This is a genomic window from Alterluteimonas muca, assembly GCF_021191595.1.
Taxonomy (GTDB): domain Bacteria; phylum Pseudomonadota; class Gammaproteobacteria; order Xanthomonadales; family Xanthomonadaceae; genus Luteimonas; species Luteimonas muca.
This window is the reverse complement of the sequence record NZ_JAIWPS010000008.1, coordinates 111,989-160,809: the sequence shown is the minus strand read 5'-3', so window position 1 is coordinate 160,809 and position 48,821 is coordinate 111,989. Positions and strand designations below refer to the sequence as shown.

At 70.2% G+C, this 48,821-nt stretch carries 45 protein-coding genes and 1 pseudogene; 22 read left to right on the top strand and 24 right to left on the bottom strand.

Annotated elements, in window-relative coordinates; genetic code table 11:
- Positions 1-66: 66 nt before the first annotated feature.
- The 6 genes from LDO11_RS11655 to LDO11_RS11630 all read right to left on the bottom strand — a co-directional run bounded on the left by LDO11_RS11655 (position 67) and on the right by LDO11_RS11630 (position 3,585).
- Positions 67-567, bottom strand: a complete 501-nt coding sequence (locus tag LDO11_RS11655) for a BON domain-containing protein (RefSeq protein WP_232141696.1) — start codon at positions 565-567, stop codon at positions 67-69.
- Positions 568-713: 146 nt separating this feature from the next.
- A complete protein-coding gene (locus LDO11_RS11650) occupies positions 714-1,103 on the bottom strand; it encodes a DUF3037 domain-containing protein (RefSeq protein WP_232141695.1) in 390 nt (129 codons plus the stop codon).
- Positions 1,090-1,863 (bottom strand): HipA family kinase, encoded by a 774-nt coding sequence (locus LDO11_RS11645; protein ID WP_232141694.1) that lies wholly within the window; start codon positions 1,861-1,863, stop codon positions 1,090-1,092. Before LDO11_RS11645 ends, LDO11_RS11650 begins: the two co-directional genes overlap by 14 nt.
- Before the next feature lie 49 nt (positions 1,864-1,912).
- The gene (locus tag LDO11_RS11640; protein WP_232141693.1) at positions 1,913-2,197 is read right to left on the bottom strand and encodes a DUF4031 domain-containing protein; all 285 of its coding nucleotides are present in this window, start codon (positions 2,195-2,197) and stop codon (positions 1,913-1,915) included.
- Between the two features lie 7 nt (positions 2,198-2,204).
- Positions 2,205-2,777, bottom strand: a complete 573-nt coding sequence (locus LDO11_RS11635; protein WP_232141692.1) for a DUF3016 domain-containing protein — start codon at positions 2,775-2,777, stop codon at positions 2,205-2,207.
- Positions 2,778-2,883: 106 nt separating this feature from the next.
- On the bottom strand, positions 2,884-3,585 hold the full coding sequence (locus LDO11_RS11630; RefSeq protein ID WP_232141691.1) for an arylesterase: 702 nt from the start codon (positions 3,583-3,585) through the stop codon (positions 2,884-2,886).
- Positions 3,586-3,771: 186 nt separating this feature from the next.
- Here LDO11_RS11630 and LDO11_RS11625 point away from each other — a divergent pair, with 186 nt between their 5' ends.
- Positions 3,772-4,485 carry an ABC transporter ATP-binding protein gene (locus LDO11_RS11625; protein ID WP_232141690.1) on the top strand — a complete coding sequence of 238 codons (714 nt, stop codon included), beginning with the start codon at positions 3,772-3,774 and terminating at the stop codon, positions 4,483-4,485.
- Positions 4,482-6,980, top strand: coding sequence for an ABC transporter permease (locus LDO11_RS11620; protein ID WP_232141689.1), 2,499 nt, complete (start codon positions 4,482-4,484; stop codon positions 6,978-6,980). The genes LDO11_RS11625 and LDO11_RS11620 overlap by 4 nt, the downstream gene beginning before the upstream one ends.
- 82 nt (positions 6,981-7,062) lie before the next feature.
- On the opposite strand, the gene LDO11_RS11615 is transcribed toward LDO11_RS11620, so the two are convergent.
- The gene (locus tag LDO11_RS11615; RefSeq protein ID WP_232141688.1) at positions 7,063-7,323 is read right to left on the bottom strand and encodes a hypothetical protein; all 261 of its coding nucleotides are present in this window, start codon (positions 7,321-7,323) and stop codon (positions 7,063-7,065) included.
- 96 nt (positions 7,324-7,419) lie between these two features.
- On the opposite strand from LDO11_RS11615, the gene LDO11_RS11610 reads away from it, so the two are divergent.
- The 3 genes from LDO11_RS11610 to LDO11_RS11600 are packed head-to-tail and all read left to right on the top strand — an operon-like array spanning position 7,420 to position 9,904.
- On the top strand, positions 7,420-8,496 hold the full coding sequence (locus LDO11_RS11610; protein ID WP_232141687.1) for a class I SAM-dependent methyltransferase: 1,077 nt from the start codon (positions 7,420-7,422) through the stop codon (positions 8,494-8,496).
- A complete protein-coding gene (locus LDO11_RS11605) occupies positions 8,493-9,197 on the top strand; it encodes a pseudouridine synthase (RefSeq protein WP_232141686.1) in 705 nt (234 codons plus the stop codon). The genes LDO11_RS11610 and LDO11_RS11605 overlap by 4 nt, the downstream gene beginning before the upstream one ends.
- Positions 9,194-9,904: an HAD family hydrolase gene (locus LDO11_RS11600; protein ID WP_232141685.1), complete on the top strand. Its 711-nt coding sequence runs from the start codon at positions 9,194-9,196 to the stop codon at positions 9,902-9,904. The genes LDO11_RS11605 and LDO11_RS11600 overlap by 4 nt, the downstream gene beginning before the upstream one ends.
- Before the next feature lie 36 nt (positions 9,905-9,940).
- On the opposite strand, the gene LDO11_RS11595 is transcribed toward LDO11_RS11600, so the two are convergent.
- The 4 genes from LDO11_RS11595 to LDO11_RS11580 all read right to left on the bottom strand — a co-directional run bounded on the left by LDO11_RS11595 (position 9,941) and on the right by LDO11_RS11580 (position 13,319).
- The gene (locus tag LDO11_RS11595; protein WP_232141684.1) at positions 9,941-10,747 is read right to left on the bottom strand and encodes an SDR family oxidoreductase; all 807 of its coding nucleotides are present in this window, start codon (positions 10,745-10,747) and stop codon (positions 9,941-9,943) included.
- A 257-nt stretch (positions 10,748-11,004) separates the two neighbouring features.
- Complete coding sequence (locus LDO11_RS11590; protein WP_255683439.1) at positions 11,005-11,301, bottom strand: ArsR/SmtB family transcription factor; 297 nt, start codon at positions 11,299-11,301, stop codon at positions 11,005-11,007.
- A complete protein-coding gene (locus tag LDO11_RS11585; RefSeq protein WP_232141682.1) occupies positions 11,298-12,344 on the bottom strand; it encodes a cation diffusion facilitator family transporter in 1,047 nt (348 codons plus the stop codon). Before LDO11_RS11585 ends, LDO11_RS11590 begins: the two co-directional genes overlap by 4 nt.
- A 381-nt stretch (positions 12,345-12,725) precedes the next feature.
- Positions 12,726-13,319, bottom strand: coding sequence for a DUF1415 domain-containing protein (locus tag LDO11_RS11580; RefSeq protein WP_232141681.1), 594 nt, complete (start codon positions 13,317-13,319; stop codon positions 12,726-12,728).
- 82 nt (positions 13,320-13,401) lie between these two features.
- Between LDO11_RS11580 and LDO11_RS11575 the strand changes: the two genes are divergently transcribed.
- Positions 13,402-14,334 (top strand): DMT family transporter, encoded by a 933-nt coding sequence (locus tag LDO11_RS11575; protein ID WP_435574635.1) that lies wholly within the window; start codon positions 13,402-13,404, stop codon positions 14,332-14,334.
- 43 nt (positions 14,335-14,377) lie between these two features.
- Entirely contained in the window at positions 14,378-14,938 is a 561-nt protein-coding gene (locus tag LDO11_RS11570) for a DUF1453 domain-containing protein (protein ID WP_232141680.1), read from the top strand.
- Between the two features lie 57 nt (positions 14,939-14,995).
- Here the strand turns inward: LDO11_RS11570 and LDO11_RS11565 are convergent, their stop codons facing one another.
- Positions 14,996-15,619, bottom strand: a complete 624-nt coding sequence (locus tag LDO11_RS11565; protein WP_232141679.1) for an OmpW/AlkL family protein — start codon at positions 15,617-15,619, stop codon at positions 14,996-14,998.
- Positions 15,620-15,886: 267 nt separating this feature from the next.
- Between LDO11_RS11565 and aceF the strand changes: the two genes are divergently transcribed.
- From aceF to LDO11_RS11550, 3 genes are all read left to right on the top strand, one after another.
- Positions 15,887-17,623: a dihydrolipoyllysine-residue acetyltransferase gene (gene aceF, locus LDO11_RS11560; RefSeq protein WP_232141678.1), complete on the top strand. Its 1,737-nt coding sequence runs from the start codon at positions 15,887-15,889 to the stop codon at positions 17,621-17,623.
- 16 nt (positions 17,624-17,639) lie between these two features.
- Positions 17,640-19,547, top strand: coding sequence for a dihydrolipoyl dehydrogenase (lpdA, locus tag LDO11_RS11555; RefSeq protein WP_232141677.1), 1,908 nt, complete (start codon positions 17,640-17,642; stop codon positions 19,545-19,547).
- A gap of 352 nt (positions 19,548-19,899) precedes the next feature.
- Positions 19,900-21,762, top strand: a complete 1,863-nt coding sequence (locus LDO11_RS11550; protein ID WP_232141676.1) for an N-acetylmuramoyl-L-alanine amidase — start codon at positions 19,900-19,902, stop codon at positions 21,760-21,762.
- A 62-nt stretch (positions 21,763-21,824) separates the two neighbouring features.
- Here the strand turns inward: LDO11_RS11550 and LDO11_RS11545 are convergent, their stop codons facing one another.
- Positions 21,825-22,775, bottom strand: a complete 951-nt coding sequence (locus tag LDO11_RS11545) for a hypothetical protein (RefSeq protein WP_232141675.1) — start codon at positions 22,773-22,775, stop codon at positions 21,825-21,827.
- A 468-nt stretch (positions 22,776-23,243) separates the two neighbouring features.
- Here LDO11_RS11545 and LDO11_RS11540 point away from each other — a divergent pair, with 468 nt between their 5' ends.
- The 10 genes and pseudogenes from LDO11_RS11540 to LDO11_RS11495 form a co-directional block, all read left to right on the top strand.
- Complete coding sequence (locus tag LDO11_RS11540; RefSeq protein WP_129136850.1) at positions 23,244-23,609, top strand: ATP synthase subunit I; 366 nt, start codon at positions 23,244-23,246, stop codon at positions 23,607-23,609.
- Between the two features lie 37 nt (positions 23,610-23,646).
- Positions 23,647-24,465, top strand: coding sequence for a F0F1 ATP synthase subunit A (gene atpB / locus LDO11_RS11535; RefSeq protein ID WP_232141674.1), 819 nt, complete (start codon positions 23,647-23,649; stop codon positions 24,463-24,465).
- A 73-nt stretch (positions 24,466-24,538) separates the two neighbouring features.
- The gene (gene atpE, locus LDO11_RS11530; protein ID WP_232141673.1) at positions 24,539-24,829 is read left to right on the top strand and encodes a F0F1 ATP synthase subunit C; all 291 of its coding nucleotides are present in this window, start codon (positions 24,539-24,541) and stop codon (positions 24,827-24,829) included.
- Between the two features lie 104 nt (positions 24,830-24,933).
- Positions 24,934-25,404, top strand: coding sequence for a F0F1 ATP synthase subunit B (locus LDO11_RS11525; RefSeq protein ID WP_232141672.1), 471 nt, complete (start codon positions 24,934-24,936; stop codon positions 25,402-25,404).
- A 2-nt stretch (positions 25,405-25,406) separates the two neighbouring features.
- Complete coding sequence (locus LDO11_RS11520; RefSeq protein WP_129136846.1) at positions 25,407-25,934, top strand: F0F1 ATP synthase subunit delta; 528 nt, start codon at positions 25,407-25,409, stop codon at positions 25,932-25,934.
- 90 nt (positions 25,935-26,024) lie between these two features.
- Positions 26,025-27,590 carry a F0F1 ATP synthase subunit alpha gene (gene atpA / locus LDO11_RS11515; protein WP_232141671.1) on the top strand — a complete coding sequence of 522 codons (1,566 nt, stop codon included), beginning with the start codon at positions 26,025-26,027 and terminating at the stop codon, positions 27,588-27,590.
- Between the two features lie 106 nt (positions 27,591-27,696).
- Positions 27,697-28,560, top strand: a complete 864-nt coding sequence (gene atpG, locus LDO11_RS11510; protein WP_129136844.1) for a F0F1 ATP synthase subunit gamma — start codon at positions 27,697-27,699, stop codon at positions 28,558-28,560.
- Positions 28,561-28,660: 100 nt separating this feature from the next.
- On the top strand, positions 28,661-30,067 hold the full coding sequence (gene atpD, locus LDO11_RS11505; RefSeq protein ID WP_232141670.1) for a F0F1 ATP synthase subunit beta: 1,407 nt from the start codon (positions 28,661-28,663) through the stop codon (positions 30,065-30,067).
- 29 nt (positions 30,068-30,096) lie between these two features.
- Positions 30,097-30,522, top strand: a complete 426-nt coding sequence (locus tag LDO11_RS11500; protein ID WP_129136842.1) for a F0F1 ATP synthase subunit epsilon — start codon at positions 30,097-30,099, stop codon at positions 30,520-30,522.
- A gap of 357 nt (positions 30,523-30,879) precedes the next feature.
- A pseudogene (locus LDO11_RS11495) lies at positions 30,880-31,995 on the top strand (DmpA family aminopeptidase); the annotation flags it as partial.
- Between the two features lie 69 nt (positions 31,996-32,064).
- On the opposite strand, the gene LDO11_RS11490 reads toward LDO11_RS11495, so the two are convergent.
- Positions 32,065-32,376 (bottom strand): GtrA family protein, encoded by a 312-nt coding sequence (locus tag LDO11_RS11490; protein ID WP_232141700.1) that lies wholly within the window; start codon positions 32,374-32,376, stop codon positions 32,065-32,067.
- 172 nt (positions 32,377-32,548) lie between these two features.
- Here LDO11_RS11490 and glmU point away from each other — a divergent pair, with 172 nt between their 5' ends.
- Positions 32,549-33,919, top strand: coding sequence for a bifunctional UDP-N-acetylglucosamine diphosphorylase/glucosamine-1-phosphate N-acetyltransferase GlmU (glmU, locus tag LDO11_RS11485; protein WP_232141669.1), 1,371 nt, complete (start codon positions 32,549-32,551; stop codon positions 33,917-33,919).
- A 187-nt stretch (positions 33,920-34,106) separates the two neighbouring features.
- Here the strand turns inward: glmU and LDO11_RS11480 are convergent, their stop codons facing one another.
- The 9 genes from LDO11_RS11480 to LDO11_RS11440 form a co-directional block, all read right to left on the bottom strand.
- Positions 34,107-35,414 carry a sensor histidine kinase gene (locus LDO11_RS11480; RefSeq protein WP_343226127.1) on the bottom strand — a complete coding sequence of 436 codons (1,308 nt, stop codon included), beginning with the start codon at positions 35,412-35,414 and terminating at the stop codon, positions 34,107-34,109.
- Positions 35,414-36,748, bottom strand: coding sequence for a sigma-54-dependent transcriptional regulator (locus tag LDO11_RS11475; RefSeq protein ID WP_232141668.1), 1,335 nt, complete (start codon positions 36,746-36,748; stop codon positions 35,414-35,416). Before LDO11_RS11475 ends, LDO11_RS11480 begins: the two co-directional genes overlap by 1 nt.
- A gap of 58 nt (positions 36,749-36,806) precedes the next feature.
- Positions 36,807-38,048, bottom strand: a complete 1,242-nt coding sequence (locus LDO11_RS11470; RefSeq protein ID WP_232141699.1) for an ABC transporter permease — start codon at positions 38,046-38,048, stop codon at positions 36,807-36,809.
- Between the two features lie 7 nt (positions 38,049-38,055).
- Positions 38,056-39,396, bottom strand: coding sequence for an ABC transporter permease (locus LDO11_RS11465; protein WP_232141667.1), 1,341 nt, complete (start codon positions 39,394-39,396; stop codon positions 38,056-38,058).
- Positions 39,396-40,625 carry an ABC transporter permease gene (locus tag LDO11_RS11460; protein ID WP_232141666.1) on the bottom strand — a complete coding sequence of 410 codons (1,230 nt, stop codon included), beginning with the start codon at positions 40,623-40,625 and terminating at the stop codon, positions 39,396-39,398. Before LDO11_RS11460 ends, LDO11_RS11465 begins: the two co-directional genes overlap by 1 nt.
- Positions 40,626-40,652: 27 nt before the next feature.
- Positions 40,653-41,960 carry an ABC transporter permease gene (locus tag LDO11_RS11455; RefSeq protein ID WP_232141665.1) on the bottom strand — a complete coding sequence of 436 codons (1,308 nt, stop codon included), beginning with the start codon at positions 41,958-41,960 and terminating at the stop codon, positions 40,653-40,655.
- 84 nt (positions 41,961-42,044) lie between these two features.
- Positions 42,045-42,761, bottom strand: coding sequence for an ABC transporter ATP-binding protein (locus tag LDO11_RS11450; RefSeq protein ID WP_232141664.1), 717 nt, complete (start codon positions 42,759-42,761; stop codon positions 42,045-42,047).
- 30 nt (positions 42,762-42,791) lie between these two features.
- Positions 42,792-43,019, bottom strand: coding sequence for a hypothetical protein (locus tag LDO11_RS11445; protein ID WP_232141663.1), 228 nt, complete (start codon positions 43,017-43,019; stop codon positions 42,792-42,794).
- Between the two features lies 1 nt (position 43,020).
- Positions 43,021-44,310 carry an efflux RND transporter periplasmic adaptor subunit gene (locus LDO11_RS11440; protein ID WP_232141662.1) on the bottom strand — a complete coding sequence of 430 codons (1,290 nt, stop codon included), beginning with the start codon at positions 44,308-44,310 and terminating at the stop codon, positions 43,021-43,023.
- A 204-nt stretch (positions 44,311-44,514) separates the two neighbouring features.
- Between LDO11_RS11440 and glmS the strand changes: the two genes are divergently transcribed.
- Entirely contained in the window at positions 44,515-46,344 is a 1,830-nt protein-coding gene (glmS, locus tag LDO11_RS11435) for a glutamine--fructose-6-phosphate transaminase (isomerizing) (RefSeq protein ID WP_232141661.1), read from the top strand.
- A gap of 18 nt (positions 46,345-46,362) precedes the next feature.
- Here the strand turns inward: glmS and LDO11_RS11430 are convergent, their stop codons facing one another.
- Positions 46,363-48,675, bottom strand: a complete 2,313-nt coding sequence (locus LDO11_RS11430; protein ID WP_232141660.1) for a PAS domain-containing protein — start codon at positions 48,673-48,675, stop codon at positions 46,363-46,365.
- Between the last annotated feature and the right edge of the window lie 146 nt (positions 48,676-48,821).

The window sequence follows — 48,821 nt, the reverse complement described above, 5'->3', positions numbered from 1 at the left end:
GGCGCCCCTGGGGCGCCGCGCCGGGTACTGCTCCACCGCGCCCGTCGGGCGCGGTGATGTGCGCGATCAGTTGTCGCCTGTGGTGTCACGCGTGGCGGCGTTGTTGCCGTCGCGCGTGTTGCCGTGGCCGGTGTGGCCGGTGGTGTTGCCACGGTCGCCGGCGCGGTCACTGGTGGTGTTGGCACGGTCGCCGGTGGTATTGCCGCGATTGCCGGCGGCGCTGCCGACGGTGAGGCCGGAATCATCCACGCGTGCGACGCCCTTGATGTCCTGTGCGATCTGCCGGGCACGATCGGCCTGGGCCTGGCTGTCCACATTGCCGGACAGGCCGACGACGCCGTTGTTGGTGACCACGCGGATGTCCATTCCGGCGACATCGCTGTCGGCCAGCAGGCTCGACTTCACCTTGGTGGTGATCCAGGTGTCATTGACCGGCTGGTCGGAGTCGGCGGCAGCCAGGCGATCGGTGTTCTGCGCACGGGTGTCATCGGCCATCACGTTGCCGGCGGCGAACACGAGGCCGGCCGAGAGGGCCAGGGCGAGTGCGGTCTTCGGAGTGCGGTTCATGGCGGTTTCCTTGTGCTGCGAATGTGTGCAGCCAGTCTTTCCCTTCCGCCGTTCAAGGCACGTGACCGCACGGCGCGCAGCATGAACGGTAAACGCTTCCGGCCTTCACCCTTCCGAACGTGGGATGAGCACGGCCCGTGGAACCGTCAGGTCCGGCGGACCATCCGCTGCAGCAGGTGCTCCATCGTCGCGTCCAGGTCCACGCAACGCCCCATGTGCACCGTCGAGGTCTGGATCACCGCGCTGCGCTGCGCGGTCAGCCAGTGGAAGCGCGCGCGCAGCGGCAGCAGGCCGATGGGGCCGGCGTCGGCGCCGCCGATGCAGATCCGCGGGATCGCCGAAAGCGCGTGCTCCACCGCCTCCACGTCGACGTCCGGCCACAGCGCGCGCAAGCGGCCGTGGTCGAGCTCGATGCGCGCCTGCAGCCAGCCGCGGCGCTCGCACGACATCACGAGCCCGGCGTTGATGAACTCCCCGCGCTCCACGCGCGGGACCACGCGTACGACCGCGTAGTCGTAGGTCTCAGGCGCGTGCACGGCGCGCCTCCGCGACGAAGGCCGCACGTCCGTCGAGGCGCCGGCACAGCCACTCCACATAGGCGTCGCGCTGCGCCGCCGGGGCGCCGAAGGCATCCGGGCCCTGCAGCCAGGCGTCGGGCAGGTCATCGACGATCGCCCGCAGCGTGGCGCGGTCCAGGCGCGCGGAGAGTTCGGCGTCAGCGCCGTCGAGGTCATCGGCCCACGGCAGCAGCACGTGGTCGCGCACCAGCGGGAACGCGCCGGTGGCCGCTGCCGCGTCGCCGTCCCAGCCATGGTGGAAGTACAGCGAGGCGCCGTGGTCGATCAGGTACAGCCTGCGGTGCCAGAGCATCAGGTTGGGATTGCGTGCGGTGCGGTCGACATTGCTGATGAACGCATCGAACCAGACGATGCGCGAGGCCAGTGCGGGATCGGGCTGCCAGGCCAGCGGATCGAAGTTGATCGCGCCGGGCAGGTAGTCGAGGGCGAGGTTGAGGCCGCCGCTGGCCTGGATCAGGTGCTGGATCTCGGAATCGCCCTCGGTGCGGGCGAGCACCGGGTCGAGCTCGGCGAACACCAGGTCGGGCATCGGCAGCCGCAGCACCTGCGCCAGCCGCCCCGCGATCCATTCCGCCACCAGTGCCTTGGCACCCTGCCCGGCGCCGCGGAACTTGAGCACGTAGAGGCCGTCGTCATCGGCTTCGACCACGGCCGGCATCGAGCCGCCCTCGCGCAGCGGGGTGACGTAGCGGGTGACGTGGACGGTGCGTGCGGCCATGGCCGCGCAGCATACCGGCTGCAGGTTTCAGGCCGCGCTGCCTGCACGGTCAGCGCGCCTCGCCGCGCCCCTGCGCCCGTGCGCGTGCGATCACCGCGCGCACCTGGTCGCGGTCGCGATGCCGCGAGATCGCCACCGCCCCCAGCGCCAGTGCGCGTTCGCGCAGTTCCGCCGGCACGTCGTAGTGCGCGCCGCTGGTGCGGTTCTGGAAAGCGTGGCGCGGAATGCCCAGGTCCGCGGCGAACGCGTGCAGCTCGTCGAGGGTGTCGGCCATCAGGTGCGCCCACCTGCGGCCACGCCACAGGGTGACCGCATCGTCCACATAGACCGGCACCTGCCGCTCAGCGCGCTGCGAACTCGCGACGCACCCAGTCGTCGACCAGGCGCTTCTCGTAGTACAGCGCCTCGTTGCCGCGCGGCGAGCGCACGCCCGAGGTGAGATACGCCGGATCGCGCAGCACCCGCTCGCCACCGGCGAGTTCGCGGCCGGCCGCATCGGTGCGGCGCAGCTGCAGGGTGATCTGCGGCCAGTAGATGTCGCGCATAATCCGCACGTCGTCCATCTGCGGGCCGTGCCAGGGCTCGTACTCGCCGGCGCGGCGGATATCGGTGATGGTGATTTCGGCACGTTCGCCGGGCGGCAGCGCGCGGGCCACCGACTGCTGCACGTACACGGCAAGATCGCGCACCCAGTCGCCACGCCTGGATTCCCAGCGGTTGGAACTGCGACGCAGGTCGGAGAAGCCTGCCGGGTCGTCCCACGACACCGCGACCTGCGGGGTCCCGGGCAGCGAACGCGGGGCATCGGGATCGGTGACGTCGCGCAGCGGGGTGCCGGCACAGGCGGCGAGCAACAGCGCGAAGGCCAGGATGAGCGCGGGCTTCGCGGCATGCAGGAAGGCGGACGGTTTCATCGCGACGCTCCGGCGGTGGGTGCAGGCAGTGTGCGAGCGGGGCAGGGGCCTTTCAAGCGATCCGGGCGCACTGCCAACGCTTCGCGGCGCGTGGTTGTCGGCGGGTTCATTCGCCGATCGCCGCGTCCGCGCGCCCGATCATCGGAGCAAGCGAGCGCCAAACGTGGTCGCGCAAAGCCGGCTGCACCTGCGCGGTGGGATGCAGGTTGTCGGGCTGGAAGCTGGCGCGTTCAAGCGCCACCGGCTCGAGCAGGAATGGCAGCAGTTCCACGTCGAACAGCTTCGCCAGGTCGCGATAGACGGCCTCGAAGCCGCGGGTGTAATCGGCGCTCAGGTTCGGCGGCATGCGCATGCCCACCAGCAGCACCTCGGCGCCGACGAACTGTGATGCGCCGATCATCCGCGCGAGGTTGCGGCGCATCTCGCGCAGCGGCAGTCCGCGCAGTCCGTCATTGGCGCCGAGCGCGATCATCACCACCGCGGGGCGGTGGCGCAGCACCTCGTCGACCACGCGCGCCGAGCCGCCGGCCGAGGTCTCGCCACTGATGCTGGCGTTGACCACGGTCCAGTCCGGATGGCTGTCGCGCAGGCGGTCGGCCAGCAGGCCGACCCACCCTTCGTTCGCCGCCATGCCGTAGCCGGCCGACAGGGAATCGCCCATCACCAGCAGCGTGCGGGTGGGCGGTGGCGGCACGGCCGCGGGTGTGGCCTGGGCGAATCCCTGCACCGGCAGCACGGCCAGCAGCAGCCAGGCGGCCAGCAGCCAGCGGGTAGGCAGGAAGGCGATGGGCGTGAGGCGTCGGGACATCCGGGTCGTTCCATTCAGCTGGGGCCGGCACAGCGTAGTGGCCCTGCCTGCAACCGCGCGTGGACGGCGATGCGGTCCGCTCCATCCCATGTGGCACATGCATGGCCGTGCGCAGCCGCCCGTACACTCGACGCCCCCGCATTTCGTGCCGCGCGCATGCAGCCGCGCCGCATCACAGGATCCCGCATGCCCGATTCGTCGCCTTCCGCCGTCCCGCCGTCCACCACCACCGCCGGTCCGGTCCTGCGCGTGCAGGGCCTGGGCAAACGCGTTGCGCTGGCCTCCGGCGAACTGGTGATCCTCGACGGCATCGGTTTCGACATCGCCCGCGGCGACAGCGTGGCCGTGGTCGGTGCCTCGGGCTCCGGCAAGAGCACGCTGCTCTCGCTGCTGGCAGGCCTGGACGTGCCGTCTTCCGGCACCGTGGAACTCGACGGCACCGTGCTGTCGAGCCTCGACGAGGACGGCCGTGCCCGGGTTCGCGCCGACAAGGTCGGCTTCGTGTTCCAGAACTTCCAGCTGTTGCCGTCGCTGACCGCGCTGGAGAACGTGATGCTGCCGCTGGAGCTGCGCGGCGATGCCGACGCACGCGGCCCGGCCGAGGCCGAACTTGCCCGCGTCGGGCTCGGCGAGCGCCTGCAGCACTACCCGCGGCAGCTGTCGGGTGGCGAGCAGCAGCGGGTGGCGCTGGCGCGAGCGTTCGTGACCCGGCCGTCGCTGCTGTTCGCCGACGAGCCCACCGGCAACCTGGATACACGCACCGGCCAGGCGGTGATCGAGCTGTTGTTCGCGATGAACCAGGACGCCGGTACCACGCTGGTGCTGGTCACGCACGATGACCATCTCGCCAGCCGCTGCCAACGCGTGTTGCGCATCGACAGCGGGCGGCTGCTGGCATGAGGACGCTGCGGCTGGCGTGGACCCAGTTCACCCGCGACCTCGCAGCCGGCGAGGTGCGCATCATGCTCGCGGCGCTTGTGCTGGCGGTGCTCGCGGTGACCGCGGTGGGTTTCGTCACAGACCGCGCCGAGCGTGCGCTGGCACAGCAGGCCAATCGCCTGCTCGGCGGCGACGCCATCCTGCGCTCGGATGCGCCGATCGACGACAGCGTGCGCGAGGCCGTGCGCGCCGCCGGCCTGCAGCAGACGGAAACCGTCGCGCTCGACAGCATGATCCGCGTCGGCGACGACCTGCGGCTGGGCGACCTGAGTGCGCTTGGCGCCGGGTATCCACTGCGCGGCGCGTTCCGGCTGGTGGATGCGGCAGGCGGCGCCGAGCGCAATGCCACCGGGATCCCGGAGCCCGGCAGCGTGTGGCTGAGTCGCGCCGGAGCCGACACCCTGGATGCGCGGGTCGGCGACACGGTCACCCTGGGAGAGGCGCAGTTCCGCCTGGCGGCACTGGTGGCGCAGGAACCGGACGCATCGATCGACTATTTCAACGTCGCCCCGAAGGTGTTCCTCAACCTTGCCGACCTGCCCGCCACGGGCCTGGTGCAGGAAGGCAGCCGCATCCGCTACCGCCTGGTGGTCGCCGGCGACAGCGCCGCGGTGGAAGGTTTCGCCAGCGCGATGCGCGACAACCTCGGCCGCGGCCAGCGGCTGGAGACGATCCAGGACGCACGCCCGGAAGTGCGTTCCGGCCTCGACCGTGCCGGGCGCTTTCTCGGCCTCGCCGCGCTGGTGTCGGTGGTGCTGGCGGCGGTGGCGGTGGCGATGGCCGCACGTCGCCACAGCGAGCGCCACCTTTCGGGTGCGGCGGTGATGCGTTGCCTCGGTGCCAGCCAGCGCACCCTGGTCGGCATCCATGTCGGCGAGCTGGTGCTGCTGGGCGTGCTCGCCAGCGCCATTGGCATCGCGCTGGCGTTCGCGCTGCAGTGGCTGGTGGGCGGCTGGATCGCGCGTGAGCTCGAACTCGATCTGCCCGCGGCCAGCCTGCTGCCGGCGCTGCAGGGCCTGGGCGTGGGGCTGGTGGTGCTGCTGGCCTTCGGTGCGCCGCCGGTACTGGCGCTGCGGCGGGTGCCGGCGCTGCGGGTGATCCGCCGCGACCTCGACCCGGTGGAACCCGCGGCGCTGGTGGTCGCGCTTGCCGGGTTCGCCGGGCTCGGCGCGCTGCTGTGGTGGAAGGCCGGCTCGCCCGATCTCGCCGCGGCGATGCTGGCCGGCATCGTCGCCACGCTCGCGGTGCTGGCGCTGCTGGCCTGGGTGCTGATCCTCGTGGTGCGCCGCCTGCGCGGACGCCTGCGTGGCGGACTGCGCTACGGGCTGGCCAATGTCAGCCGTCGCGCCGGCACCAGCATCGCGCAGGTGTCGGCGCTCGGCCTCGGGCTGATGGCGCTGCTGCTGCTGACCTTCGTGCGCACCGACCTGCTCGACCGTTGGCAGCTGCAACTGGCCGAGACCGCGCCCAACCGCTTCATCGTCAACGTACAGCCGCCGCAGCTCGACCCGGTACGCGCGTTCATGGCCGGGCGCGGGCTGCATGCGCCGGAACTGTTCCCGATGGTCCGCGCGCGCTTCGTGGCCCGCAACGGCGAAGCGGTCACGCCCGAAACCTACGCCGACGAGGATGGGCAGACCCGGCGGCGTGCCGAACGCGAGTTCAACCTGTCGATGGCGGCCGCGCTGCGCGACGACAACCGCGTCGTCGACGGCCGCATCTGGGCACCCGACGCGGGGGCACCGGAGTTCTCGGTGGAGGAGAACTTCGCCCGCCAGCTCGGCTGGCAGGTCGGCGACCGCATCACCTTCGACATCGCCGGGCGCACGGTGGAGGCGCCGGTGACCAGCCTGCGCAAGGTGGACTGGGAAAGCTTCCGGCCGAACTTCTTCGTACTGGCATCGCCGGGCACGCTCGACGGCTTCCCGGCCAGCCATATCACCGCGGTCAACGTGCCGGCGGACGATGTGCGCTTCACCGCCGAGCTGGTCGGCGCCTTCCCCAACCTGTCGGTGATCGACATCGACGCGGTGCTGGCGCAGGTGCGCGCCACCGCCGACCAGGTCTCGGTGGTGGTGCAGGCGGTGTTCTGGTTCTCGATGGTGGCCGGCGTCCTGGTGCTGCTGGCGGCGGTGAGCGCCAGCCAGGACGAGCGCCTGCTTGAAGGCGGGGTGATGCGCGTGCTGGGTGCGAGCCGGCGCCAGCTGCGCTCGGCGCAGGCCTCGGAGTTCGCGGCGATCGGCCTGTTGTCGGGACTGGTCGCGGCAATCGCCGCGTCGGTGCTGTCGGGCGTGGTCGCCACCCGCGTGTTCGACCTTGCATGGGAACCGAACTGGGCGATGGCGGCCGTTGGTGGCGCGCTCGGCATGGCGGTGACGCTGGTTGCCGGGCTCATCGCCACCCGGCGGGTGGTCGACGTGCCCCCTGCGCTGACGCTGCGCGAACTGCAGGGTTGATCGCGCAACCGGGATCGCCCTCGTAGCCGGACAGGCAGAGCGCATCCACGGATGCGCCTGCTTGTTCGCCGCTGGTGTCCGCTCAGCCCTCCGCCGCGGTCTCCTCGGCTTCGAACCGCCGCGCGTAGGCGCGCTCTTCCGCCACCCGCTGCACTTCCTCGTCCGGCAGCTCCTGCGCGCCGTAGACCGCGTAGGCGATGACGTCGTTGTGGCGGCCGATCCGCCGCAGGCGGTAGCGCTGGGTGCCGGTGCCGGTATCGGGCGGGTAGTGGGTCGGCGGGGTGTCGTTCTCGATGTCGACCTCGCTGTTGTCGATGGTGCCGCCGACGAAAAGAGCGCGCATATGCAGTCTCCCTGTTGGATGGCTGCAGGGTGCCGCCGCCGACGTTGCCGAACGATGAAAACGGTGCACACGTCGCGTTGCCGCGCGGGTGTCGCCATGTCGGCGCGTAGAATGTACGGCCTCTTCCGCCCTGCCGGTGCCCGCGTGGCCAGTGATTCCGCCCTCGATGCGCTGATGTTGCCGTTCGCCGAAGGACGCATCGCGCGCGTGCCCGGTGCGTTGTTCCTGCAGGCGCGCGCCGGGGTGGCGCTGCATGCGTCGCAGTGGCCGCAGCTGGCCTGCGTGCAGGCGTTCCGGCCGCAGGCACAGGCGCTGGAGCGTGCCGGTTTCGCGGTGTCGCTGGACGCCGACGCATCGCGCCGCTGGCCGCTGGTGCTGCTGCTGCCGCCGCGCCAGCGCGACGAGGCGCGCGCACTGTACGCACAGGCGCTGGCACTGGCCGAAGATGGCGCCACGGTGGTGGTGAGCGTGGCCAACGACGAGGGCGCGAAGTCGGCCGAAGCCGATTTCGCGCGCGTCGCCGGCCCGGTCGCCTCGCTGTCCAAGCACAGGTGCCGGGTGTTCTGGGCGCGTGCCGGTGCCGGTGGCGATGCCGGACTCGCCGCCCGCTGGCGCCAGGCCGACGCCGTGCGTGAAGTCGCGCCCGGCTGGTGGAGCCGCCCCGGCGTGTTCGCATGGGACCGCATCGATGCCGCCACCGCACTGCTGATCGAACACCTGCCGGCGACGCTTGCCGGCGAGGTCGCCGATCTGGGTGCAGGCAGCGGGGTGATCGCCGATGCGCTGCTGCGCAACTGCCCGGCGGTGCGCGCGGTCGATCTGTACGAGGCGGACGCGCGCGCGCTGGCACTGGCCGAACGCAATCTCGCGCCGCATGCGCAACGCGCGGCCCTGGGCTTCCACTGGCACGACGTGACCACCGGGCTGCCGCGGCGTTACGACGCGATCGTCAGCAATCCGCCATTCCATGCCCGGCAGCGGCAGCCGCGACCGGAACTCGGCCAGGCGTTCATCCGCTCCGCGGCCCAGGCGCTGCGCCCGCGTGGCGAGCTGTGGCTGGTCGCCAACCGGCAGCTGCCGTACGAAGAGGTGCTGGCGGATGCCTTCACCGATATACGCAGCGTCGCCGGACGCGGCGCGTTCAAGGTGATCACCGCGAGGCGTCGCGGATGAAGCTGCTGCGCCTGCTCGCCAACCTCGGCTACGGCAGCCGCAAGCAGGCGATGCTGCTGTGCCGCCAGGGCCGGGTGACCGATGCCGCCGGCGACGTACTGTATGCCGACGACGTGGTCGATGCGGCCGGCGTGTTCGTCGATGGCGAGCCGCTGGATCCACCGCAGGGCCTGGTGCTGATGCTGCACAAGCCGGTCGGCTACACCTGTTCGACAAAGGACCCCGGGCGGGTGATCTATGACCTGCTGCCGCCGCGCTTCCGTCTGCGCAACCCGGTGCTGTCTCCGGTCGGCAGGCTCGATCGCGAGACCTCCGGGCTGCTGCTGATGACCGATGACGGCGCGCTGCTGCACCGGATCATCTCGCCGAAGTCGGCGTTGCCAAAGGTCTATGTCGCCACGCTCGACGCGGACCTGCGTGGCGACGAAGTGGAGCGCTTCGCCAGCGGCACGCTGCTGCTCGAATCCGACGACAAGCCGCTGCTGCCCGCGGAGCTGGAGGTGCACGGCCCGCGTCAGGCGCGGCTGGTGCTGCACGAAGGCCGCTACCACCAGGTGCGGCGGATGTTCGCCGCGGTCGGCAACCATGTGGTCGCGCTGCACCGCGAGCGCGTCGGCGGCCTGGCGCTGGACGGCCTCGAGGAAGGCCACTGGCGCGCACTCACGTCCGATGACATCCAGGCCTTGTTCGCGTCGCGATGAGCACGGTGGCGCCCCTGCCGTGCCTGCCGGCGGCGGTGATCTTCGACATGGACGGCCTGATGCTCGACAGCGAGCGCGCGATCCTGGACGCGCTGCGCCAGGCCGCGGAGGAGCACGGCGCGCGCATCGACCCTGACTGGTGGCTGGGCCTGATCGGTCATTCCGACGAGGTCTGCCGGCAACGCCTCGGGGCGCTCATCGGCGAGGAGGCCGCGGGCGCTGTGCTCGCACGCGGGCATGCGCTGTACATCGCGGTGGCCGAAGCCGGCATCGCGCACCGGCCGGGCATCGTCACGTTGCTCGAGCTGCTGGCGAAGCACGGCATCCCGCGCGCGGTTGCCACGTCGACGCGCCGCCCGCTGGCGCTGCGCAAGCTGGAGGCGGCGGACCTGCTGTGGCGGTTCGACGTGGTGTGCACCAGCAGCGATGTCGCCAGGCCCAAGCCTGCACCTGATGTCTACCTGCTGGCGGCACAACGCCTCGGCGTGGATCCCGCGCAGTGCCTGGTGCTGGAGGATTCCCCGACCGGCGTGCGCGCAGCGCTCGCGGCCGGGATGACGCCGGTGCAGATCCCCGACCTGCTCGCGCCCGATGACGCGGTGCGTGCGCTCGGCCACCGCATCGTCGATTCGCTCGCGCATGCGCAGGCGCTGCTCGAGCCGCTGCTCAGGACGCGGCGGACGTCCGCCACCGCAACGCGCGGCTGAGTTCCGGCAGCGCCGTAGGCGTTTGCCGGCGCACGCTCAGACGTACCGCATCTTCCGCGACATGCCGCCGTCGACGATGAATTCCTGTCCGGTGGTGAAGCCCGACAGCGTCGGCGCCAGCAGGTACACCGCGAGCGCGGCGATGTCCTCGGGCGTGCCGACCCGGCCGGCCGGATGCTGCGCATGGTCGCCGCGCGAGAGTTTCGGCTTCCGCCGCCGCGACGGGGCCCGCCACGCATCGGTGGCGATCCAGCCGGGACTGATGCAGTTCACCCGCACCTGCGGGCCGGCACTGAGTGCCAGCGCATGGGTGAACGCCACCAGCCCGCCCTTGGCCGCCGCATAGGCCTCGCCATGCGGCTCGGACTGGTGCGCGCGGGTCGAGGCGATATTGACCACCGCGCCGCCGCCATCGCTGCGCGACAGTGCCTGCAGCGCATGCCGGCTGCACAGGAACGCGCCGTGCAGGCTGGACAGCCGCCGGTTCCATTCGCCGAAATCGAGTTGCGGCAGTGGCGGCACCAGCGGGTCGACGATGCCGGCGTTATTGACCAGCCCGTCGATGCGGCCGAAGCGGGCCAGCGCCGCATCCACGAAACGCTCCACGCTGCGTTCGCGCATCACGTCCACGCGCCGGAACAGCGCGTCATCGCCGGCGTTCCATTCCTCGAGGCACGCACGTCCGGCATCCGCATCGAGGTCGCCGATGGCCACCCGGCCGCCGGCACCAAGCACCGCCTGCGCGATCGCGCGGCCAATGCCCTGCGCACCGCCGGTGACCAGCACGACGCGCCCCTCAAGCGGGCTCGAGGGCCAGGGCTGCGGTGCGGGAACGATCGGCATGGTGAGGCTCGCGCGGCGGTGGTCACCGCAGCGTGGCGCAGTGCGCGCAAAGCGCCCGTGGAGGCCGGCCACGCACGCCGGTGCATGAGCCCGCAACAAGCGCAGCGATCCCCGGAAACGGGTTGCCGGGGCGTGGGAACGGAAAGGGCCGGTATTTACCGGGCTCGCGCCCGCGCAGCGCGCGGCAGTATTCATCGCGTTGTCGCCGGCCGCGCGTACAGGCGGCTTTCCAGATGCGTCCCAACTTGCGGCTTCCCCTACTGCGGTTCGGCCGCGTGCTCGAGCATGTCGACCAGCATGTCGCGGATATGCGCGTCGGCGGTGGCGTAGAACACCTGGCGCTGGCGGCGCTCGCCGCGTACCAGGCGCGCCCCGCGCAACAGCCGCAGGTGGTGGCTGACCAGTGGCTGCGAGGCACCGGTACGCGCGGCGATGTCGCCGACCGAGATCGGTGCGTCGAGGCAGGCCAGCAGCACGCGCAGGCGGGTGGGATCGCCGAGCAGCCGGTAGGTGGCGGCGATGGTCCCGATGCGGCTGTCGTCCGCCGCGATCAATGCCCGCACTCCGTCGGTGGCCGCGCACGTTCCAGCGTGCAGCCGGCGCGCGGTTCGCACAGCACCTCCACCGTCGCGTGGCCGATGCCGAAGCGTTCGGCGAGTTCGTGCTTGACCGCGGCCACACTGGCGCCGGGATCCGCGCCGTCGGCAAGGCCCAGTTCCAGCGTCGCCAGCACCCGCCCGGAGGTGATCGACCACACGTGCACGTGCTGCACCTCGGCCACGCCCGGCACCGCGGTAAGCAGGTGCCCGCGCAGTGCGTCGACGTCGATGTCCGGCGGCGCGCCCTCCATCAGGATGTGGAACGCGCCGCGCAGCAGCGACCATGCGCTCCTCAGGATCAGCAGGCAGACCAGCGCCGACAGGATCGGGTCGATCGCCATCCAGCCGGTGTAATGAATCACCAGCGCGGCGATGATCGCCGCGACCGAGCCGAGCAGGTCGCCCAGCACGTGCAGCATCGCGCCGCGGATGTTGACGTGGTCGCGGTCGCCGCGGTGCAGGATCGCAAACACCGCGAGGTTCACCAGCAGCCCCGCCACCGCGACCGCCAGCATCGGCCCGGCCAGCACTTCGCCGGGATCGCGCAGGCGCAGGAAGGCCTCCCGGAAGATCCACGCCACCAGCGCGAACAGGGTCAGTGCGTTGATCAGCCCGGCCAGTACCTCCAGACGCATGTAGCCGAAGGTGCGGCGCGCGTCCGACGCGCGGCGGCCGATGCGGAAGCCCGCCCAGGCCAGCGCCAGCGCGGCGGCGTCGGTGAGCATGTGGCCGGCATCGGCGATCAGCGCCAGCGAGCCGGAGATCACCCCGCCGATCACCTCCACCACCATGAACGTCGCGGTCAGCACCAGCGCGGTGAGGACCACCTTCTCGTTGCGTGCCGACACCGCATGTGTGTGGGCGTGGTCGTGGCCATGGCCCGCATGCGCGTGGCCGGCGTGCTCGTGGTGATCATGGCGATGCGCGCAGCCGTGCATATCGCCACAGGGCGATGCGGCGGGGTCGGGCGGATGGATGTCGTGAGGATCGTGGGTCATGGGCGATGCCGAATGTCGCCGCCATGATATCTACATATATTTATGTTTCAACGCGGGAAGCGGCGTGGTGGCTGTGGAAGGGGTGAACTCTCTTCTCCAGAGTGCCGCCTGGCGACGGCGTGGTGCTGGAATGTTCGCGGATGTTCGTGGGAGTCGCTTCGTTTGTGATTCGCGTTGCCCGTCGCGCGCACCGGGGGGTGTGCTCCCCCGGCCGGCCGTGGTAGCAGGAAGCGGAGATCCGGCTGGGCATCCCCCTGTGGCCGCGGCGGGCCGCCGGGACTCCTTCGAACATCTCCCTCGATTGCTCGCAGACCCGCAAATCCGCACACGCACGATGGTTGCTGGGAGCGCCGGACAACGGCGCCCTCACCCTTGCCTCTCTCACTCCTGCGTGACAGGAGGGGGGCGCGGCGAATCCGGCGCGGCCTCGGCGAACAGCTCCCGCCAGCCGTCATGGCCGAGCCGGTCGAGGGTGCGCACGTTGCGCTCCACGATCACGTCCGGATCCGGATAGGCATCCACCGCGCGGCTGACGCTGTCCTCGCGCAGCAGGTGCAGGGTCGGGAACGGCGAGCGGTTCGTGTAATTGGCGATGTCGTCGTCGGCGGTACCGTCGAAGCGGTAGTGCGGATGGAAGCTCGCCACCTGCAAGACGCCCTCGAGGTCGAGCTCGGCCACCAGCGCCTCGGCGATGCCGAGGAAATCGTTGTAGTCGAGGAAATCGCCCAGCACCTGCGGGTGGATCAGCAGGGTGGTGTCGGTGACGTCCGCCGGGGTGTCGCGCAGATGCTGCAGCTCCGCGGCGAGATCCTCCAGCAGCGCCTCTTCGGTGGTGGCCGCGCTGACCACGAAGCGCACCTGTTCCTTGACCAGCACCGCCTTCGCGAACGGGCACAGGTTGAGACCGACCACCGCACGCTCCAGCCAGCGGCGGGTGGTGGCGACCGGGTCGGCGGGCAGCTCTGCGTCGGACATGGGGAAGGGCTCGAACGGGCGGCGCACGATAGCGCAGGCGCGCGGGCCGGCGCTAAGCTGGCCCGCCCACGCCGCTGCCCGCATGCCTGCCGCCTCCGCGTCGAACGCCACCGCGTCGCAGTTCGATCCCACCCGCGCCACGCTGTGGATGCTGCTGGCGGTGGCGCTGTTCGCGCTGATGGATGGCGGCATGAAGTGGCTGTCCGACGACTATCCGCCGCTGCAGGTGGCCGCGTTGCGTGGTGCGGCCGCACTGCCATTGGTGTTTGCCTGGGTGGCGTGGAGCGGTGCGCTGCGCGGGCTGCTGCGGGTGCACTGGCGCCTGCACCTGCTGCGCGGCGCGCTGGGCGTGCTGATGATGTGGGGCTTCGTCTACGGCCTTGCGCGCATGCCGATGACCACCGCCTACGCGATCGTGTTCGTGTCGCCGCTGATGGTCAGTGCGCTGGCGGTGCCGCTGCTGGGCGAGAAGGTCGGGCCGCGGCGCTGGGCGGCAATCGTGGTCGGCTTGGCCGGCGTGCTGGTCGTGTTGCGGCCCACGGCCGACGGCATCGCCACCAGCGCAGGCCTGGTGCTGGTGCTGGCGGCCGCGTGCTATGCCGGCGCGGCGATCACCGTGCGCATGCTGGCGCAGCGCGACAGCGTGCAGTCGATGGTGTTCTGGTTCCTGGCGATGATCGCGGTCGGCGCCGGCGCGCTGGCGCTGCCTGACTGGCAGCCGATCGCCGTGCGCGACCTGGCGCCGATCATGGTGGTCGGGGTGAGCGGTGCGCTGGGGCAGGTGGCCATGACCCACGCGTTCCGCCTCGGCGAGGCCTCGCAGCTGGCGCCGCTGGAATACACCGGGCTGATCTGGGTGGTGCTGCTGGACCTCGCGGTCTGGGGCGTGCTGCCGGACCGCATGACCTGGCTGGGCGCGGCCATCATCATCGCCAGCGGCCTGTACCTGCTGCGCCGCGAACGCATCCGCGCGCAGGACCACCTGGCCTCCGGTCCCGCGGACACACCGCCCTGATGCCCGCCGCCCCGACGTCCGCCACCACGGGAGGCCGGCCGCGATGCCCTGGCTGCTGATCCCGCTGGCGATCCTGCTGCTGCCGGTACTGGTGGTGGCGGCATGGCCGCTGTCGTTGTGGTGGCGCTACCGCAGCGGCCCGGTGCTGCGGCCGGTGCGTGACTGGCAGTTGGCCCTGCAGGCGTGGCTGCTGCTGCCGGCCCTGCCGATGCTGCTTCTCGGCGCCTGGCTTGCGCAGCAGTGGTGGGCACCCGCCGCAACGGCATGGGCGGCCGCCGGCGCGCTTGCCGGCATCGCGATCGGCGTGGTGCGGATGGCGACGACGCGCGTCGGCCGGTCGCCGGATGGCCTGCGCTGGTACACGCCGGAACGCTGGATCGCCCTGGCGCTGTCGCTGCTGGTCACGGCAAAAGTGGTGTGGACGCTCTGGCAGGGGTGGCAGGCCTGGCAGGGCGTTATCCCGCTGGAAGCCTGGCGCGCCACCCGGGCGACGCTGTTCGCACTCGGCGGGCTGGTGCTCGGGCAGTCGCTGGGCTACGCGTGGGGCCTGCGCTGGCGGCTGCGCGAGGGCCGCGTCCTGCGCCCACGGCCGCGCGGGCGCTGAAACGACGGACGGACCCCGAAGGGTCCGTCCGCGTGTGGATGAAACGTCGTTGGAGGGTCAGAAGCGCGCGCCGATGCCGACGCCGACGGTCCAGGGATCGAGCTTCAGATCCTCGGCCACGGTCTCGCCGGTGCTGCCGACACGGGCGTCGGAGCGTGCGCGCATATAGCGTGCGTCGGCGCGGGCGAACCAGGTCGGGGTGATGTTGAGGTCCACGCCCACGGTGCCGATCGCACCGCGCGGGGTGGTCAGGCCGATGTGGTCGCCACCGCCGGCGATGTCCTCGTTGCTGATGTTGGACTCGAACACGCCCAGGCCCACGAATGGCCGGAAGGTGTTGTCGGCCTCACCGAAGTGGTACTGCCCGCTGAGCGCGATCGGCTGCTGTTCGATGGTGCCGATCTTGCCTTCCGGGCCGCGCACGCGGTGGTTGAACTTGTCGGCGGCACCCCAGAGCTCGACGCCCCAGTTGTCGGTGACGTGCCAGGTGGCGCTCAGGGTCGGCGCGGGGCCGCCGTCGATGTCCAGCCCGGTGGCGGGATCGGAATGCGGGTCGAGCACGGTCACGCCGCCCACCACCGAAAAGCGCTTGCCGGAGGCGGTGTCGCTGTCCTGGGCGAGGGCGGGGGTGGCGGCAAGGGCCAGTGCGGATGAAAGCGTCAGGCTGCGGAAAATGGTCATGGGTATCTCCTCGATCTTGTTCTGTCGCCCCGGGGAGAGGGCGCGGCCACCCTATCGACGGGCGGATGAACCGCCCTGTACCCTTTCGTGAATCGACAGAAACGGCTTCACAGGCACTTCAGCGTTTTCACCCGGCACCACCCGGGTTGCAGAGACCGCCGCCCCCGGCCATACGCGCATGTACGCGGCCGCGCGCCGGAGCGCGGTTGGCGGGGGCAGCGCGGGGGGACACAATAGCCACCCCCTTATGTTTGCGCGGAGCGCCGCATGGCCGACCTCAAAGAAGCACGTGTGCCGGATATCGGCGGCTATGACGATGTGCCCGTGATCGAAGTGCTGGTGTCGGTGGGCGACCGCGTGGACAAGGACCAGGGCCTGCTGACGCTGGAGTCCGACAAGGCGACGATGGAGGTGCCGGCCGCGTTCGCGGGCATGGTGCGCGAACTCCGGGTCAAGGAGGGCGACAGGGTCTCGCAGGACACCGTGGTGGCGATGATCGAGCCCGATGCAGCGGACGGGGCGCCCGCACAGGCCGCGCCCGCTGCCGCATCGAAGGCGGAAGCGCCGAAGCCGCAGGCGTCCGCGCCCGCCCCTTCCGGACCTTCCGCAGCGCCGGCCGCGGGTACGCCCGATGCGGGCGCGTCCGCCGGCATCCAGGATGCGGCGGTGCCCGACATCGGCGGCCAGGACGACGTGCCGGTGATCGAGGTGCTGGTGGCGGTGGGCGACCACGTGGAGAAGGACCAGGGCCTGGTCACGCTCGAATCCGACAAGGCGACCATGGAAGTCCCGGCGCCGTTCGCCGGCACCGTGGTCGAGCTGACGGTGAAGGTCGGCGACACGGTGTCCGCCGGCAGCGTGGTCGCGCGGATCGAAGGCCAGGGCGGCGACACCGCCACGGCCGACAGGGGGCCGGCGCAGCCGCAGGCCCAGGCGCCCGAGGAGAGCGACGATCCGGTGGTGGAGCCGGCCTCGCCCGGCACCCGCCCGGACAATATCGCGCGCGCCTCGATGGACCATCGCCCGGCCGGTCGTGCCGAGCCGCCGGTGCGTTTCGACGCCGAGGCCGTCATGCCCGGCAAGGTGCCGTATGCCAGCCCCGCCGTGCGCCTGTTCGCGCGCGAGCTGGGCGTCGACCTTGCGCAGGTCAGCGGCAGTGCCCGCGGTGGCCGCATCACCCGTGAGGACGTGCAGCAGTTCGTCAAGGGCGCACTCGCCGGAGGCGCATCGCAGCCGGCCGGCAAGGCGGGCGCGGGCGGTGGCGGGCTCGACCTGCTGCCGTGGCCGAAGGTGGACTTCTCGAAGTTCGGCGAGATCGAGGAAAAGCCGCTGTCGCGGATCCGGAAGATCTCCGGCGCCAACCTCGCGCGCAACTGGGCGATGATCCCGCACGTCACCCAGCACGACGATGCCGACATCACCGCGCTCGAAGACCTGCGCGTGCAGCTCAACCGGGAACACGAGAAGGCGGGCATCAAGCTGACCATGCTCGCGTTCCTGATCAAGGCCAGCGCCTCCGCGCTGAAGACCTTCCCGGAGTTCAATGCCTCGCTCGATGCTTCGGGCGAAACGCTCACGCTGAAGAAGTATTTCCACATCGGTTTCGCCGCCGACACGCCCAATGGGCTGGTGGTGCCGGTGGTGCGCGACGTCGACCGCAAGGGCGTGATCGAGATCGCGCAGGAGACCTCGGCGCTTGCGAAGAAGGCCCGCGAAGGCAAGCTGGGCCCGGCCGACATGTCCGGCGGCTGCTTCTCGATCAGTTCGCTCGGCGGCATCGGCGGCACTTCGTTCACCCCGATCGTCAATGCACCGGAGGTGGCGATCCTCGGCGTGTCGAAGGCGGCCATGAAGCCGGTCTGGAATGGCGAGAAGTTCAAGCCGCGGCTGGTGCTGCCGCTGTCGCTGTCCTACGACCACCGCGTGATCGACGGCGCCGCCGCCGCGCGCTTCACCGCGTATCTCGCCCAGGTGCTGGGCGACATGCGCCGTGTCCTGCTGTGATGCGCGGAGACCTGTGATGGCCAAGACCCAGGAAGTGAAGGTGCCCGACATCGGCGGCCAGGCCGATGTACCGGTGATCGAAGTGCTGGTCGCCGTCGGCGACACCGTGGCGAAGGACCAGGGACTGGTCACGCTGGAATCCGACAAGGCGACGATGGAGGTGCCGTCGTCGTTGGCGGGCGTGGTGCGCGAGCTGAAGGTCGCGGTCGGCGACACGCTGTCCGAAGGGAGCGTGGTCGCGGTGATCGAGGCGGCCGATGCCGATGACGCGGGCAACGCACGCGGTGCGCCCGATGCCGCGGCCGGGACAGACGGCGGCAAAGCAGCTGGCACACCTCTCCCGCCCGCGGGAGAGGTCGACGCGGGCCGCGCATCGGGTGAGGGCAGCAACGCGGCGGCCAAGGGTTACGGCAGCACGTCGCAGCCCGCCGATGCGAAGGCTGGGCGTGCGCAATCGAAGCCGTCCACCGCGGCGCCTTCGAGCGGCCGCACGGCCGACGTCGAGTGCCGCATCGTCGTGCTCGGCTCCGGCCCTGGCGGCTACACCGCCGCCTTCCGCGCCGCCGACCTCGGCCTCGACACCGTGCTGGTCGAGCGCTACGACAACCTCGGTGGCGTCTGCCTCAACGTCGGCTGCATTCCGTCCAAGGCGCTGCTGCACGCTGCCGATGTGATCGACCAGGCGCAGCACGCCAGCGTCTACGGCGTCGACTTCGGCAAACCGAAGATCGCGCTCGACCGCCTGCGCGCCTACAAGGACAAGGTCGTCGGCCAGCTCACCAAGGGGCTGGCCGGCATGGCCAAGCAGCGCAAGGTGCGGGTGGTAGCCGGCACCGGCAGTTTCGTGTCGCCCAACGAGCTCGAGGTGACCGGCGCCGATGGCAATACGCAGCTCGTGCGCTTCGAGCAGTGCATCATCGCCGCCGGTTCGCAGGCGCTGAAGCTGCCCGGCTTCCCGTGGGACGATCCGCGGATCATGGATTCCACCGATGCACTGCAGCTGGCCGAGGTCCCGAAGCGGATGCTGGTGGTCGGTGGCGGCATCATCGGCCTGGAAATGGCCACGGTGTACCGCGCGCTGGGCGCCGAAGTGACGGTGGTGGAGCTGGCCGACCAGCTGATGCCTGGCGCCGACCACGATCTGGTCAGGCCGCTGGCCGATCGCCTGAAGAAGCAGGGCGTGTCGGTTCACCTGAAGACGAAGGTGGTCGAGGCGAAGGCGGGCAGGGAGGCCATCGAGGTGAGCTTCGACGGCGAGAACGTCCCGCAGGCAACGCGGTTCGACCGCGTGCTGGTGGCCGTGGGGCGCAGCCCGAACGGTGGGAAGATCGCTGCCGACAAGGCCGGCGTCGAAGTCACCGAGCGCGGCTTCATCGAGGTCGACCGGCAGATGCGCACCAATGTGCCGCACATCTTCGCCATCGGCGACCTCGTCGGCCAGCCGATGCTGGCGCACAAGGCGACGCACGAGGGCAAGCTCGCCGCCGAAGTGGCCGCCGGCGAAGGCGATCCTGATAAGAGCCGGGAATGGGTGGCACGGGTCATCCCGTCCGTCGCCTACACCGACCCGGAAATCGCCTGGGTCGGTGTCACCGAGAACGAGGCCAGGGCCAAGGGGCTCAAGGTCGGCATCGGCAAGTTCCCGTGGGCCGCCAGCGGCCGCGCGATCGGCCTCGACCGTACCGAAGGGTTCACCAAGCTGGTGTTCGACGAGGCCACGCATCGCATCCTCGGTGCCGGCATCGTCGGCGTGCACGCCGGCGAGCTCATTGCCGAGGCCGCGCTTGCCATCGAGATGGGCGCGGAAGTCGCCGATATCGCCCACACCATCCACCCGCACCCGACGCTCGGCGAATCGGTGGCGATGGCCGCCGAGGTCTACGACGGAACCATCACCGACCTCTACCTGCCCAGGCGCAAGTAGGGCTTCGGGCGGGCCGCCCCCGGCGCGCGCGCCGCAGCTCCAGGCGTCGCGGCTGCGTGTCCCGGCCCTCCCGCCGTCTGCGGGCGAGGGCCCCGCAGCGCCCGCTCCGACCTTCTGGTCGCGGGCGGGCAAGGGTCGCGGCCGCGTCACTCCACCTCCGTGCTCCAGTGGTCCGGTGCCCCCATCCGCGACCGCCATCCGCTTCGCGTGTGCGCACGTCTGCAATTCCGCGCGGACGCGGGTTTACCCGGGTTGTGGCACCTCCTGTGCAGGCGTAAGCCGTCCACAGGGCTCGCGCCCTGCAGGGGGGACCGCACCGGCGCCACGCGCCACGGGAGGATTCATGGGAAGGATGCATTGGACAGCGGCGCTCGCCGTCGCTGCGGGGATGGTATGGAATGCCGGCGCGGTCGAGCCGGCCACCCAGGGTGGCGTGGATGCACGCATCGAGTTGCAGCGCAGCGCACAGCGCGATGCACTGCTGCGCGAGCGTGCGCGCTATCCGGCATTGTTCGCGCGCGCCTATCGCGCCTATCCGCAGATCCCACGCGGCACGCTCGAGGCCGTCGCCTGGGCGCAGAGCCGCTGGCAGCCGCTCGAGGCGGCGCAGGACGGCGACGCCGGCCACCACCACATGCCCACCGCCTGGGGCGTGATGGGCCTGTATGCCGGCGACGGCTTTGCCGACCAGGTCGGCGAGGCGGCGGCAGTGACCGGCCTGCCGGCGGACCGGATCCGGCGCGATCCGACCGCCAACATCCTCGCCGCGGCCGCGCTGCTTGCGCGCGAACTGCGCGGGCTGGACGCCGGGGACGATGCCGTGCTCGCACAGGCGCTGGCCCGCTATGCCGGCTTCGGCACGCCGCAGGGCACCAGTGCGATCGACGACCACGCGCGCGCCGCGTTCGCCTTCGACGTGCTGCTGGCACTCGACCGCGGCGTCGACGATGAAGGCGTGCGCGTGCCGGTGCGCCCGGTGGCGTGGGAAACGGCGTTCGATGCCGACCAGCTGGTGCGGCTGCAGGCGCCCTTCGTGCGTCTGGATGTGGCCACCGACAGCATCGAGACCGACAGCCATGCGATCGATCCGGTCAGCGAGCAGCTGGTCCGCCGCGACGCCGACAAGGGCATCGATGCCGGAATCAGGAGCACCGATTACGGCCCGGCGATCTGGAATCCGGCGCATTCAAGCAACTACAACGCCTCTCGCAGCGCGGCCGTGAGCGCGGTCACCCTGCACACCGCGCAGGGCAGTTACGCCGGCACGATCAGCTGGTTCAGGAACTCGTCCTCCAACGTCAGCGCGCACTACGTGATCCGCAGTTCCGACGGCCAGGTCACCCAGATGGTGCGCGAGGCGCATACCGCCTGGCACGTGCGCAACCACAACGGCTACACGCTGGGCATCGAGCACGAGGGCTACGTCAACAACGCCAGCTGGTACACCAGCGCGATGTACAACGCATCGGCCGCGCTGGTGCGGCACTGGTGTTCGCGCTACAGCGCGATCAGCTGTGCCAGCGCATACCGCGGCGCCCCCAGCAGCGGCATCAACGTGCAGCCCGACAGCGTGCGCATCAAGGGCCACCAGCACTTCAGCGGCCAGACCCACACCGATCCCGGCATCAACTGGAACTGGAGCCACTACTACGGCCTGCTCAACCCCGGCAGCGGCGGCAGCACGCGCATCCTCGATTCGTTCGAGGGCAGCGTCGGCCACTTCAACACCCCGCCGGCCTACTCCGGCAGCACCACCGGCATCTCGAGCGCCTCCACCGCCACGCGCGACTGCGCCACCCGCCGCAACGGCAGCTGTTCGCTGCGCGTGCTGCTGAAGGACAACGCATCGTCGTCGGCAGCCTGGGCCGTGCGGCTGCTGTCGGGCACCGGCAACCCGGGCAGCAACACCACGCTGTCGCGCGCCAACGGCCGCATCGGCTTCTGGGTCTATACCGGCGGCAGCGGCATGAGCGTGGGCGTTGGCATCGACGACGGCGGCGGCACCGAACGCTCCACCGTGCGCAGCGTGCCAGCCAACCAGTGGACCTACGTCGAGTGGAGCCTCACCGACGCCGCGCAGTGGAACGCCTGGGCCGGCAGCGCCAACGGAGCGATCGATGCGGCCAGCGTCACCCTCGACGCGATCTGGATCCAGCGTGCGCAGACCAGCTACGACGTCAACGTCTATATCGACGACGTGCAGATCCGCAACTGACCCCCGACGCAGAAGGCCCCGGCATGTGCCGGGGCCTTCGTGTCACACACGGATGTGCCGGATCAGAAGCGGAAGGTCACGCCGGCCATCGGGCCATGCACCTTGAGCTGGCCGCTGAGTTCGCCGTTGACGTCGACCGGGTCGATGTCGAGTTCGGACGCACCTTCGAAGCGGGCGGTGTAATCGTCCTTGAGCTTGAGGCGGAACCAGTCGTAGCCGACATGCACGCCGACACGCTCGTTGACCATGTACTCGACCACCAGGCCGGCACGCTCGAAGTGGCCGCGCTCGTCGAGGAAGTTCCCCCATTCGGTGTCGAGATACTGGCCTTCCAGGCCCACGCTCCAGCGCTCGGCCGGGCGCCAGGACAGGCGCGTGTGCAGGCCCGGGGACCAGCCGGACTTCTTCCACTGGTACTCGGCCTCGCCGGCATCGATCTCGGCGGTGGCGGTCCAGCTGCCGTTGGCGCGGGCCTCGAGTTCGGCATAGGTCACGCCCAGGCCCAGGCCCCATTCGAAGGTCTCGGTGGAGACCACCGCGTACTCGTAGTTGAGGCTGGTGAGCGAGAACTTGACCCGGCCGGAGAGGTCCACTTCCGGCAGTTCCACCGGGCCATCGGGCAGTTCATCGGGCACGTCGACGCCGATACCGCGCAGGAGGCCGCCCGGGTTCAGCCAGTCGCCCTCGAAGCCCCAGTCGTTGTCGCGGCTGTAGTCGTAATAGTTGCCGACCAGCGCCTGGCGCTCGCTCAGCCGGAACCCGATCGCGCCACGCGGGCGCCATTCGCTGCCGACATCGAAGGTCTCGGCGGCGAAGAAGTCCTCGGTCTCGGTGCCGTTGGTGGCGACGCCGTCGCCGGTGAAGCGCAGCTGCGCTTCCGGGTTGAATGCGCTCAGGCGCAGGGTGAAGCGCTCCTCGCTGTCGGACTGCTGGGCGTGGGCCGGGGAAGCGGCCACGCCCGCGGCGACCGCGAGCAGGGCGATGGCAAGCAGACGGGGGGTGGGTGCGGACATCGTGGTCTCGTTATGCGTTCTGGGGGACGGAAGCGCCGCCACGACCGGCGGCGAGGCGGCAGTGTCCGTTCACACAGGGTCTTCCTGCCGTGAAGACGGTGGCGTATGGAACGCAAGCGACCGCGGCCGCGCACCTGCGCTGCGCGGCCGGAAGGCCCGCTTGCAGGGCTGCCAGGGGCCCGGAAAAGGGGAAGCCCCGGCATGCCGGGGCTTCGGTGGGGCCTGCTGGATCGACGAGGAAGAGGCAGGCCGCGCGGGAGGTCGGACTGCGGGTCCGGCGCGGAGTTCCCGGAAATCCGCATGAATTTTCTGAATGCGCGCCACGGCCGGCCAAGCCTGTTGTGCGGCAACGATACGGGGCCCCGGGACCTCCGCCGGTTGTCCCTCAAAGCCGGCCACTGCTATACTTCGGCGGCTTCGCCGGGCGGTTTCATTGGTCCGGGCCGTCCATCGTCACAGGACCCCCATGTGTTGAGTTCCTTCGCTGCGGGTCGGCGGCTGGCGCAGCGCGCACTCGCCTGGCAGGCGGTCGCGGTGGCGCTGACCGCGCTGGCCTTCCTCGTCAAGGGGTGGCCCTGGGCGCTGGCAGCGCTGGCCGGTGGTGGTTCGGTCGCGCTCGGTGGCTGGCTGCACAGCGCGATCGCGCTGGGTGGCGGGGTTGCACCGGCAGGTGGCGCGCTTGCGCGCGTACTGGTCGGGGCGCTGGCGAAGTGGGCGGTCGTGCTGGTGGTGCTGGTGCTTGCGGTGGGTGTGGGCGGTCTGCCCCCCGTCGCGGTCGGAGTCGGCGTCATCGTGGCACTGGTGACACAGATGCTGGCCATGGCCAGTCGTTGATTCGAACACGTACAGACAGTCAGAGGCGGACAGGCACATGGCCGGCGAGGCGGAAACCCCCACCAGCTACATCCAGCACCATCTCCAGAACCTCGTCTACAGCGAGGCTGGCGGCGTGCATGGGTCGACCGCGAACGACGGCTTCTGGTCGATCAACCTCGACACCATCCTGACCTCGGTCACGATGGGCCTGATCGTGACCTTCCTGTTCTGGATCGCCACCCGCAGGGCGACCTCGGGCGTGCCGGGCAGGTGGCAGGCGTTCGTCGAGATCCTGCTCGAGTTCGTCGACCGCCAGGCGCGCGATACCTACCACGGGTCCAGCAAGCTGGTGACGCCGATCGCGATCACCCTGTTCTTCTGGATCCTGCTGATGAACATGCTCAAGTTCATCCCGGCGGACTTCTTCGCCGTGCCGCTGGGCTGGCTGGGCGTCAACTACTGGAAGCCGGTGCCGACCGCCGACGTCAACGCGACGCTCGGCCTGTCGATCAGTGTGTTCTTCCTGATGCTGTTCTTCGCCCTGCGTTCCAAGGGCCTGGGCGGCTTCACCAAGGAATTCCTGACCGCGCCGTTCGGCAAGTGGATGATGCCGTTCAACCTCATCCTCAACATCGTCGAGTGGGTGTCCAAGCCCATTTCGCTGGCGATGCGACTGTTCGGCAACATGTTCGGCGGCGAGATCGTGTTCCTGCTGATCTGGGTCCTCGGCGGTGCCGGCCTTCTGGGCCTGCTCGGCGGCGCGGTGTTCGGCCTCGGCTGGATGATCTTCCACATCCTGGTGATCCCGCTGCAGGCCTTCATCTTCATGATGCTGTCGATCGTCTACCTCAGCCTCGCCGAGGACAGCCACTGACGGCAGGCACGCGTCCCGTTTTCCGCTTCACCCTCAACATCCAACCCTCGCAACATCCGTTCCGGAGAAAACCATGGAAATCGCTCTGACCTCGTTCGCCCAGATCCAGGCTTCGACCGCTCTGGCCATCGGCATCATGATCGGCCTGGCCGCGCTGGGCGCAGGTCTGGGTCTGGCCATCATGGCCGGCAAGTTCCTCGAGTCGGCCGCCCGCCAGCCGGAGCTGATCCCGGTCCTGCAGGTCCGCATGTTCATCACCGCCGGCCTGATCGACGCCGCGTTCATCATCTCGGTCGCTGTCGGCCTGCTGTTCGCGTTCGCCTCGCCGTTCGTCGGCCCGGTCGCCGCACAGCTGGGCGGCTGATCCAGCCGCAGGAAAGCGGGCAGCCGTGAGCGGCCGCCCGCTTCCCGGATGACAGCTGGCATGCACGGCATGCCCGGACCATCACGACAGGCAGTGGCACACCCATGAACATCAATCTGACCCTGATCGCCCAGGCCCTGGCCTTTGCCGGCCTGATCTGGCTGATCGCGACCTACGTCTGGCCGCCGTTGCTCAAGGCCATCGAGGAGCGCCAGCAGAAGATCGCAGAAGGCCTCGCCGCCGCCGACAACAGCCAGCGTGCGCTGGCGCAGGCGCAGGAACAGGTCAACGAAGAACTCAGGACGGCGCGTACCAAGGCCAACGAGATCATCGACCAGGCCCACCAGCGCGCCAACCAGATCGTGGAGCAGGCACGCGCCGAGGCGCAGGCCGAGGCCGCGCGCCAGAAGGCGATGGTGGAGGCCGAGATCGAGGCTTCGGCCAACCGTGCCCGCGAGGACCTGCGTCGCCAGGTGTCGATGCTGGCGGTGACCGGCGCCGAGAAGCTGCTGCGTCGCGAGATCGACGCCAACGCCCACAGGGTCCTGCTCGACGAACTGGCCGCGGAGATCTGAGCGTGAGCCAGGAGATCACCCTCGCCCGTCCCTATGCGCGTGCCGCATTCGGCCTTGCCCGCGACGCCGGTGCGTTCGCTGCATGGTCGGACGCGCTCGCGTTCTCCGCGCGCGTGGCGGTGGATCCGCAGGCGCAGCCGCTGCTCGGCCATCCGGGCCTGGCCCGCGAAGACGCGGTGGCGCTGCTGGCACCCGAAGGTGCGCAGGAAGGTTTCCGTGACTTCCTGGCACTGCTGGCCCGCAACGGCCGCCTTGCGCTGCTGCCCGAGATCGCCGGCCTCTACGAGGACCTGCGTGCGGACGCCGAACAGGTGGTGCGCGCGACGGTGACCTCGGCGACCGACCTGCCGGCAACCGAACTCGACGCCATCCGCGCCGCCCTCGCACGCCGTTTCGGCCGCGAGGTGCAGCTGTCGGTCGCGGTCGACGACGCCTTGATCGGTGGCGCGGTCATCAGCGCCGGCGATGTCGTCATCGACGGCTCCCTGCGCGGCAAGCTCGCACGCCTGCAGTCGGCGCTGAGCCAGTAACCAGGATGCGGACGCCGCCCACAGGCGCCCGCGCCCACCACAGTTTCATTGACCGCGCGTCGTCGAATCCGGCGCGCCGAGGATCCGGAAATGGCAAGCACCCAGCTCAACCCCTCTGAAATCAGCGAACTGATCAAGAGCCGCATCGAGAAGGTCAAGCTGGCCGCCGAGGCGCGCAACGAGGGCACGGTCACCTCCGTGTCCGACGGCATCGTGCGCATCTACGGCCTGGCCGACGTGATGCAGGGCGAAATGATCGAGCTGCCTGCATCTGAAAGCGGTGCAGACACGTTCGCGCTCGCCCTGAACCTCGAGCGCGACTCGGTCGGCGCCGTAGTCCTGGGTGACTACGAGCACCTGCGCGAGGGCGACGTGGCCAAGACCACCGGCCGCATCCTCGAAGTGCCGGTGGGCCCGGAAATGCTGGGTCGCGTGGTCAACGCGCTCGGCGAGCCGATCGACGGCAAGGGCCCCATCGCCGCCACGCAGACCGCACCGGTCGAGCGCGTGGCGCCGGGCGTGATCTGGCGCAAGTCGGTCGACCAGCCGGTGCAGACCGGCTACAAGTCGGTCGACGCCATGATCCCGATCGGCCGCGGCCAGCGCGAGCTGATCATCGGCGACCGCCAGACCGGCAAGACCGCGATGGCCATCGACGCGGTGATCAACCAGAAGGGCACCGGCATCAAGTGCGTGTACGTGGCGATCGGCCAGAAGGCCTCGACCGTCGCCAACATCGTGCGCAAGCTGGAAGAGAACGGCGCCCTGGCGCACACCATCGTGGTCGCCGCCACCGCGTCCGAGTCGGCCGCGATGCAGTACATCTCGGCGTACTCGGGCTGCACCATGGGCGAGTACTTCATGGACCGCGGCCAGGACGCGCTGATCGTCTATGACGACCTGTCCAAGCAGGCCGTGGCCTACCGCCAGATCTCGCTGCTGCTGCGCCGCCCGCCGGGCCGCGAAGCGTATCCGGGCGACGTGTTCTACCTGCACTCCCGCCTGCTCGAGCGCGCCGCGCGCGTGTCCGAGGAGTACGTGGAGAAGTTCACCAATGGCGAGGTCAAGGGCCGGACCGGCTCGCTGACCGCGCTGCCGATCATCGAGACCCAGGCCGGCGACGTCTCCGCGTTCGTGCCGACCAACGTGATCTCGATCACCGACGGCCAGATCTTCCTGGAGACCGACCTGTTCAACGCGGGCATCCGCCCGGCCGTGAACGCCGGTATCTCGGTGTCGCGCGTGGGTGGCGCGGCGCAGACCAAGATCGTCAAGAAGCTCTCGGGCGGCATCCGTATCGCGCTGGCGCAGTACCGTGAACTCGCGGCGTTCGCGCAGTTCGCCTCCGATCTCGACGACGCGACCCGCAAGCAGCTCGAGCGCGGCCAGCGCGTCACCGAGCTGATGAAGCAGAAGCAGTACCTGCCGATGTCGATCGCCCACCAGGCGCTGTCGATCTATGCCGTCAACGAGGGTTTCCTCGACGACGTGCCGGTCAACAGGATCCTCGCGTTCGAATCGGGCCTGCACGCCCACTTCGACAACACCGAGGGTGCGCTGATCGAGAAGATCAACGCGAGCGGTGCGTGGAACGACGAGATCGAGGCGGCCTTCAAGAAGGGCATCGCGGACTTCAAGCAGACCGGTTCGTTCTGAACCGGTTGGCTTGTCTGATGGTTTGGTGATTCGACACAGGTGAGGCGAGGGGAGGCAGACCGGGCAACCGGGCTTCCCCGACCGGATCACCGCAGCGGAGCGAGCAATGGCTGGCGGCAGAGAAATCAAGACCAAGATCAAGAGCGTGCAGAACACCCGCAAGGTGACGCGTGCGCTGGAAATGGTCTCGGCCTCCAAGATCCGCAAGGCACAGGACCGGATGAAGGCCTCGCGCCCGTACGCACGGGCGATGAAGCAGCTGATCGGGCACCTGGCGCAGGCGAACTCGGAGTTCCAGCACCCCTACCTCATCGAGCGCCCGGCGCCGAAGCGGGTGGGCTACATCATCGTCTCGTCCGACCGCGGCCTGGCCGGCGGCCTCAACAACAACCTGTTCCGCAAGCTGCTGGTGGAAATGCGCCAGTGGCAGGAGAAGGGCGTCGAGGTCGACGTGGTCACCATCGGCCAGAAGGCGACGGTGTTCTTCCGCCGCCTCAAGGTGCGCATGCTGGCCAGCGTCACCCACCTCGGTGACAACCCCGAGGTCGAGCAGCTGATCGGCGTGATCAAGGTCATGCTCGACGGCTACACCGAGGGTTCGCTGGACCGCGTGTTCCTGGCCTACAACGACTTCGTCAACACGATGACCCAGCGTGCGGCGTTCGACCAGCTGCTGCCGCTGCCGGCATCCGACGAGACCATCGTCAAGCACGACTGGGACTACATCTACGAGCCGGACGCGGAGTCGGTGCTCGAACACGTGCTGACCCGCTACGTCGAGTCTCTGGTGTACCAGGCGGTGATGGAGAACGTCGCCTCCGAGCACGCTGCGCGCATGGTGGCGATGAAGGCCGCCAGCGACAACGCGACCAAGCTGATCGACACGCTGAACCTGGTCTACAACAAGGCCCGCCAGGCCGCGATCACCCAGGAAATCTCCGAGATCGTGGGCGGCGCCGCGGCCGTATAGCGAGTCCCTCGCAAGAGCCCGCACGTCCACGTGCGGGCTTCCGAAAGAAACACACCAGCGACCCGGGTCGCGGAAAAATCTAGAGTCCGAGGAAATCAAAATGAGTCAGGGCAAGATCGTTCAGATCATCGGCGCCGTCGTCGACGTGGAGTTCCCGCGCAACGAAGTGCCGAAGGTGTACGACGCGCTGAAGGTCGACGGCACCGAGATCACGCTGGAAGTGCAGCAGCAGCTCGGCGACGGCATCGTGCGCGCCATCGCGCTCGGCTCGACCGATGGCCTCAAGCGCAACCTGGTCGCCACCAACACCGGGACCGCGATCTCGGTGCCGGTCGGCGCCGGCACGCTCGGCCGCATCATGGACGTGCTGGGCCGCCCGATCGACGAGGCCGGCCCGGTCGACGCCACCGCGCACTGGGAAATCCACCGCGCCGCGCCGTCCTACGAGGACCAGTCCTCGTCCACCGAGCTGCTCGAGACCGGCATCAAGGTCATCGACCTGATGTGTCCGTTCGCCAAGGGCGGCAAGGTCGGCCTGTTCGGCGGCGCCGGCGTCGGCAAGACCGTCAACATGATGGAACTCATCAACAACATCGCCAAGGCGCACTCGGGCCTGTCGGTGTTCGCAGGCGTCGGCGAGCGTACCCGCGAGGGCAACGATTTCTACCACGAGATGAAGGACTCCAACGTCCTCGACAAGGTGGCGATGGTCTACGGCCAGATGAACGAGCCGCCGGGCAACCGCCTGCGTGTCGCGCTGACCGGCCTGACCATGGCCGAGTACTTCCGCGACGAGAAGGACGCGTCGGGCAAGGGCAAGGACGTGCTGCTGTTTGTCGACAACATCTACCGCTACACCCTGGCCGGTACCGAAGTGTCGGCGCTGCTGGGCCGCATGCCATCGGCGGTGGGTTACCAGCCCACGCTCGCCGAGGAAATGGGCGTGCTGCAGGAGCGCATCACCTCGACCAAGTCGGGTTCGATCACCTCGATCCAGGCCGTGTACGTGCCCGCGGACGACCTGACCGACCCGTCGCCTGCGACCACCTTCGCCCACCTCGACGCCACCGTCGTGCTTTCGCGCAACATCGCCTCGCTGGGCATCTACCCGGCGGTCGATCCGCTCGACTCGACCTCGCGCCAGCTGGACCCGAACGTGATCGGCACCGAGCACTACGACACCGCGCGCCGCGTGCAGTCGACGCTGCAGAAGTACAAGGAGCTCAAGGACATCATCGCGATCCTGGGCATGGACGAGCTGTCGGAAGAGGACAAGCAGGCCGTGTCGCGCGCGCGCAAGATCGAGCGCTTCTTCTCGCAGCCGTTCCACGTGGCCGAAGTCTTCACCGGTTCGCCGGGCAAGTACGTGCCGCTGAAGGAAACCATCCGCGGCTTCAAGGGCATCGTGGACGGCGAGTACGACCACCTGCCGGAGCAGGCGTTCTACATGGTCGGCAGCATCGACGAGGCCGTCGAGAAGGCCCGCAAGATGACCGAGAAGGCCTGATCCACGCGTCCTTTCAAGAGTAATTGCCCATGACCACCACCATCCGTTGCGACATCGTCAGCGCCGAGGCGGAGATCTTCCACGGCGAGGCCACGCTGATCGTGGCGACTGGCGAGATGGGCGAGCTCGGCATCGCGCCGCGCCATGCGCCGCTGATCACCCGTCTCAAGCCTGGCAAGGTCGTGATTACCCAGGCCAACGGCGAGAAGCTCGACTTCGCGATCTCCGGCGGCCTGCTCGAAGTGCAGCCGCAGGTGGTGACGATCCTTGCCGACACCGCGATCCGCGCCGACGAGATCGACGAGGCTTCGGTGCGCAAGGCCAAGGAGGAAGCCGAGCGCGTGCTGGCCGGTCGCGGTGAGGCGATGGAGATCGCCGAGGCGCAGCAGAAAATGGCCGAGGTGGCCGCGCAGCTGCAGGCGCTGGAGCGCCTGCGCAAGAACCTCAAGCACTGAGTGCACACGCTGCAGGCGTCCCGGCCTGCACGTCCAGGAAAGCCGCCTCCGGGCGGCTTTCCTCGTTCGGCCCGCCCATCGTGGGTGAGGCCCGGGCTGCGGATGCTCTCCGGTGGTTCGACGCGGGCCTCATTTCGCTTCGCGCCCGCGGGATGGGAGTGGCCCTGGCCGCGAATGCTCTTCGATGCCTCGACGCCGGTGCGGGAAAGCATTGCGCGTGCCTGCACGGGTTGCCATCAAGGGAAGGGCGCTGGCGCAGGATCGGCACCCGAGCACTGCCTGTGCGCCGGGCGCGTCGCCCTTGCCGACGCGGGCCCACCAGCCTAGGGTCATGGCTGTTCTCCGGGAGAGCACCACATGCCAAACGATTCCGTGCGGGCCGCGCTGCTGTTGGCACTGCTGGCAGCGACGGTGGCAATACCGTGGACGGCAGCCGCCAGGGACGGGACCTCGCAGCGGCCGCGCGCGCGTGACGCCGGCATCGTCATCGGCAACCTGCCCACCGGGCCGCGCAATGCCATCGTCGATGTCGCCGGCGTTGCTGTCGGTCACGCCACCGTGGTCGAAGGCGACGGTGTGCGCACCGGCGTGACCGCGATCCTGCCGCATGCCGGCGACCTCTACGCCGAGCGGGTGCCCGCTGCGATCCACGTCGCCAACGGCTATGGAAAGCTGCTGGGCATCAGCCAGGTACGCGAGCTCGGCGAGCTGGAAACACCGATCCTGCTGACCGGCACCCTCGGCGTCTGGACCGCCGCCGATGCACTGGTCGACTGGCAGCTGGCGCGCCCGGGCATGGAGGCGGTGCGCTCGCTCAACCCGGTGGTCGGCGAGACCAACGACGGCTTCCTCAACGATATCCGCGCACGGCCGCTGCAGGCGGCTCATGTACGTGCGGCGCTGGCGGGCGCATCGACCGGCAACGTCGACGAAGGGGCGATCGGCGCCGGCACCGGCACGGTCGCGTTCGGCTGGAAGGGCGGCATCGGCACCAGCTCGCGCGTGGTCGCCGTTGCAGGGGGCGAACACGTCGTCGGCGTGCTGGTGCAGAGCAACTATGGCGGCACGCTGACAATTGCCGGCGTGCCGGTCGGGCCACGCCTGCCGGATCCGGCGCAGTGGTGGCCCGGGAGCGATGGCGACGTCGCGGCGGATGCGCCACCGTCCGATGGCGACGGCAGCATCATGATCGTGGTCGCCACCGATGCACCGCTCGACGCCCGCCAGCTCGAGCGGCTGGCACGGCGCGCGATCGTCGGCCTGGCGCGCACGGGTGCTTCGATGTCCAACGGCTCGGGCGACTACGTCATCGCGTTTTCCACCGCACCGGTGATGCGCCGCATCCGCGGCCAGCCGGTGGCGGGCGCGGCCACGCTCGACAACGAGGCGATGACGCCATTGTTCGTGGCCGTCGCCGATGCGAACGGGGAAGCCATCCTCAACTCGATGTTCCGTGCCCGCGGCATGCGCGGCCACCGCGGCGAGGTACCCGCATTGCCGCTTGAACGCGTGTTGCCGATGCTGCGTGGCGCAGGCGCGACGTCAGCGCTTGTAGATCCAGCTGCGCGAGATGACGAAGCCGACCACGCCCAGCGCGATCTCCACCAGTGGCTTGGCCAGCCACGCCCACTTCAGGCCGAGGTAGTCGTCGACATGGCCGATCGTCCAGGTACTGACCACGGTGGTCGCGATCCACATCACCAGGAAGCGTTGCAGCTGCACCCGTCCTACGGCGGTGTCCTCGCAGGCGAAGGTGAAACGTCCGTTCATCCAGAAGCCGCACAGCGCGCCGCAGATGCGCCCGACCACGTTGGCCTGGCGTACCGGCAACCCGGCGTGGCTGAGCGCGACCATCACCGCCCAGTCCAGCACCCACTGCAGGCCGCCGATCATCAGGTAACTGCGCGACTGGCGGACGATGCTCAACGCGAGGACCGGCGGGCTGTGGGCGTGCCGGAGCGGCACGGCGCGAATGCTACCAGCCGCGCCCGTTAGAATTCCGCGATTCCTCCGCACAGGCGATTCCATGACCGCTCCCCTCCACGTCGTCATCCTTGCCGCGGGCGAGGGCAAGCGCATGCGCTCGGCGCTGCCCAAGGTGCTGCAGAAGGTCGCGGGGCGGCCGATGCTCACGCATGTGATCGCGACCGCGCGCGAGCTTGCGCCGGCAGCGATCCACGTCGTCTACGGCCACGGTGGCGACCAGGTGCGCGCAGCACTCGGCGACCAGACCGACCTGCTGTGGGCCGAGCAGCGGGAGCGGCTGGGCACGGGGCATGCCGTGCAGCAGGCCTTGGGCGAGGTGCCGGATGGCGCCGAGGTGGTGGTGCTGTATGGCGACGTGCCGCTGATCACCGCGGCGACGCTGCAGCGGCTGCTCACCGGCGAGCGCGGCTCGCGGCTGGCGGTGCTGGTGGCCGAACTCGACGACCCGCGCGGCTACGGCCGCGTGGTGCGCGATTCCGAGGGCCATGTCGCGGCCATCGTCGAACACAAGGATGCCGACGAGGAACAGCGCCGCATCCGCCTGGTCAACACCGGCATCGTTGCCGCCGAAGCCACCGCGCTCAAGCGCTGGCTGGGCGCACTGTCCAACGACAACGCGCAGGGCGAGTACTACCTCACCGACATCTTCGCGATGGCCGCCGACGAGTTCGCGCCCGCCGACATCGTGATGGTCGACGATCCGGTGGAAGCCGAGGGCGCCAACGACCCCTGGCAGCTCGCGCAGCTCGAACGCGCGTTCCAGCAGCGCGCGGTGCGGGCACTGTGCGCACAGGGTGCACGCTTCGCCGATCCCGCACGCGTGGACGTCCGCGGCGAGGTGGTGCTCGGCACCGATGTCGAGTTCGATGTCGACGTGATCCTGGAAGGGCGTGTCGAACTGGGTGATGGCGTGCGCATCGGCCCGTTCTGCCGGTTGAAGGACGTGACGCTGTGTGGCGGCACCGAGGTGCGTGCGCACTGCGACCTCGATGGCGTGCGCGCGGAAGGTTCGGTCACCATCGGCCCGTTCGCGCGGCTGCGGCCCGGTACCGTGCTTGCCGACGGCGCGCACATCGGCAACTTCGTCGAGACCAAGAACACCACGATCGGCGTGGCGAGCAAGGCCAACCACCTCACCTATCTCGGCGATGCCGACGTGGGCGCGTCGGTGAACATCGGCGCGGGCACGATCACCTGCAACTACGACGGCGTGAACAAGCACCGCACGGTGATCGGCGACGGCGCGTTCATCGGCTCCAATGCATCGCTGGTGGCGCCGGTGACCATCGGCGCTGGCGCGACCACGGCGGCCGGTTCGGCGATCACCGCGGACGTACCGGAGGACAGGCTCGCGGTCGCGCGCGCGCGGCAGACGGTGATCGAAGGCTGGGTGCGGCCGAAGAAGAAGTAGGGGCTGGAAACCTGGAAGAAGCGTTGCAAACCCTTCTCCCGCGCGCGGGAGATGGTGCCCCGCCAAGGGGCGGATGAGGGGGTTGGCTGCGGCGTTTCCCCTCACCCCACCACCTGCGTTGCAGGTGGTCCCCCCCTCTCCCGCAGGCGGGAGAGGGACGTCGGTGGCGGCCGTGGGCCGCGGTTCTCTATTGGGGGATGGTGAGGCTGACGGCGAGGCCGCCGCCGTCGCGGTTCTGCAACGCGATGCGGCCGCCATGCGCTTCGCAGATCTCGCGCGCCAGCGCGAGGCCCAGGCCGGTGCCGTTGCGCTTGGTCGAGTAGAACGGCAGCAGCGCGTTCGCCAGCACCGCATCGTTCATGCCGCTGCCGCGGTCGAGCACTTCGATGCGCCAGGCATCGGGCAGCCGGCGCAGCGCCAGCCGCACGTCCTGCGCCGATGAGCCCGATTCGTGTGCGTTGCGCAGCAGGTTGATCAGGCATTGCTCCATCTGCGCGGTATCGAAGCGTGCATTGCCGTCGCGGGTGCCGTCGAAGCCGAAGGCCACCTGGTCGCGCAGGCGCTCGATGAAGCGCTCCCACTCCACCGTTTCCAGCCGTGGTGCGGGCAGCTTGGCGAAGCGCGCATAGTCGCGGATGAAACCCTCGAGGTGGCGTGCGCGTTCCTCGATGGTGGCCAGCGCCGCCGGCAGCCGTTCGGCCTGGCCGCGGCGCAGCAGTTCGGCACCGGAGTGCGCGAGCGAGGCGATCGGCGCCAGCGAGTTATTGAGCTCGTGGCTGATCACCCGGATCACCTTCTTCCAGGTCTGCACCTCCTGCCGGCGCAGTTCGGCCGTGAGCAGGCGCAGCAGCACCAGTTCGTGGCGGCGGCCGTTGAGGCGGAACACGCGCCGCGACAGATGGTAGATGTCCTCCTGGTCCTCGCCGTCGCCGACGCTGAACATGCCGTCGCCGCCGCGCGCGAGCGCCTCGCGCAGCGCAGCCGGCGCGGCCGCGATGACGGCATCGAAATCCTGGCCCTCCAGGCGGCTTCCGCCACCGAGCAGCTTGCGCGCGGCCAGGTTGCCGAGCACCACGCGGCGCACCGGGTCGAGCAGCACCATCGCCACCGGCGTGTTCTGCACGATGGTGTCGAGCAGCAGTTCGCGCTGGACGAGGGTGTTGCGCTGCTCGCGCAGCACGTCGCCGAGGCGGTTGTGGGCATCGACCAGCTCGGCCAGCTCGCCGCGGCCGTCCCAGCGGATGCCGAAGCTGTAGTCGCCATCGCGATAGGCGGTGACCGCGCCGGCCAGCGCCCGGAACAGCGCACGCACGGGGTCGAGCAGGCGCCGTACCTGCCAGACCAGCAGCGGCAGCAGCAGTGCGGCCGCGGCCAGCACCGCGGCCCACGGCAGCAGCCAGCGGGTCAGCCAGCTGCCCAGCAACGCGCACGCGATGGCGAACAGCGCCGCCAGCGCGGTCAGGCGGACGCTTATCGGCAGCCGCGGAAGCAGCATCAGCCCGGGCGCAGGCCGAGCTTGTCCATGCGCCGGTACAGCGCCTGCCGCGAAATCCCGAGTTCGGCGGCGGCCTGGGCGAGCACGCCACCGGCACGCTCGATCGCCGCCTCGATCTGCGTGCGATCCGGGTCCACGGCCGCAACCGCGGCAGGTGCGGCATCCGGCAGCCCCAGCGCGGCGGCGCCGATATCGTCCCCGGCCGACAGCAGCGCGGCACGCTGCACCACGTTGCGCAGCTCGCGGACATTGCCCGGCCAGCGGTGGCGCAGCAGCACCTGCTGGGCATCGCGGCGCAGGCGCCTGCCGGCCGGCAGGAAGTGCCGGGCCAGCGGCAGGATGTCGTCCGGCCGCTCGGCCAGCGGCGGCAGCGCCAGTTCGATCGCGTTGAGGCGGTAGTAGAGGTCCTCGCGGAACCGGCCCGAGGCGATCAGCGCCGGCAGGTCGGCGTTGGTGGCGCTGACCACGCGCACCCGCACCTGGCGCTCGCGGTTGGACCCGAGGCGCTCGAAACGGCCCGTTTCCAGCACCCGCAGCAGCTTCATCTGCCCGGCCAGCGGCAGGTTGCCGATCTCGTCGAGGAACAGCGTGCCGCGGTCGGCGGCCTCGAACTTGCCTTCGCGCGCGCGGTTGGCGCCGGTGTAGGCACCGGCGTCGGCACCGAACAGCTCCGCCTCGATCAGTTCCGCCGGCAGCGCGCCACAGTTGAGCGCCACGAACGGGCCATCGCGCACCGCCGAGTTGGCGTGGATGATCTGCGCGATCTTCTCCTTGCCCACGCCATTGGGCCCGGTCACCAGCACCGGCAGCTCCGAACGCGCCACCTGCACCGCGAGCGCCAGCACGCGTTCGGTGCTGGCATCGGCCCACACCACGCCGCACAGATCGTGGCCCTGTTCGAGCGCGTGGCGCTCGCGCTGCTCGCGTGCACGCCGTCGCCCCAGCTCGCGGCGGCTGGCCGACAGCTCCAGCAGGTTGCCGACGGTGGTCACCAGCTTGTGGTCGTCCCACGGCTTGGCCACGTAGTCGGCGGCGCCGGCCTTGATCAGTTCGACCGCGGATTCCAGGTGTGTCCATGCGGTCAGCAGCACCACCGGCAGCTGCGGGTGTCGTGCATGGATCTGCGCGAACAGCGCGGTGCCCTCGTCACCGGAGGTGGTGTCGGCGCGGAAGTTCATGTCCTGGATCACCAGGTCGATCTCGCCGCTCTCCAGTGCCGCCAGCCCGGCCTCCGGGGACTCGGCATGCATGGTGCGGATGTCGTGCAGCGACAACAGCACGTCCAGCGCGATGGCCACGGCCGGGTTGTCGTCGATGATCAGGACGGTGGACATCGCAGGGGCCGGCGGCGAACGGTGATCGAAGCTTATCGGCATGGGCACACGCGTGCGCTCAGGCGCTGCGGGTGGCGATCGCAGGCGGCACCCGCGCCGCACGGCGCGCAGGTCCGGAGGCCGCGTACAGGCCGAGCAGCCACAGCAGCAGCGCGGCCAGCGGCAGGTAGGCTAGTGGCAGGCGCGCCATCGCATGCGCCTGCATCAGCCACTGGTTGATCGCATAGGCCGCCACCAGGCCCGGTACCAGGCCCATGCCGACCACGACGGCGTTCTCGGCGAGGCAGTGGCCGATGATGTCGGCGCGGCTGGCGCCGAGTGCGCGGCGGATGCCGATCAGCCGCAGCCGCGTTTCCACCCAGTACGCCGAGAGACCGCCGATGCCGATGCCGGTCACCGCCAGGATCACCGCGATCACCGTGCCGAACAGCCAGGCCGCGGCGCGCCGGGAGCGGAACGCGGCATCGCGCAGCGCCTCGTAACTGTCGACCCGCACCGGCACGCCGGCCAGCATCAGCGCGCCGTACTCGTTCTCGAGCATCGCGGGGAGCGCGTCTGCCACCGCATCGCGACGCTGCGGATCCACCCGCACCGCGTAGTTGAGCACCGGCACCGACACGATCTGCGCCGGCAGCAGGATCGAGTACTGCGCACGGCCGTCGTCGAGCTCGTCGAGCTGGTAGCGCAGCAGGCGGCGGACCACGCCCACCACCACCAGGTGACGCCCGCCGTCGGTCTGTTCCAGCCGTCCGCCCAGTGCATCGCCATCGGGAAACCACAACCGCGCCAGCGCTTCGGTCAGGATCACCGGGGTGCCCGCGGGGACGTCGACGCCGCCGGAGGCGAGGTCGACGCGGAAGCCTTCGCCCGGCTCGAAGTCGCGGCCCTGCACGAGGTCCAAGCCGAGCGCCTCGCGCAGGCCTTCGCCGGCAAAGCCGCTCGCGACCACGCTCTCGCCACCGGGCCCGCGCAGCGACAGGGTGAAGGTCATCGACTGCTTCATCGGCAGCCCGAGCGCGGGCGCTGCCGCCTCCACGCCGGGAATGCCATCGATCAGCGCGGTGACCGCATCGATCTGCGCCGCCGTCCAGCTGCCCTGTCGCGCGACCATCTGGTCGACCAGCAGCAGGCGGTCGCGGGCGATGCCGTCGTCGGCCAGCAGCGGCGTGACCTGCCGCTGCAGCAGGAACACCGCATTGGCGAGGATCGCCACCGCGACCGCCACCTGGACGGCGACCAGCCAGGGCATCAACGGGCGCCGGCGCAGGGCCGACACGATCGGGCGCAGGGGCAGGCGCATGCTCACCTCAGGGACTCTTGATCTGCAGGACGGGTTCGATGCGTGCCGCACGCAGCGCCGGCACCAGCCCGACCAGCAGGCCGGTGCCGATGGCCAGCGCCAGCAGCAGCGCGAACAGCCGCGGTTCGAAGCGCGCGAGGTCGGTATAGCCATGGTCCTGCAGACGGATCACCCACAGCCCGAACAGCGTCAGCGGCCAGGCCAGCAGACCGCCCAGGGTGCCGGCCGCGAGCGCCTCGACCAGGCACTGCACCAGCACCGAGCGGCGTGGCGCGCCCAGCACGCGGCGCACGCCCAGCTCGCTGCCGCGGCGCAGGAAGCGCGCCGCCAGCAATCCCGCGACATTGACCATGCACAGTGCCAGCAGGCCCACCGCGAGCCAGAGGTACAGGCGCACGCTGTCGGGCACCACGCGGTTGGCGGCAAGCCACGCCGGCACGCTGTCGAGGCGGCTGGCCGCCGGGCGCTCGAACACCCCGGCGGCGTGGCGCGAGCGCGCATAGCCGGCCAGCGCATCGGCGTAGGCCGCGCGGGTGGATTCGTCCGGCAGCTCCGCCCACAACGCCAGCCAGCGGCAGGCGCCGAGATCGATCGAATCGAAGCCAAAACCGCCGACACCGCGGCCATCGCAGTCGCGCGTGGCCATCGGCGCGACACCGGCATCGAGCGCGGCATGCAGCGGCAGGAACAGCGACTCCGAACGTTCGCTCCACACCGCCTGCCCGGCCTGCAGAAAATGGAAACGTGGCCGCGGCGCCCATGCGCCGGCCACCCCGATCACCCGGAACAGCGTGCTGCCGATGCGCAGGTCGCGGCCGACGGCGTCGATGTCGCCAAACAGTGCGCGCGCGGTGGCGTCGCCGATCACCGCCACCGGCACGCGGTCCTGCTCCTCGGCCGCGGTCCAGTAGCGGCCGCGCAGCAGCGGCACCCCGAACATCGACGGCATCGGGCCCAGCGCCAGCACCGCCACGGTGGTGTCGCTGCGGTCGCCATCGCCGGGCTGCACGGTGACCGGTGTCGATACCAGCGCGGTCTGCCGCACCGCCGGCTGCAGGTCCATCAATGCCTGCGCGTCGGCGAGCTTCCACAGAAACGGTGGCGCATCGGCATCGGGTTCGGCCGCCGACGCACTGGTGGGCGCGGCGCGCGAGTCCACCCAGGCCAGGTGCAGCCGCTCGCTGATGCCCGGCAGCGGATCGGCCGACAGCATTGCCAGCAGCGTCAACATGCTCATCACCGCGGCCAGCCCGAGGCCGAGCAGGATCACGGTGAGGAGCATGGTGCGCGGGTGGCGAAGCAGGCCGCGCAGGCCGAGCTCCACCGCGTAACGGGCGGCGCTGGCCATCAGGCGCCGCGCGTCGCGACGGCCGGCGGCACCAGTGCCGCGCGCCGCGCCGGCCCGTAGACCGCGACCTGTCCAAGCAGCCAAAGCACCACGGCGCCGATCGGCAGGTAGAACAGCGGCAGCCGCGGCAGCTCGTAGCGCTGCATCAGCAGCTGGTTGAGCGCGTAGGCCAGCAGCATGCCGATGACGATGCCGATGGTGGCCAGCAGGAAGTTCTCGGTCTGGAAGTAACGCAGGATCTGCCCGCGGGTGGCGCCGAGCGCACGGCGGATGCCGATCTGGCGGCTGCGCTGCTGCACCCAGAAACTGGCCAGCCCGACGATGCCCAGCGCGGTCACCACCAGCAGCGCCACGCTCACCGCCACCAGCATCCACGCCATCGCGCGGTCCTGGCGGTAGTAGCGGTCGCGCATGCTTTCCAGCGTGCGCGCCTGTTCGGCATCGACGATGCGCGTGGGGCCCTGTGCGATCAGCGCCTCGCGCGCCTGCTCCAGCACCGCGTCGCGCTGTGCGGGATCGTTCACGCGCACGAGATAGCTGCCGCTCGAATAGGGCACCCGGCCCGGCAGGAGCACCGACTCGCCGTAACTCGCGGCCGAACCGGAATCGTTCGGCTTCACCAGGCGTTCGACGATGCCGATGACCCGGCTGGGCTCCTCGCCCCAGATGTAGAGCGGCTTGCCGAGCGCGTCGCCTGCCGGGAACAGCCGCTCCGCGGTGGCCCGGGTGAGGATCACCGCCGGGAAGTGCACCGCGCCTTCGGCGCGCATGCGGCCGAAGTCACCGACCTCGTCGCGGGTGAAGTTGCGCCCGGCCACGAGCTCGAGACCCATCGTGTCGATGAAGTGCTCGTCGCCGATGTAGTTCGACGCGTTCATGGTCTCGCCGCGCTGGTCGGGAGTCATGCGCACGCTGCTGTTCCAGTTCGAGTTGCCGAACGGCACCTGCACGCTGATGGTGGCGTTGGCCACGCCGGGCACTGCGCGCAGTGCGGCGAGATCGGTCTGAGTCACCGCATCGGCACTGGTGTCGGTCGCCAGGCCGCGCGCCTGCAGGGTGACCACGTGCTGCTCGTCGACGCCGGTGGGGCGGTCGATGCGCTCGAGCCGCCCGGCGATCAGGAACAGCGCGTTGCACACGATCGCGCACGACAGCGCGATCTCGAACACGATCAGCGCGGCGGCGGTCTTGTGCCGCGACAGGGTGGAGAGGATCGGACGGAGTTCCATGGCGGAGGTCTCTTCGCGTGCGGAGCGTTACTGGGATTTGAGCTGGATGGCAGGCGTGACCTGCATCGCGCGCCACGCCGGCAGCACGCCGGCCAGCAGGCTCGCGAACAGCGCCATCGCAAAGGTCACCAGCAGCATGGTCGGGTCCATGCGTGCCAGTTCGGCGTAATCGGCGGGTTGCCGGCGCACGGCCCACAGGCCCAGCAGCGCCAGCGCCAGGCCCAGCGCGCCGCCGGCCAGCCCCACCGTGCCGGCCTCCACCAGGCACTGCATGAAGATCGAGCGGCGGCTGGCGCCGAGCGCGCGGCGCACGCCGATCTCGCCACCGCGGCGCATGAACTTGGCCAGCAGCAGGCCGACGGTGTTGAGCAGGCACACGGCGAGGAACCCGAAGGCCAGCCACACCTGCAGGCGCACGTCGGACGGCACCACCTCGCGTTCGGCCAGCCACGCCATGACCGGCGTCAGCGCGTTGTTGTCCGGCCGCTCGAAGCGGCCCGCCTGGCGCTGCTGCGCGCTGTAGTTGTCCAGGTAGGCGCGGTACGTGGCGGCCCTGGCGGGGGTGCCGAGTTCCACCCAGTACTGCACCCAGGTGCACGGGGCATCGGGGCCGGTGGAGCCTTCCTCGCCGGTGGGCTCGGCCCAGCAGTTCATGCTGCCCTGCACGGGCAGGCGCAGGTCGCGCGCGGTGGAGAACGGCAGGTGCACGTCCTCGGCTTCGGTGAACTCGCCGGAGATCAGGTCGTAGAAGCGCGGGGCGGGCCGCCAGTCGTCGAGCACCCCGACCACCCGGAAGTCGGTGCGCCCCAGGCGCAGGGTGCGACCGGTGGGGTCGGTGTCGCCGAACAGGCGCTCGGCCATCGCCCCCGAGATCACCGCAACGCGCGCGCGCGCCTCGTCGTCGCCGCGCTGCCAGCCGCTGCCATGCCGGAACGGGGTATCGAACATCGCGAAGAAGTCGGCCGAGGTGTAGCGCGCCTGCAGCACGAACGGGGTCAGGCCTTCGGCGTCGGGCTCCACCGCCACCGAGCCCGCGGACATCAACGCCTGGCGGTCGCCGCGTGCCTCGCGCAGCAGCGCCTCGGCATCGAAGCGGGTCATCTGCTCGGCGGGTTCGTCGCCGGGGGTGAAGCCGTCCAGCGTGCCCGGATCCATGCGCACGTAGAACAGCTGGTCGCTCTTGTGCGGGATGGGATCGCCCGACAGCACGCGGAACACGGTCAGCGTGGTCACGCTGGCGCCGATGCCCAGTGCGATCGCCAGCACCATCAGCGCGGTCAGCGCGCGGTTGCGGCGGAAGCTGCGCAGCGCGAGGTTGAAGTAGTAGCCGAACATGGCGGTGGTTCCGTGATCGGTCGCAGCGCGGGAAGGGCGCCGCGTCCTGGTGGATGGATCCGTGCGTTCGCAGTCGTCCGCGCGTTACACGGCGCCGGCGACGGCGGACTCGCGGCGCACCAGCCCGGGTTCGCTGGCCAGGTCGGTGGCCATGCCATCGACGATGTGCACGTTGCGCTGCGCACGTGCCGCGAGTTCCGGGTCGTGGGTCACCATCACGATGGTGGTGCCCTGCTGGTGGATGTCCTCCAGCAGTTCCATCACGCTGCGCGCCATCTGCGAGTCGAGGTTGCCGGTCGGTTCGTCGGCCAGCAGCAGGCGCGGGCTGCCGGCCAGCGCGCGGGCGATCGCCACGCGCTGCTGCTGGCCGCCGGAAAGTTCCGCCGGGTAGTGCTTCATCCGCGAGCCCAGCCCGACCATGCCCAGCGCATCCTCGATCCGCAGCCGGCGTTCGGACGCCGGCATGCCGCGGTAGCGCAGCGGCACGTCGACGTTGTCGAACAGGTTGAGGTCGGGGATCAGGTTGAAGCCCTGGAAGATGAAGCCGATCTTCTCGTTGCGCAGGCGCGAGCGTGCGTTGTCGTTGAGCCCTTTCACGTCGACGCCGTCGAGGTGGTACTCGCCGCCGGTGAAGCTCTCCAGCAGGCCGGCGATGTTGAGGAACGTGGTCTTGCCCGAGCCCGAGGGCCCGGTAACCGCGACGAACTCGCCTTCGCGCACATGCAGGTCGAGCGCGCGCAGGGCATGGGTTTCGACGAGCTCGGTGCGGTAGACCTTGGAGACGGCTTGCATGTGCAGCATGGGAACACTCCGGAAACGGCGGGCGGCCGGTCAGCCGTGGATGCGGAAGTCGGTGGACGCCAGCGGCGCCGGTGCGTAGCGGCGCGTGCCCTGGCGCAGGACGCGTGGACGGTGCGCGGCGCCGGCGATGCCGGCCAGCAGGTCGAGCCGGTGCAGACGCTGCGGCACCGCATCGGCCAGCTGGTGCGGATTCCAGTGCACGACGAAGGGGAAGCAGGCGTTCGTGGACTGCGGCAGGGCGGGGGCAGGTGCGTTCATGTCACTCTCCGGAAAGGCGGATGCGTTCGGCGTTGTCGAACAGTTCGCTGCCGGCGACGACCACGCGTTCGCCGGGTTCCAGGCCGGACACGATCTCCACCGCGCCCAGGCTGCTGGCGCCGGCCTGGATCGGGCGCCGTACCGCGGCACCGCCCTGCACGACATAGGCGTGGCGGCCACCGAGCTGGTCGAGGAAGGGGCCGCGCTCGACCATCACCACGTCGGGGCGGGTATCGAGCACGATGCGCGCGGTCAGGCGCTGGTTCTGGCGCAGGCCCGGCGGCTGCGCGTCGCTGAAGCGCACCCGCGCCGAGACCTCGCCATTCACCACCTCGGGCGAGACCGCCGATACGGCCGCGGCATACACCTCGCTGCCGGAGCGGATCTCGGCCGGGATGCCGATGGCCAGGTCGCGGGCGAAGCTTTCCGGCACCCGGACCTCCACCTCGAACACCGACAGGTCGACCACGCCCAGCACCGGCGCGTTGGCGGCGACATTGGTGTGCTGCGCGACCTGCACCTGGCCGACCTGGCCGTCGAACGGCGCGCGCAGCGTCAGCGCCTCCACCTGCCGGCGCGCCTCGTCCACCACCGCACGCTGGCGATCGGCCAGCAGTTGCCGGTTGCGCGCATCCAGGCCCGCGCCCTGGCCCTGCAGGCCGGCGTCCTCGCGCGCGGAGGCGAGGCCGATGTCGGTCTTCTTCAGGGTGTCCTCGGCCTTGGCCAGTTCGACCTGGGCGACGACCCCGGCATCGAACGCGCGCTGGTAGCGCTGCAGGTCGCGCTCGGCGGCGATGTGGTCGATCTGCGCCTGGTCGAGCAGCTTGCGCGCCTCTGCGCGGGCGATGCGCGCATCCAGCGTCGCGCGGTCGGCTTCGGCCTGCAGGCTGGCCAGCGTGGATTCCTCCTGCACCAGCCGGCTGCGCAGCTCGGGGCTGTCGATCTCGGCCAGCACCTGGCCGGCCTCGACGCGGTCGCCGGCGACGACCTTCAGCGTGACCGTGCCCCCGGCGATCGCGTAGAGGGTGGGGCTGTTGGCGGCGATCACCCGCCCTTCGGCGGTGAGGTCGCGCACCAGGTCGCCGCGGGTGACCTCGGCAATGCGCAGGCGCGAGGCGTCGTACGACCGCGCCCCATCGCCCCAGGACGCCACCACCCAGCCGGCGACCGCCAGCACCGCGATGCCGGCCACGCCCGGCCACAGCCAGCGGCGGACGGCGGGCAGGCGCCGCGCCTCGTCGCGGGGCGCGTCCTGGGCGGAGGTGTCACGGATGGGCGGGGGGCGGGACATGGGCGGACCGGAGCGGTGGGTGCCCAGCAGGTAAGCAGATGCCGTGCCAACTGCTATGTGTATGTTCTGAAAGGGAAATCAGGCGAATATGCGGCTGTCCGACTCGCAGGTCCGGACGTCCGCGGTGTCCGCTCCAGGGCGCACGGAAGAAGGCGGCACAGGCCGGCTGGCCTACAATGCGCGCCCTATCGAAGGAGTCAGTCCATGTGTGGAATCGTCGGTGCCATTGCCAGTCGTGATGTCGTGCCGGTCCTCGTCGAGGGCCTGAAGCGGCTGGAATATCGCGGCTACGATTCCGCCGGCATTGCGGTGATCGATGGCGACGTGGTGCGCCGCGTGCGCCGCACCGGCCGCGTGGCCGAGATGGCCGGCGCCGCGGAGGCTGAAGGTTTCAGTTCCACGCTCGGCATCGGCCACACGCGCTGGGCCACCCATGGCGGGGTCACCGAATCCAACGCGCATCCCCATGTCAGCCATGGCGTGGCACTGGTGCACAACGGCATCATCGAAAACCACGAACAGCAGCGCGAGCGGCTCGTGGAGCTCGGCTACAGCTTCGAATCGCAGACCGATACCGAGGTCATCGCCCACCTGATCCACCATCACCTCGACCGGGGCCTGGAACTGCTGGCCGCCGTGCAGGCCGCCACCCGCGAGCTCGATGGCGCCTATGCGCTGGCGGTGATCAGCCGCGACGCGCCCGACACCATGGTCTGCGCACGCATGGGCTGCCCGCTGCTGGTGGGCCTGGGCGAGGGCGAGAACTTCATCGCCTCCGACGTGTCGGCGATCATCCAGGCCACGCGCCGGGTGCTGTTCCTCGAGGAAGGCGATACCGCGCGCGTCACCCGCGACGGCGTCGAGGTCTTCGACGGCGAAGGCGCACCGGTGCAGCGCGACGAGCACCTGTCCGACGTGTCGCTGGCGTCGCTGGAACTCGGGCCGTACCGCCACTTCATGCAGAAGGAGATCCACGAGCAGCCGCGAGCGGTCGCCGACACCATGGAGGCGATCATCGACGCCGCGACGTTCGAGCCGACGCTGTTCGGTGCCGATGCCGCCGACGTGTTCGCCGGCGTGGAAGGCGTGCAGATCCTCGCCTGCGGCACCAGCTACTACGCGGGTTCAGTTGCGCGTTACTGGATCGAGGCGATCGCGGGCCTGCCGTGCTCGGTCGAGATCGCCAGCGAATACCGCTACCGCAAGGCGGTGGCGAACCCGAAGCACCTGATCGTCACCATCTCGCAGTCGGGCGAAACGCTCGACACGATGGAGGCGTTGAAGTACGCGAAGTCACTGGGCCACGAGCGCACGCTGTCGATCTGCAACGTGCCCGAAAGCGCGATCCCGCGCGCCAGCCGGCTGGTGTTCTATACCCGCGCCGGCGCCGAGATCGGCGTCGCCTCGACCAAGGCCTTCACCACCCAGCTGGTCGGCCTGTTCGCACTGGCGGCGACGCTTGCAAAGCTCAACGGCAATCTGTCCGCGGAAGAAGAGGCGGGCCACATCGAATCGCTGCGACACCTGCCGGGAAGCGTGCAGCACGCACTGAACCTGGAGCCGCAGATCGCCGGCTGGGCGGAACGCTTCGCCTCGAAGGCGAACGCGCTGTTCCTCGGTCGCGGCGTGCACTACCCGATCGCCCTCGAGGGTGCGCTCAAGCTCAAGGAAATCTCCTACATCCACGCCGAGGCCTATCCGGCCGGCGAGCTCAAGCACGGCCCGCTGGCGCTGGTGGATGCGGAGATGCCGGTGGTGGTGATCGCGCCGAAGGACGGGCTGCTGGAGAAGGTGAAGTCGAACATGCAGGAAGTGCGCGCGCGCGGCGGCGAGCTGTTCGTGTTCACCGATGCCGACAGCAATTTCGGGCCGAGCGAGGGCGTGCACGTGATCCGCACCCCGCGCCACGTCGGCGTGCTGAGCCCGATCGTGCACACCATCCCGGTGCAGCTGCTGGCCTATCACACCGCGCTGGCGCGCGGCACCGACGTCGACAAGCCACGCAACCTCGCCAAGAGCGTCACCGTCGAGTAGGCGCCGGGTGCCGAGGACCTAGGCGCCGGTGGCGGGCGCTGCCACGGTGTCATGGCGCGCGCCGGGCGAAGGTGCGGCCCGGGCGGCACCTTCGATCGATGCGAGCAGGTCGACCAGCATCGGCATCGCCACCGGCTTGACCAGGTGATGGTCGAAGCCGGAGGCGAACGCACGCTCGCGGTCCTGGGCCTGGCCCCAGCCGGTCAGCGCGATCAGGGGCGTGCGGACCCCGTGCCTGCGCAGGGCGCGCGCGACCTCGTAGCCGCTGAGGTGCGGCATGCCGATATCGAGGATCGCGACATGCGGATCGACCGTGTCGAACCGGGCCAGGGCGTCGCCGCCGTTGTCGAACAGGTGCACTTCGGCGCCCGACAGCCGCAGCGCCTCGGCGAGGCTGCCGCCGACGTCGGCGTCGTCGTCGGCGAGCAGGACGCGCAACCCGAGCCGGGTGGTATCGGGGTCATCGGACGGAAATGACGGGCTCGCGCCGGTGCCCTGCAGCGGCAGGACCAGGCTGAAGGTGCTGCCCGTGCCGGGCCCGTCGCTGACCGCGTCCAGCGAACCGCCATGCAGCACCGCCAGCCGCCGCGCCAGCGCCAGGCCGATACCGAGCCCGCCCTGGTGGGACGCGCGCGTGTGTTCGCCGCGGCTGAACATCTCGAACAGCCGCGGGATCTCCGCCTGCTCCATGCCCACGCCGGAATCGATCACCGACAGCGTCAGCTCGTCGCCGGCCACGCGTGCGCGCAGCACGATGCTGCCGCCCGGGGCCGAATACCTGGCCGCGTTGTTGAGCAGGTTGCCGAGGATCTGCGCCATGCGAACGCGGTCGCCATGCACGACGACCGGCATTGCAGGCAGGTCGAGCACAAGACTGTGCTGGCCGGCATCGATCACCGGTCGCGACGCCTCGACCGCGCTGTCGACGACCTCGGCAAGCAGCACCGGCTCCACCTGCAGCGACAGCGTGCCGCGGGTGATGCGCGAGACCTCCATGAGGTCGTCGACCAGCCGCACCAGGTGGTCGACCTGGCGTTCCATCATCGAATGGATGCGTGCCTGCTGGCCGCCCGGCTCGGTGCTCGCGCGCAGGATTTCCAGCCCGTAGCGCATCGGCGCCAGCGGGTTGCGCAGCTCGTGCGACAGCGTGGCCAGGAAGTGGTCCTTGGCGCGGTCGGCCTCGGCGAGGCGCTGCGCATGCTCGTGGATGATCTGCTCGGCCGCCTGGCGTTCGGTGATGTCGCGGGTGGTGCCGGCAACCGCCACCACCGCGCCCGACGCATCGAACACCGGCGCGAAGATGTAGTCGTAGATGCGCCGGCCGTTGGTGCCGGTGAACGGGATCTCGCCGCGGATGGGCGCCCGCGTCGCGATCACCTCCGCGAGCTCGCGGTCGTGCAGGTCCGCGTGCCACTGCTCGTAGCCCAGGTCCAGCCAGGTCCTGCCGCGCACGTCGTCGACGCCCCAGACCCGCAGCAGCGCCTGGTTGGCGTAGATGGCGCGGTGATCGGTGCCGAACACGTAGACGAAGTCCGGGGTGTTGTCGAGCGCGGTCTCGTAGACGCGGCGCTGGTGTTCGGACTCCGCGGCCAGCCGCTCGCGGTCCTGTTCGGCAAGCACGCGCGCGGTGACGTCGCGGAAATACACCGAGATGCCCTCCGGTGCGGGATAGACGGTGACCTCGTACCAGCCCTCCAGCCCGGGGTAGAAACCCGTGAACGTGGTGGCGACGCGCTCATGCATGGTGCGGCGGTAGTGCTCGCTGAAGGCGGAGTTCCGGGAGCCGGGAAAGCGCTCCCAGATCACCGCGCCGACCAGCGAGCCGGGCTCCGCGCGCAGGATGCGGTGGGCTTCCGGATTGACGTAGCTGAAACGCCACTGGCGATCGAGGGTGAACACCCCTTCGGTCATCGCATCGAGGATGGCCATCGAACCGTGCCGGCGCCCGGTCGCCGCATCCTCGGACTGGTGGAGGATGTATTCCACGGCGCCGTCGTCGTCGAGCACCGGGGTGTTGACCACCAGCCAGTAGCGCTCCTCGAAGCGGCCGGTGGCGCGATCGGCGATGTCGAAGCGCTGCTCGTGATGGTCCGGCGCCCGGCTGCGGACCGCCCGCTCGAACGAGGCCTGCAGGGCTTCGATGCTTCCGCCCGACTGTTCCGACTCGGGAAACAGTTCGAACAACGGGCGCCCCACCACGTTGCCGGGATCCGACGACATCGCCTGCAGCGAGCGGCTCATCGCCACCACCGGGAAGCCGGGCGCCGCGCGCAGCACCGCGACATGGCCGGGCATGGTCTCGAAGACGCGTAGAAGGTCGTGCGGAGCCATGGACGTGTGGGATCCCCGGAAACGGATCAGCCTACGCGAGCACGCGTGCGCGGGCTGCTCACCCCCTTCGACGCGCCTGCAGCGTGGCGCATCGTCAGCGGCGTGGCCGGGCGTGCGGGGGCGGCAGTGTATCGTCGACCCGGGCA

What these genes read in the sequence shown, in the direction of transcription:
- LDO11_RS11655 (WP_232141696.1), bottom strand. Translation starts at nt 567, where the DNA reads ATGAACCGCACTCCGAAGACCGCACTCGCCCTGGCCCTCTCGGCCGGC.
- LDO11_RS11645 (WP_232141694.1), bottom strand. Translation starts at nt 1,863, where the DNA reads ATGGCCGCACGCACCGTCCACGTCACCCGCTACGTCACCCCGCTGCGC.
- LDO11_RS11635 (WP_232141692.1), bottom strand. Translation starts at nt 2,777, where the DNA reads ATGAAACCGTCCGCCTTCCTGCATGCCGCGAAGCCCGCGCTCATCCTG.
- LDO11_RS11630 (WP_232141691.1), bottom strand. Translation starts at nt 3,585, where the DNA reads ATGTCCCGACGCCTCACGCCCATCGCCTTCCTGCCTACCCGCTGGCTG.
- LDO11_RS11625 (WP_232141690.1), top strand. Translation starts at nt 3,772, where the DNA reads ATGCCCGATTCGTCGCCTTCCGCCGTCCCGCCGTCCACCACCACCGCC.
- LDO11_RS11620 (WP_232141689.1), top strand. Translation starts at nt 4,482, where the DNA reads ATGAGGACGCTGCGGCTGGCGTGGACCCAGTTCACCCGCGACCTCGCA.
- LDO11_RS11615 (WP_232141688.1), bottom strand. Translation starts at nt 7,323, where the DNA reads ATGCGCGCTCTTTTCGTCGGCGGCACCATCGACAACAGCGAGGTCGAC.
- LDO11_RS11610 (WP_232141687.1), top strand. Translation starts at nt 7,420, where the DNA reads ATGTCGGCGCGTAGAATGTACGGCCTCTTCCGCCCTGCCGGTGCCCGC.
- LDO11_RS11605 (WP_232141686.1), top strand. Translation starts at nt 8,493, where the DNA reads ATGAAGCTGCTGCGCCTGCTCGCCAACCTCGGCTACGGCAGCCGCAAG.
- LDO11_RS11600 (WP_232141685.1), top strand. Translation starts at nt 9,194, where the DNA reads ATGAGCACGGTGGCGCCCCTGCCGTGCCTGCCGGCGGCGGTGATCTTC.
- LDO11_RS11595 (WP_232141684.1), bottom strand. Translation starts at nt 10,747, where the DNA reads ATGCCGATCGTTCCCGCACCGCAGCCCTGGCCCTCGAGCCCGCTTGAG.
- LDO11_RS11585 (WP_232141682.1), bottom strand. Translation starts at nt 12,344, where the DNA reads ATGACCCACGATCCTCACGACATCCATCCGCCCGACCCCGCCGCATCG.
- LDO11_RS11580 (WP_232141681.1), bottom strand. Translation starts at nt 13,319, where the DNA reads ATGTCCGACGCAGAGCTGCCCGCCGACCCGGTCGCCACCACCCGCCGC.
- LDO11_RS11575 (WP_435574635.1), top strand. Translation starts at nt 13,402, where the DNA reads ATGCCTGCCGCCTCCGCGTCGAACGCCACCGCGTCGCAGTTCGATCCC.
- LDO11_RS11570 (WP_232141680.1), top strand. Translation starts at nt 14,378, where the DNA reads ATGCCCTGGCTGCTGATCCCGCTGGCGATCCTGCTGCTGCCGGTACTG.
- LDO11_RS11565 (WP_232141679.1), bottom strand. Translation starts at nt 15,619, where the DNA reads ATGACCATTTTCCGCAGCCTGACGCTTTCATCCGCACTGGCCCTTGCC.
- aceF (WP_232141678.1), top strand. Translation starts at nt 15,887, where the DNA reads ATGGCCGACCTCAAAGAAGCACGTGTGCCGGATATCGGCGGCTATGAC.
- lpdA (WP_232141677.1), top strand. Translation starts at nt 17,640, where the DNA reads ATGGCCAAGACCCAGGAAGTGAAGGTGCCCGACATCGGCGGCCAGGCC.
- LDO11_RS11550 (WP_232141676.1), top strand. Translation starts at nt 19,900, where the DNA reads ATGCATTGGACAGCGGCGCTCGCCGTCGCTGCGGGGATGGTATGGAAT.
- LDO11_RS11545 (WP_232141675.1), bottom strand. Translation starts at nt 22,775, where the DNA reads ATGTCCGCACCCACCCCCCGTCTGCTTGCCATCGCCCTGCTCGCGGTC.
- atpB (WP_232141674.1), top strand. Translation starts at nt 23,647, where the DNA reads ATGGCCGGCGAGGCGGAAACCCCCACCAGCTACATCCAGCACCATCTC.
- atpE (WP_232141673.1), top strand. Translation starts at nt 24,539, where the DNA reads ATGGAAATCGCTCTGACCTCGTTCGCCCAGATCCAGGCTTCGACCGCT.
- LDO11_RS11525 (WP_232141672.1), top strand. Translation starts at nt 24,934, where the DNA reads ATGAACATCAATCTGACCCTGATCGCCCAGGCCCTGGCCTTTGCCGGC.
- atpA (WP_232141671.1), top strand. Translation starts at nt 26,025, where the DNA reads ATGGCAAGCACCCAGCTCAACCCCTCTGAAATCAGCGAACTGATCAAG.
- atpG (WP_129136844.1), top strand. Translation starts at nt 27,697, where the DNA reads ATGGCTGGCGGCAGAGAAATCAAGACCAAGATCAAGAGCGTGCAGAAC.
- atpD (WP_232141670.1), top strand. Translation starts at nt 28,661, where the DNA reads ATGAGTCAGGGCAAGATCGTTCAGATCATCGGCGCCGTCGTCGACGTG.
- LDO11_RS11500 (WP_129136842.1), top strand. Translation starts at nt 30,097, where the DNA reads ATGACCACCACCATCCGTTGCGACATCGTCAGCGCCGAGGCGGAGATC.
- LDO11_RS11490 (WP_232141700.1), bottom strand. Translation starts at nt 32,376, where the DNA reads ATGGTCGCGCTCAGCCACGCCGGGTTGCCGGTACGCCAGGCCAACGTG.
- glmU (WP_232141669.1), top strand. Translation starts at nt 32,549, where the DNA reads ATGACCGCTCCCCTCCACGTCGTCATCCTTGCCGCGGGCGAGGGCAAG.
- LDO11_RS11480 (WP_343226127.1), bottom strand. Translation starts at nt 35,414, where the DNA reads ATGCTGCTTCCGCGGCTGCCGATAAGCGTCCGCCTGACCGCGCTGGCG.
- LDO11_RS11475 (WP_232141668.1), bottom strand. Translation starts at nt 36,748, where the DNA reads ATGTCCACCGTCCTGATCATCGACGACAACCCGGCCGTGGCCATCGCG.
- LDO11_RS11470 (WP_232141699.1), bottom strand. Translation starts at nt 38,048, where the DNA reads ATGCGCCTGCCCCTGCGCCCGATCGTGTCGGCCCTGCGCCGGCGCCCG.
- LDO11_RS11465 (WP_232141667.1), bottom strand. Translation starts at nt 39,396, where the DNA reads ATGGCCAGCGCCGCCCGTTACGCGGTGGAGCTCGGCCTGCGCGGCCTG.
- LDO11_RS11460 (WP_232141666.1), bottom strand. Translation starts at nt 40,625, where the DNA reads ATGGAACTCCGTCCGATCCTCTCCACCCTGTCGCGGCACAAGACCGCC.
- LDO11_RS11455 (WP_232141665.1), bottom strand. Translation starts at nt 41,960, where the DNA reads ATGTTCGGCTACTACTTCAACCTCGCGCTGCGCAGCTTCCGCCGCAAC.
- LDO11_RS11450 (WP_232141664.1), bottom strand. Translation starts at nt 42,761, where the DNA reads ATGCTGCACATGCAAGCCGTCTCCAAGGTCTACCGCACCGAGCTCGTC.
- LDO11_RS11445 (WP_232141663.1), bottom strand. Translation starts at nt 43,019, where the DNA reads ATGAACGCACCTGCCCCCGCCCTGCCGCAGTCCACGAACGCCTGCTTC.
- LDO11_RS11440 (WP_232141662.1), bottom strand. Translation starts at nt 44,310, where the DNA reads ATGTCCCGCCCCCCGCCCATCCGTGACACCTCCGCCCAGGACGCGCCC.
- glmS (WP_232141661.1), top strand. Translation starts at nt 44,515, where the DNA reads ATGTGTGGAATCGTCGGTGCCATTGCCAGTCGTGATGTCGTGCCGGTC.
- LDO11_RS11430 (WP_232141660.1), bottom strand. Translation starts at nt 48,675, where the DNA reads ATGGCTCCGCACGACCTTCTACGCGTCTTCGAGACCATGCCCGGCCAT.